At 69.0% G+C, this 57272-nt stretch carries 55 protein-coding genes and 1 riboswitch (2 of these 56 only partly in view); of the genes, 26 read left to right on the top strand and 29 right to left on the bottom strand.

From position 1 onward, the window contains the following. The 3 genes from mraZ to WKC72_RS17550 all read right to left on the bottom strand — a co-directional run. Positions 1-168, bottom strand: partial view of a division/cell wall cluster transcriptional repressor MraZ gene (gene mraZ / locus WKC72_RS17560; RefSeq protein WP_005247637.1) — the beginning only. It extends 264 nt beyond the left edge of the window; the window shows 168 of its 432 coding nt (coding positions 1-168); it begins with the start codon at positions 166-168; its stop codon lies off the left edge, out of view. Positions 169-661: 493 nt separating this feature from the next. Next, positions 662-1090, bottom strand: a complete 429-nt coding sequence (locus WKC72_RS17555) for a DUF3040 domain-containing protein (RefSeq protein WP_037226637.1) — start codon at positions 1088-1090, stop codon at positions 662-664. Positions 1091-1322: 232 nt separating this feature from the next. Then, entirely contained in the window at positions 1323-1787 is a 465-nt protein-coding gene (locus WKC72_RS17550) for an SAV_6107 family HEPN domain-containing protein (protein WP_255221325.1), read from the bottom strand. A 173-nt stretch (positions 1788-1960) separates the two neighbouring features. Between WKC72_RS17550 and WKC72_RS17545 the strand changes: the two genes are divergently transcribed. The 5 genes from WKC72_RS17545 to WKC72_RS17525 are packed head-to-tail and all read left to right on the top strand — an operon-like array spanning position 1961 to position 6854. Next, complete coding sequence (locus WKC72_RS17545; RefSeq protein ID WP_037226634.1) at positions 1961-2572, top strand: GNAT family N-acetyltransferase; 612 nt, start codon at positions 1961-1963, stop codon at positions 2570-2572. Beyond that, the gene (locus tag WKC72_RS17540; RefSeq protein WP_370183652.1) at positions 2569-4143 is read left to right on the top strand and encodes a phytoene desaturase family protein; all 1575 of its coding nucleotides are present in this window, start codon (positions 2569-2571) and stop codon (positions 4141-4143) included. The genes WKC72_RS17545 and WKC72_RS17540 overlap by 4 nt, the downstream gene beginning before the upstream one ends. Further along, positions 4140-4952 carry a carotenoid biosynthesis protein gene (locus WKC72_RS17535; protein ID WP_037226632.1) on the top strand — a complete coding sequence of 271 codons (813 nt, stop codon included), beginning with the start codon at positions 4140-4142 and terminating at the stop codon, positions 4950-4952. Before WKC72_RS17540 ends, WKC72_RS17535 begins: the two co-directional genes overlap by 4 nt. A gap of 31 nt (positions 4953-4983) precedes the next feature. Continuing rightward, positions 4984-5697, top strand: coding sequence for a DUF3153 domain-containing protein (locus WKC72_RS17530; RefSeq protein ID WP_370183649.1), 714 nt, complete (start codon positions 4984-4986; stop codon positions 5695-5697). Continuing rightward, positions 5694-6854 carry a glycosyltransferase family 2 protein gene (locus WKC72_RS17525; protein WP_370183646.1) on the top strand — a complete coding sequence of 387 codons (1161 nt, stop codon included), beginning with the start codon at positions 5694-5696 and terminating at the stop codon, positions 6852-6854. The genes WKC72_RS17530 and WKC72_RS17525 overlap by 4 nt, the downstream gene beginning before the upstream one ends. Here the strand turns inward: WKC72_RS17525 and metF are convergent. Next, entirely contained in the window at positions 6847-7812 is a 966-nt protein-coding gene (gene metF, locus WKC72_RS17520; RefSeq protein WP_370184385.1) for a methylenetetrahydrofolate reductase [NAD(P)H], read from the bottom strand. The genes WKC72_RS17525 and metF overlap by 8 nt on opposite strands. A gap of 189 nt (positions 7813-8001) precedes the next feature. Between metF and WKC72_RS17515 the strand changes: the two genes are divergently transcribed. From WKC72_RS17515 to WKC72_RS17500, 4 genes are all read left to right on the top strand, one after another. After that, on the top strand, positions 8002-9099 hold the full coding sequence (locus WKC72_RS17515; RefSeq protein ID WP_217999385.1) for a polyprenyl synthetase family protein: 1098 nt from the start codon (positions 8002-8004) through the stop codon (positions 9097-9099). A gap of 9 nt (positions 9100-9108) precedes the next feature. Next, the gene (gene crtI, locus WKC72_RS17510; protein WP_370183645.1) at positions 9109-10761 is read left to right on the top strand and encodes a phytoene desaturase family protein; all 1653 of its coding nucleotides are present in this window, start codon (positions 9109-9111) and stop codon (positions 10759-10761) included. 121 nt (positions 10762-10882) lie between these two features. After that, complete coding sequence (locus WKC72_RS17505; RefSeq protein WP_037226695.1) at positions 10883-12487, top strand: alpha-(1->6)-mannopyranosyltransferase A; 1605 nt, start codon at positions 10883-10885, stop codon at positions 12485-12487. 7 nt (positions 12488-12494) lie between these two features. Further along, positions 12495-13436: a phytoene/squalene synthase family protein gene (locus WKC72_RS17500; RefSeq protein WP_370183642.1), complete on the top strand. Its 942-nt coding sequence runs from the start codon at positions 12495-12497 to the stop codon at positions 13434-13436. Positions 13437-13443: 7 nt separating this feature from the next. On the opposite strand, the gene WKC72_RS17495 is transcribed toward WKC72_RS17500, so the two are convergent. Next, entirely contained in the window at positions 13444-13812 is a 369-nt protein-coding gene (locus WKC72_RS17495; protein ID WP_037226623.1) for an Rv2175c family DNA-binding protein, read from the bottom strand. Between the two features lie 110 nt (positions 13813-13922). On the opposite strand from WKC72_RS17495, the gene pknB reads away from it, so the two are divergent. Further along, positions 13923-15941, top strand: a complete 2019-nt coding sequence (gene pknB / locus WKC72_RS17490; RefSeq protein ID WP_370183637.1) for a Stk1 family PASTA domain-containing Ser/Thr kinase — start codon at positions 13923-13925, stop codon at positions 15939-15941. Between the two features lie 43 nt (positions 15942-15984). On the opposite strand, the gene WKC72_RS17485 is transcribed toward pknB, so the two are convergent. Together WKC72_RS17485 and WKC72_RS17480 are read right to left on the bottom strand one after the other, a co-directional pair. After that, a complete protein-coding gene (locus WKC72_RS17485) occupies positions 15985-17370 on the bottom strand; it encodes a class II 3-deoxy-7-phosphoheptulonate synthase (RefSeq protein ID WP_005247669.1) in 1386 nt (461 codons plus the stop codon). A gap of 42 nt (positions 17371-17412) precedes the next feature. After that, complete coding sequence (locus WKC72_RS17480; RefSeq protein ID WP_037226619.1) at positions 17413-17904, bottom strand: polyadenylate-specific 3'-exoribonuclease AS; 492 nt, start codon at positions 17902-17904, stop codon at positions 17413-17415. 67 nt (positions 17905-17971) lie between these two features. On the opposite strand from WKC72_RS17480, the gene WKC72_RS17475 reads away from it, so the two are divergent. Continuing rightward, positions 17972-19294 carry a glycosyltransferase 87 family protein gene (locus WKC72_RS17475; protein WP_370183633.1) on the top strand — a complete coding sequence of 441 codons (1323 nt, stop codon included), beginning with the start codon at positions 17972-17974 and terminating at the stop codon, positions 19292-19294. Positions 19295-19307: 13 nt separating this feature from the next. On the opposite strand, the gene WKC72_RS17470 is transcribed toward WKC72_RS17475, so the two are convergent. The 6 genes from WKC72_RS17470 to WKC72_RS17445 all read right to left on the bottom strand — a co-directional run bounded on the left by WKC72_RS17470 (position 19308) and on the right by WKC72_RS17445 (position 23854). Further along, entirely contained in the window at positions 19308-20066 is a 759-nt protein-coding gene (locus WKC72_RS17470; protein ID WP_037226616.1) for a 1-acyl-sn-glycerol-3-phosphate acyltransferase, read from the bottom strand. 130 nt (positions 20067-20196) lie between these two features. Beyond that, positions 20197-21210, bottom strand: a complete 1014-nt coding sequence (locus tag WKC72_RS17465) for an ROK family protein (protein WP_370183630.1) — start codon at positions 21208-21210, stop codon at positions 20197-20199. A gap of 52 nt (positions 21211-21262) precedes the next feature. Continuing rightward, the gene (locus WKC72_RS17460) at positions 21263-21655 is read right to left on the bottom strand and encodes a hypothetical protein (protein ID WP_370183628.1); all 393 of its coding nucleotides are present in this window, start codon (positions 21653-21655) and stop codon (positions 21263-21265) included. Beyond that, positions 21652-22893 (bottom strand): ArsA family ATPase, encoded by a 1242-nt coding sequence (locus WKC72_RS17455; protein ID WP_112299740.1) that lies wholly within the window; start codon positions 22891-22893, stop codon positions 21652-21654. The genes WKC72_RS17460 and WKC72_RS17455 overlap by 4 nt, the downstream gene beginning before the upstream one ends. After that, positions 22890-23327, bottom strand: coding sequence for an SRPBCC family protein (locus tag WKC72_RS17450; RefSeq protein ID WP_005247694.1), 438 nt, complete (start codon positions 23325-23327; stop codon positions 22890-22892). The genes WKC72_RS17455 and WKC72_RS17450 overlap by 4 nt, the downstream gene beginning before the upstream one ends. A 152-nt stretch (positions 23328-23479) precedes the next feature. Beyond that, positions 23480-23854 carry a polyketide cyclase / dehydrase and lipid transport gene (locus WKC72_RS17445; RefSeq protein WP_037226693.1) on the bottom strand — a complete coding sequence of 125 codons (375 nt, stop codon included), beginning with the start codon at positions 23852-23854 and terminating at the stop codon, positions 23480-23482. A gap of 168 nt (positions 23855-24022) precedes the next feature. Between WKC72_RS17445 and WKC72_RS17440 the strand changes: the two genes are divergently transcribed. After that, positions 24023-25834, top strand: a complete 1812-nt coding sequence (locus WKC72_RS17440) for a long-chain fatty acid--CoA ligase (protein WP_112299741.1) — start codon at positions 24023-24025, stop codon at positions 25832-25834. A gap of 58 nt (positions 25835-25892) precedes the next feature. On the opposite strand, the gene WKC72_RS17435 is transcribed toward WKC72_RS17440, so the two are convergent. The 4 genes from WKC72_RS17435 to WKC72_RS17420 all read right to left on the bottom strand — a co-directional run bounded on the left by WKC72_RS17435 (position 25893) and on the right by WKC72_RS17420 (position 30453). Continuing rightward, positions 25893-27020, bottom strand: a complete 1128-nt coding sequence (locus tag WKC72_RS17435; protein ID WP_370183624.1) for a glycosyltransferase family 4 protein — start codon at positions 27018-27020, stop codon at positions 25893-25895. 43 nt (positions 27021-27063) lie between these two features. Next, entirely contained in the window at positions 27064-28425 is a 1362-nt protein-coding gene (locus WKC72_RS17430) for a hypothetical protein (protein WP_112299742.1), read from the bottom strand. 49 nt (positions 28426-28474) lie between these two features. Next, positions 28475-29527, bottom strand: a complete 1053-nt coding sequence (locus WKC72_RS17425; RefSeq protein ID WP_112299743.1) for an NlpC/P60 family protein — start codon at positions 29525-29527, stop codon at positions 28475-28477. Positions 29528-29907: 380 nt separating this feature from the next. Next, positions 29908-30453 carry an NlpC/P60 family protein gene (locus tag WKC72_RS17420; RefSeq protein ID WP_037226609.1) on the bottom strand — a complete coding sequence of 182 codons (546 nt, stop codon included), beginning with the start codon at positions 30451-30453 and terminating at the stop codon, positions 29908-29910. Positions 30454-30467: 14 nt separating this feature from the next. After that, positions 30468-30632: riboswitch (cyclic di-AMP (ydaO/yuaA leader) on the bottom strand. 457 nt (positions 30633-31089) lie between these two features. Between WKC72_RS17420 and WKC72_RS17415 the strand changes: the two genes are divergently transcribed. Next, positions 31090-32856: a DEDD exonuclease domain-containing protein gene (locus WKC72_RS17415; RefSeq protein WP_052032829.1), complete on the top strand. Its 1767-nt coding sequence runs from the start codon at positions 31090-31092 to the stop codon at positions 32854-32856. Then, complete coding sequence (locus tag WKC72_RS17410) at positions 32853-33128, top strand: Lrp/AsnC family transcriptional regulator (RefSeq protein WP_005247708.1); 276 nt, start codon at positions 32853-32855, stop codon at positions 33126-33128. Before WKC72_RS17415 ends, WKC72_RS17410 begins: the two co-directional genes overlap by 4 nt. A 9-nt stretch (positions 33129-33137) precedes the next feature. Here WKC72_RS17410 and trpD read toward each other — a convergent pair whose 3' ends face one another. Together trpD and WKC72_RS17400 are read right to left on the bottom strand one after the other, a co-directional pair. Continuing rightward, positions 33138-34226 carry an anthranilate phosphoribosyltransferase gene (gene trpD, locus WKC72_RS17405; RefSeq protein ID WP_370183620.1) on the bottom strand — a complete coding sequence of 363 codons (1089 nt, stop codon included), beginning with the start codon at positions 34224-34226 and terminating at the stop codon, positions 33138-33140. Positions 34227-34269: 43 nt separating this feature from the next. Beyond that, positions 34270-34740, bottom strand: a complete 471-nt coding sequence (locus WKC72_RS17400; protein ID WP_037226605.1) for a hypothetical protein — start codon at positions 34738-34740, stop codon at positions 34270-34272. A gap of 126 nt (positions 34741-34866) precedes the next feature. Between WKC72_RS17400 and WKC72_RS17395 the strand changes: the two genes are divergently transcribed. The 4 genes from WKC72_RS17395 to WKC72_RS17380 all read left to right on the top strand — a co-directional run bounded on the left by WKC72_RS17395 (position 34867) and on the right by WKC72_RS17380 (position 39212). After that, positions 34867-35478 (top strand): heme-copper oxidase subunit III, encoded by a 612-nt coding sequence (locus WKC72_RS17395; protein ID WP_037226604.1) that lies wholly within the window; start codon positions 34867-34869, stop codon positions 35476-35478. A 64-nt stretch (positions 35479-35542) separates the two neighbouring features. Then, complete coding sequence (locus WKC72_RS17390; protein WP_112299747.1) at positions 35543-36394, top strand: cytochrome c; 852 nt, start codon at positions 35543-35545, stop codon at positions 36392-36394. Beyond that, positions 36391-37533, top strand: a complete 1143-nt coding sequence (locus WKC72_RS17385; RefSeq protein ID WP_370183615.1) for a ubiquinol-cytochrome c reductase iron-sulfur subunit — start codon at positions 36391-36393, stop codon at positions 37531-37533. The genes WKC72_RS17390 and WKC72_RS17385 overlap by 4 nt, the downstream gene beginning before the upstream one ends. 29 nt (positions 37534-37562) lie before the next feature. Continuing rightward, the gene (locus WKC72_RS17380) at positions 37563-39212 is read left to right on the top strand and encodes a cytochrome bc complex cytochrome b subunit (protein ID WP_052032835.1); all 1650 of its coding nucleotides are present in this window, start codon (positions 37563-37565) and stop codon (positions 39210-39212) included. A gap of 2 nt (positions 39213-39214) precedes the next feature. Here WKC72_RS17380 and WKC72_RS17375 read toward each other — a convergent pair whose 3' ends face one another. Further along, a complete protein-coding gene (locus tag WKC72_RS17375; protein WP_370183613.1) occupies positions 39215-40165 on the bottom strand; it encodes a DMT family transporter in 951 nt (316 codons plus the stop codon). Between the two features lie 69 nt (positions 40166-40234). On the opposite strand from WKC72_RS17375, the gene WKC72_RS17370 reads away from it, so the two are divergent. Next, on the top strand, positions 40235-40837 hold the full coding sequence (locus WKC72_RS17370; protein WP_370183611.1) for a TetR/AcrR family transcriptional regulator: 603 nt from the start codon (positions 40235-40237) through the stop codon (positions 40835-40837). Between the two features lie 75 nt (positions 40838-40912). Here the strand turns inward: WKC72_RS17370 and WKC72_RS17365 are convergent, their stop codons facing one another. Together WKC72_RS17365 and WKC72_RS17360 are read right to left on the bottom strand one after the other, a co-directional pair. Next, positions 40913-41329: a cytochrome c oxidase subunit 4 gene (locus tag WKC72_RS17365; protein ID WP_005573189.1), complete on the bottom strand. Its 417-nt coding sequence runs from the start codon at positions 41327-41329 to the stop codon at positions 40913-40915. A 41-nt stretch (positions 41330-41370) separates the two neighbouring features. After that, positions 41371-42438, bottom strand: coding sequence for a cytochrome c oxidase subunit II (locus WKC72_RS17360; RefSeq protein WP_037226596.1), 1068 nt, complete (start codon positions 42436-42438; stop codon positions 41371-41373). 275 nt (positions 42439-42713) lie between these two features. Here WKC72_RS17360 and asnB point away from each other — a divergent pair, with 275 nt between their 5' ends. Further along, the gene (asnB, locus tag WKC72_RS17355; protein WP_370183607.1) at positions 42714-44639 is read left to right on the top strand and encodes an asparagine synthase (glutamine-hydrolyzing); all 1926 of its coding nucleotides are present in this window, start codon (positions 42714-42716) and stop codon (positions 44637-44639) included. Between the two features lie 71 nt (positions 44640-44710). On the opposite strand, the gene WKC72_RS17350 is transcribed toward asnB, so the two are convergent. From WKC72_RS17350 to WKC72_RS17340, 3 genes are all read right to left on the bottom strand, one after another. Then, the gene (locus WKC72_RS17350) at positions 44711-45685 is read right to left on the bottom strand and encodes a carbohydrate kinase family protein (protein WP_037226592.1); all 975 of its coding nucleotides are present in this window, start codon (positions 45683-45685) and stop codon (positions 44711-44713) included. A gap of 177 nt (positions 45686-45862) precedes the next feature. Continuing rightward, positions 45863-46213 carry an iron-sulfur cluster assembly accessory protein gene (locus WKC72_RS17345; RefSeq protein WP_005247725.1) on the bottom strand — a complete coding sequence of 117 codons (351 nt, stop codon included), beginning with the start codon at positions 46211-46213 and terminating at the stop codon, positions 45863-45865. Positions 46214-46354: 141 nt separating this feature from the next. Beyond that, positions 46355-47428 carry a glycerate kinase gene (locus WKC72_RS17340; protein ID WP_128641948.1) on the bottom strand — a complete coding sequence of 358 codons (1074 nt, stop codon included), beginning with the start codon at positions 47426-47428 and terminating at the stop codon, positions 46355-46357. A gap of 88 nt (positions 47429-47516) precedes the next feature. On the opposite strand from WKC72_RS17340, the gene WKC72_RS17335 reads away from it, so the two are divergent. Beyond that, the gene (locus WKC72_RS17335) at positions 47517-48173 is read left to right on the top strand and encodes a DUF3043 domain-containing protein (protein WP_007297475.1); all 657 of its coding nucleotides are present in this window, start codon (positions 47517-47519) and stop codon (positions 48171-48173) included. A gap of 3 nt (positions 48174-48176) precedes the next feature. On the opposite strand, the gene WKC72_RS17330 is transcribed toward WKC72_RS17335, so the two are convergent. After that, positions 48177-48392 (bottom strand): hypothetical protein, encoded by a 216-nt coding sequence (locus WKC72_RS17330; protein ID WP_370183603.1) that lies wholly within the window; start codon positions 48390-48392, stop codon positions 48177-48179. 100 nt (positions 48393-48492) lie between these two features. Between WKC72_RS17330 and cobU the strand changes: the two genes are divergently transcribed. The 3 genes from cobU to WKC72_RS17315 are packed head-to-tail and all read left to right on the top strand — an operon-like array spanning position 48493 to position 50998. Next, positions 48493-49140, top strand: a complete 648-nt coding sequence (gene cobU, locus WKC72_RS17325; RefSeq protein WP_370183602.1) for a bifunctional adenosylcobinamide kinase/adenosylcobinamide-phosphate guanylyltransferase — start codon at positions 48493-48495, stop codon at positions 49138-49140. Further along, on the top strand, positions 49137-50255 hold the full coding sequence (gene cobT, locus WKC72_RS17320) for a nicotinate-nucleotide--dimethylbenzimidazole phosphoribosyltransferase (protein ID WP_370183599.1): 1119 nt from the start codon (positions 49137-49139) through the stop codon (positions 50253-50255). Before cobU ends, cobT begins: the two co-directional genes overlap by 4 nt. Before the next feature lie 2 nt (positions 50256-50257). Next, the gene (locus WKC72_RS17315; RefSeq protein ID WP_370183596.1) at positions 50258-50998 is read left to right on the top strand and encodes an adenosylcobinamide-GDP ribazoletransferase; all 741 of its coding nucleotides are present in this window, start codon (positions 50258-50260) and stop codon (positions 50996-50998) included. A gap of 19 nt (positions 50999-51017) precedes the next feature. On the opposite strand, the gene WKC72_RS17310 is transcribed toward WKC72_RS17315, so the two are convergent. Both WKC72_RS17310 and gcvT read right to left on the bottom strand, forming a co-directional pair. Next, positions 51018-52121 carry a branched-chain amino acid aminotransferase gene (locus tag WKC72_RS17310; protein ID WP_037226687.1) on the bottom strand — a complete coding sequence of 368 codons (1104 nt, stop codon included), beginning with the start codon at positions 52119-52121 and terminating at the stop codon, positions 51018-51020. A 63-nt stretch (positions 52122-52184) separates the two neighbouring features. Next, positions 52185-53285: a glycine cleavage system aminomethyltransferase GcvT gene (gene gcvT, locus WKC72_RS17305; protein ID WP_037226584.1), complete on the bottom strand. Its 1101-nt coding sequence runs from the start codon at positions 53283-53285 to the stop codon at positions 52185-52187. A gap of 121 nt (positions 53286-53406) precedes the next feature. Between gcvT and WKC72_RS17300 the strand changes: the two genes are divergently transcribed. After that, positions 53407-54924, top strand: a complete 1518-nt coding sequence (locus WKC72_RS17300; protein WP_037226583.1) for a leucyl aminopeptidase — start codon at positions 53407-53409, stop codon at positions 54922-54924. Between the two features lie 68 nt (positions 54925-54992). Here the strand turns inward: WKC72_RS17300 and WKC72_RS17295 are convergent, their stop codons facing one another. Continuing rightward, positions 54993-55331: a hypothetical protein gene (locus tag WKC72_RS17295; protein ID WP_005247738.1), complete on the bottom strand. Its 339-nt coding sequence runs from the start codon at positions 55329-55331 to the stop codon at positions 54993-54995. Between the two features lie 328 nt (positions 55332-55659). On the opposite strand from WKC72_RS17295, the gene sucB reads away from it, so the two are divergent. Continuing rightward, positions 55660-57272, top strand: partial view of a 2-oxoglutarate dehydrogenase, E2 component, dihydrolipoamide succinyltransferase gene (gene sucB / locus WKC72_RS17290; RefSeq protein ID WP_112299522.1) — the 5' portion only. It continues 127 nt past the right edge of the window; only the first 1613 of its 1740 coding nucleotides appear in the window; its start codon is at positions 55660-55662; the stop codon falls past the right edge of the window.

Below are 57272 nucleotides of genomic sequence, written 5' to 3'. Positions count from 1 at the left end.
CGCGGCCTTGCGTGCGAGAGCGGTGAACTCTTCCCGGGGATAGACCGCGAGGCTGTGATCCTGACCCTTGGTGACCATCAACCCTCCCGCCAGCGCATCCCGGAACTTTGCGGGCAACGTGAGCCGCCCTTTGTCGTCGAGCTTCGGCGTGTAGGTACCGAGAAACACTCGACACCTCCCACCGCGTTCATATCGAACGCCGTATGCCCGGGCGGTTCACCTTCGCTCCCCGCTGCGCACCACAGTACCCCACTTTCCCCCACCCACAAGGTGGATAACGGCGTGTTGTCCTGCAATTTGCCCAATACTTGCTGGTCAACGCTTATTGAAGGAGGTGGGGGAAAATTCCCGACGTGATCACCGACACGGGACCGTCCGATCAGGTTCTGCCGCACACCGTCGCAAGATGCACCAAAAGCCCAGGTGAGAGCGCAACGCGAGGGGGCGACGCCCCCTCCTCGCGGTTCATCGCGGAGCGGAGGGGGGAAAGTGGGGAAACGGGGTGGGTGCGGGTGGGGATTCGTGGGCGGAAGCGTTCACTGGCCCCACCGGATCGACCCTGGCCTACCGCACCCGGGCGTCCCCGCACCGGGCCCGGACACAGCAGTGGCGGCGTGACATCACATGCCACGCCGCCACTGGTGCTGCCGAGCGGGTCGTACTACTCCTGCTCGAATCTCTTCTTGAAGCGGTCTTCCATTCGCGACGAGAATCCGCCACTCTTGCGCCCGCTTCGGGGCTTACCGCGTTCGGCACGGCCGGTGTCACCTTGCGTGGTCGAGCCACCACGAGAGGACTGTCCGGACTTGCTCTTTCCTCCACCCCACAGGAGGAGGACTCCGGCACCGAACATGACGATGAAGCCGATCAGGCTGATGACGGGGAAACCGCCCGGCTTGATCGGAAGGGCGACGCCGGCGATGAGCAGGACCAGCCCCAGAACGAACAGGGCCACCGCCTGCAATCGACGACGACTCGATGCCGCACGCATGCGACCGCCTCGCACAGTGGAGGCGAACTTGGGATCCTCGGCGTAGAGAGCGCTCTCGATCTGGTCGAGCATGCGCTGCTCGTGCTCGGAGAGTGGCACGGTACCTCCCCCGGCACTGGAGTGTTGGCCACCGCCTCACGGTGCGAGACGGTGGGTAACCGACTTTGGCGGCTACCTAGATTTAATAATACGAGCAGTTCGATCCCCGTACCACCTACTCCACGTACGAGTTCCCTGCCAACCTTACGGACTCCCGCACCGAACCCCGTTCGGGGCACCGCAATGTCGCGGTCGCCTCACCGTTTTCCCGCCGTTTCCGGTCCGTCGCCGGCTACGACGCGCGCAGATCGAGACCTGCGCCACGTCCGATGTGATCTTCGACGGCCTGGAGAAAGCGCCCGACCTCGACGAAGAACTCGTCGGCCTCGAGATCGGTGAGGGTTCGCGACATTCCCGCCTCGATCGCGGCGCGGGTGGCCGAGTGACCGGCGAAGTAGTCGGCCCAGCTCCCGAATTCCGGCGCCGCGTCGGCCATGAGAACCCAGGCGTTACGCGTTCGTGTCCGTCTGCTCCCCGCCGCAGTCCCCTCGACGGCGGCCAGCACTGCGCCTGCGCCGCGGAGTGCGGCCAGATACGCACTGTGGAATCGATCCGCCGGCCCACCGGCCCCCACCGATTGCGCGAGGAGCGCGTCGGCGCGATCGAGCAGCACCGAACCCCGCCTGGACGCCGGGTTGCGTACGTCACCCGGTCGGCGCGAGTTCCCAGAGGTCGGTCCCGTGACCGGATTCGTCATCACTTCGAACACCTCCAAAACCCCGGTGCAACCACCCCGCCGGGCGTAGTCAGGTCGTGAGTTCGGGGGCCGGCGATGCTCGCTTCCCTCGAGCATCGCCGGATCCCCGCTATCGAACATGCGTTCGACCTATTCAATATAGCTGGACCCACCGACACGTCGTCAAGAGAAAGGTGAGACCGGTCGACACGAACGCTGACCAGACTCCGCTCGTGGTCGAACTCTCGGCCGCCGAGTTCCGCGACCGCCTGCACGAGGCGCTGTCGATCTACGTCGCCGCCATGGGCTATCCCCACGGCACCGAATACCACCGGGCGCCGATGTGGAACGAGCACCTGCAGCGATCGGGGTGGCGTGGCGTCGGCGCGCTCGTCCCGGCCGGTGACGGATCCGCCGACAACGCGGCCGCCCGCCTCGTCGCCGTCGCCTACGGCTACCGCGGGGCTCCCGAACAGTGGTGGCATCAGCAGGTCCGTTCCGGCCTGCGCCACACGGGATGGACCCGGGACCAGATCGACGTGATCCTCGGCAACTATTTCGAACTCACCGAACTCCACGTCCACCCGGACGCCCAGGGACACCGGCTCGGCGAGACCCTGCTGCTCCGCCTCCTAGAACGCAGGCCGGAACGCGGGGTGCTGCTCTCCACCCCGGAAGTGGCGGACGAGGACAACCGCGCGTGGCGGCTGTACCGGCGCCTCGGCTTCAGAGATGTCCTGCGCCACTTCCGGTTCGCCGGGGACAACCGGCCATTCGCCGTGCTGGGACGCGGGCTTCCCCTGTGATCGACGCCGTGGTGGTGGGGTCGGGGCACAACGCCCTCGTGTCGGCGTGTTACCTCGCGCGGTCCGGGTGGTCGGTCGAGGTGATCGAACGCGACACCGTGCTCGGCGGCGCGGTGTCCACGGTGGAACGCTTCCCCGGGTACAAGGTCGATCGCGGGTCGTCCGCGCACATCATGGTCCGCCACACGGGGATCGTCGAGGAACTCGACCTCGGCGCGCACGGCCTGCGGTACGTCGACTGCGATCCGTGGGCGTTCGCCCCCGCCCCCACGGGTACGGATCGGCCGGGGATCGTGTTCCGCCGCAGCCTCGAACAGACGTGCCGGTCCATCGAGGAGTCCTGCGGCGCCGCCGATGCCGACGCGTACCGCCGGTTCGTGTCGGTGTGGGGTCCGCGCAGCGCACGCGTCATGCGCGCGTTCTCGAAACCGCCGACCGGTCCCGCGCTGCTCTCGTCGTTCTGGGGGCTCGACACGGGCGGCGGCGGCAGCGACCTGTCCCGGCAGTTCCTCGGTTCGGGCGACGCACTGCTCGACGAGTACTTCGACGACGAGCGCCTGAAGGCCGCCCTCGCGTGGTTCGGCGCGCAGTCCGGCCCGCCGATGTCGGAGCCGGGGACGGCGCCGATGGTCGGATTCGCGGCCCTGATGCACACCGTTCCGCCCGGCCGCGCCGTCGGCGGCAGCGGAGCCCTGACCGCGGCTCTCGCCTCGCGGCTGCGGGCCGACTCGGGGACCGTCTCGCTCGGCGACTCGGTGGTATCCCTGAGCCGCGACGGCGACTCCTGGACGACGCGGACGTCGTCCGGCCGGGAGATCCGCTCACGGGCGGTGATCGCGGGGTGTCACGTGCTGACCACCCTCGGCCTGCTCGAGCGCGGTGGGTACGATGCGCAGACCCTCGACCGGTGGCGTCGCCGCATCCGCGTCGGCCCGGGTATCGGGATGGTGGTGCGGCTGGCCACCGACGCCCTCCCCGACTATCCGAGTGCGCCCGACGCCTCGGTCACCCATGGCCTCCAGCTGCTGGTCTCGGATCGCGCGCACCTGCGGCTCGCGCACGGCGCGGCGCTCGCCGGGGAACTCCCGCCGCGGCCCGCGGTGCTGGGAATGAGCTTCAGCGGCCTCGACCCCACCATCGCACCGGAGGGGAGGCACCAGGTGACCCTGTGGTCGCAGTGGCAGCCGTACCGGCTGACCGGCGGCCGGCACTGGAGCGACCTCGCCGGGCCGGAGGCCGATCGGATCGTCGCGGAGATCGACGCGCTGGCACCCGGTTTCGGTGAGTCCGTCCTCGACCGGCACGTGCAGTCACCGCAGGACCTCGAAGACGAGATGGGGTTGCTCGGCGGCAACGTCATGCACGTCGAGATGTCGCTCGACCAGATGATGATGTGGCGTCCCCTTCCCGAGCTCTCGGGGCACCGGGTTCCGGGCGCCGACCGCCTGTACCTCACCGGCGCCTCGACCCACCCGGGCGGTGGGGTGTCCGGCGCGAGCGGCCGGAGCGCCGCGCGCATCGCGCTCCACGACGACCGCCGGGGCCTGGGACGCCTGCGGCGACGGCGATGACCTCCCGCCTGCCCCTGTTTCTCGCGGGCGCGGCGATCGCGGCGCAGATCGTCTACCCGCTGGTGCACGGCGGGACCCGCGACGTCGTCACCGTGCTCGTGGTCGCGCTGCTCGCCGCGGCGTCCGTCACCCACGCGGCCGTGACCCGGGGTGCCCGCTGGACGGTGGGACTGGTGCTCGTCACCGCGGGGCTCGGTCTGTGCTCCGAGGTCGCCGGCACGGCCACCGGCTTCCCCTACGGCTGCTACGACTACAGCGTCGACCGGCTCGGGCCCGCTCTCGCGGGGGTTCCTCTGGTGGTGCCGTTCGCCTGGACGGCCGGGTTCTATCCGGTGTGGTGCGTGGCGTCCGTGCTCGCGCGCGGCCCGCGTCGACGGCTGACGCGGATCGCGCTGACGACGATCGGTGTCGTCGGCTGGGACCTGTACCTCGACCCGCAGATGGTCGCGGACGGGCAGTGGCGCTGGTGTGTCGCCGACGCCGGCCTGCCCGGTATCGAGCACATTCCGCTGACGAACTACGCCGGGTGGTTCGTCGTCGCGGCCGTGATGGCCGTCGCCGTGGACCGGATCGACCGTCGATTCGACGCCGGGGCGCGGCACCGTGACGGTGTCCCGATCGGGTTGTTCCTGTGGACGTGGCTCGGTTCGGCGCTGGCCCACTCGGTGTTCCTCGGCGCACCCGAGTTGCGGTATTCCGCGATCTACGGGTGGTTGGCGATGGGAATCCTGGGAGTTCCGCTGCTCGTGTCGTTGCTTCGGCCGCGCGCCCGGCGACCCGGGACCCACGACACGCACCCTCACGCCTGACACCGATCCACTCCCCTGGCACGATACGACTGTGCAGCCGCCCTCAGTTCCGACCTCGACCCGCTCGCGGAGGGCTTTGTCCCTCGCGGCCCTCGGCCTCCTCCTCGTGCCCCTCCTCGCGGGATGCCTGCGGGTTCAGGTGTCGATGGGTGTGTCCGCCGACGACCGGGTGTCCGGCCAGATCGTGGCCGCCGCCGTGCCGGCGAACGATCAGGACAAGGGCCCGCAACTCACTCCGCCCGACTCGCTGTCGGGCAAGGTGCGCGTCCAGGAGTACAAGAAGGACGGGTACGTCGGCAGCCAGGCGTTCTTCAGCGACCTCACGTTCGGCGACGTGCAACAGCTCGGCACCATGTCGGAGCAGGCGAACGGAAGTTTCCAGATCTCGCTCCAGCGGACCGGCGATCTCGTGACCCTCGACGGGAAGGCCGATCTCAGCTCGGTGCCCGCCCAGGGCACGGACGTGCAGTTCACGATCGCCTTCCCGGCGCGGGTCGCCACCACCAACGGCACCCGCGAGGGCGACTCCATCGTGTCGTGGAAACTTCCCGCCGGCGACACCTCGACGATCCGCGCCGAGGTGCGCTACTCGGACCCGAGCACCCGCAGCTTCGCAGGCTGGGCGGGCATCATGGCCGGCGTGACGCTGGGTGTCGCCGTGATCGTCGGTGCGCTGGCCTGGATGGCCCGCAACAAGGATCCGGTGATCGGCAGCGGTCGCAGACGGGACCGCTCGGAGGTGTGACCTCTCCGCCGATCGAGCGGGTCGTCCGGATCGGCTCCCTGATCTCGGTTCTCGGTCTCGCCACCACCGTCGCCAACCTGTGCCGCGCCCCGCGGCTCCCCACGGCGGCCCGCCCGATCACCGAACCGGTCACGGTGTGCATTCCGGCCAGGGACGAGCGTGACCGGTTGCCGAACCTGATCGACGACCTGCGAGAACAGCGGGGCGTCGACGATCTGCGGGTGTTCGTTTACGACGACGCCTCCGCGGACGGGACGGCCGACGTCGCCGAAGCCGCGTGTGGCGCGGACCCTCGCTTCTCCGTGGTGCGGGGAACCGCGGAACCGCCGCCGGGCTGGGTGGGCAAACCCGCGGCCTGCCATCGGGTGAGTGAGCACGCCTTCGCACAGGGCCGCGGTGACGGCGGGATACTCGTGTTCCTCGACGCCGATGTGCGGTTGCGTCCGGGCGCACTGAACGCCGCCTGCGCCGCGCTGCGCGAGTCCGAAGCGGCGCTGGTCTGCCCGTGGCCGTTCCAGCAGACGGGGTCGCTGACGGAGGTCCTGGTGCAGCCGCTGCTCGCGTGGTCGTGGGCGGCGACACTGCCCGTCGGCGTGGCCAACCGGTCGCGGCGCCCGTCGACGGCCGTGGCGTGCGGGCAGTTCATGGTCTTCGACTCCGCCGCGTACCTCGGCGTCGGGGGTCACCGGGCCGTCGCGGACAGCCTGACCGAGGACCTCGACATCGCGCGCCTGCTCCGTACGCGCGGTCACGCGACCACACTGGTCGTGGCCGGCCGGTCGGCGTCGTGCCGGATGTACGAGGACGCCGATGCGCTGCGCCGCGGTTACGACCGCTGGCTGTGGACGGCATTCGGCTCCCGCCTCGGTACCGTGGCGGTTCTCGGTGCGGCAAGCGTGGCGTTCGCCGTGCCGCCGGCCGCGTTCGCCGCCGGACGGGGACGCGTGCGCCGGTGGGGTGCGGTGGGGTATCTCGCGGCCACGACGTCCCGTCTGTGCGCTCGGGCACTCGAACGTGGTGACCGACTCACCGTCGCCGACGTGGCCGGTGCGCTCGCGCATCCGCTGTCCGTCGCCGCGGTGACGGCACTGACGGTGTCGTCACACCGCAATCGCCGCCGCGGGCGCACCCGGTGGAAGGGGCGGACGCTCAGCTGACCCGCGCCGAGGTGACCGGGGCGGGATCCGCCACACCCGAACCGACCTTGTCGCCGAGCCGGGCCAGGACCTCGCTGGTGGCGCGCGCGAAGTTGAGCGTGATGAAGTGCAGGCCGGGTGCACCCTCCGCGATGAGACGTTCACTCATCTCGGTGGCGACGTCGATGCCGATCTCGCGCACGGCGGCGCGGTTCTCCTCGGGACCGTCCCCGGCGGCCGTGGCCAGACGCTTCTCGAGGTGCGCCGGGAGACACGACCCCGACAGTTCGAGCACGCGGCGGACCGACCGCAGCGACGTGATCGGCATGATCTCCGGAATGATCGGCTTGGCGCCCTGTTCGGGGTCGTACGCCGACACGCGGTCGCGCAGCCGCAGGTAGTCGTCGACGTCGAAGAACATCTGGGTGATCGAGTACTCGGCGCCGGCACGCAGCTTCGACACCAGGTACCGGGTGTCGTGCGCGAGATCGGGCGCGCGGTAGTGGCCCTCCGGGAACGACGCGACGCCGACATGGAAGTCGCCGAGGTCGCGGACGAGCCGGACGAGTTCCTCGGCGTACTCGACGCCGTCCGGATGCTTCTCCCATTCGCCCAGCGGGTCGCCGGGCGGGTCGCCGCGCAGGACCAGGATGTTGCTGATTCCGCGGTCGGCGTAGGCGCCGACCATCGACCGCAGTTCGTCGACGCTGTGCGACACGGCCGTGAGGTGCGCGACCGGCAGGAGGGTGGTCTCCTCGGCGAGCTGACCGGTGACGCGGACCGTGCGGTCGCGCGTCGACCCGCCCGCACCGTAGGTCATGGACACGAAGGCCGGACCCAGCCGCTCGAACTCCCGGACGGCACGCCACAGCCGAGCCTCGGCGGCCTCGTCACGCGGCGGCGAGAACTCGACGGAAAAGGGGACCCGGCCGTCGCTGGACGACCGGATCCGGTCGACGATGGACGGAGTGCGGGTCACCCAACCTTCGCTGGCCCGCCCCCTGACGGAATCGAATGTCACCCGTCCAGCATAGGTAGTGCCCGGGGCAATGCACCCACTGCGTCTGCACGGGTGGCGGGATCCGGGTATCCGGCCACCCGGGAGAGCGCCCACTATGGTGGTGTCGATGCCTGTCGCCGGTCTCGGCGCGCACGCGAGAATTCGATCCTGGAGGCAACACTGTCCGTTGGAACGCGCCCCGCCGCCCTCGCGGCCGAGGTCGAAAATGCGCTTCGCGACTTCTTCACCAGCAGGCAGGACCTCGTCGACTCCGTGGGCGGTGGTTACCGCGAGGCCGTGACCACCCTCGAAGACTTCGTCCTGCGCGGAGGCAAGCGGGTCCGGCCGGCCTTCGCCTGGACCGGCTGGATCGGGGCGGGCGGCGACGCTCGCGGCCCGGACGCCGGACCCGTGCTCCGCGCCTGCTCCGCGCTGGAACTGGTTCAGGCCTGTGCGCTCGTTCACGACGACATCATCGACGCCTCCACGACGCGCCGCGGGTTCCCCACCGTCCACGTGGAGTTCGCGGAACAGCACCGCGCCGGGGCGTGGAGCGGTGATTCCGCTCACTTCGGCGAGGGCGTCGCGATCCTCCTCGGCGATCTCGCGCTGGCCTGGGCCGACGACATGATCCGTGAGTCGGGCATCACCCCGGAGGCGTCGGCCCGCATCTCGCCCGTCTGGTCCGCGATGCGCACCGAGGTGCTCGGCGGACAGTTCCTCGACATCAGCAACGAGGCCCGGGCGGACGAATCGATCGACGCCGCCATGAAGGTGAATCGCTACAAGACGGCGGCGTACACCATCGAGCGGCCCCTGCACCTCGGTGCGGCGCTCGCAGGCGCCGACGAGACCCTGGTGTCGGCGTACCGCCGATTCGGCACCGACATCGGTATCGCCTTCCAGCTCCGCGACGACCTGCTGGGCGTGTTCGGGGATCCGGCCGTGACGGGCAAGCCCTCCGGCGACGACCTGCGGGCGGGCAAGCGCACCGTCCTGTTCGCGATGTCGCTGCAGCGCGCCGACGCCGACGACCCCGCGGCGGCCCGACTCCTCCGCGAGGGCATCGGTACCGATCTGTCCGATTCGGACGTCGACACCCTCCGGACCACGATCACCTCACTCGGCGCGGTCGCGGACGTGGAGAAGCAGATCGAGGACCTCGTCCAGAACGCGCTGTCGACGCTGGCGGCGAGCACCGCCACCAGCGAGGCGAAGCAGCAGCTCACCGAGATGGCCGTCGCCGCGACGCGCCGCGACTACTGAGGGTCCGGGATGGCCCGCGCGCTCCGGACGGTTCCCGGCCGCACCGATCACGTCGTCATCGTCGGTGCCGGCCTCGCCGGCCTCTCGGCCGCACTGCACCTCGCCGGATCAGGCAGGCGCGTCACCGTCCTCGAACGCGAGTCGTCACCGGGCGGCCGGGTGGGCACCTACCGCGGTCCCGGCTACGACATCGACAACGGTGCCACCGTCCTCACGATGCCCGAACTGGTGGGCGAGGCCCTCGCCGCCGTCGGCGCGGATTTCGCGTCCACCCGGCCGCCGCTCGTCCTGGAACGGCTGGCACCGGCGTATCACGCGCGGTTCGCCGACGGTTCGTCGCTGGACGTCCATTCCGACCCCGACGCGATGGTCGCCGAGGTCAGCCGGGTGTGCGGGCCGGAGGAGTCGGCCAGGTATCTGCGACTGCGGCGCTGGCTGGGCCGGATCTTCGACGCCGAATACCACCGCTTCATGGACGCGAACTTCGACTCCCCGCTGGATCTCGTCTCGTCCCCCGCGGCCGCGCGGGATCTGCTGACGCTCACCGCCCTGGGCGGGTTCGGCCGGCTCGGCGCCCGGGTCGACCGCACGATCACCGATCCGAGACTCCGCCGGATCTTCACGTTCCAGGCCCTGTACGCCGGGGTCGCTCCCGCCGAGGCCCTCGCGGTGTACGGCGCGATCGCCCACATGGACACCTCGCTCGGCGTCTACTTCCCCCAGGGCGGGATGCGCTCGATCGCGTTCGCCCTCGCCGACGCCCTCACCACCGCGGGCGGCGAGATCCTGTTCGACACCGAGGTCGCGGCACTCGAGCGAAACGGCGACCGCGTCGGCACCGTCGTCACGGCGGCGGATGAACGCATCGACTGCGACGCGCTGGTGCTCACCCCGGACACGGCCGTCGTCGACGCACTGCTCCGCCCGGTGACACGCCGGACCCCCCGCCGGGTGCGAGTGTCGCCGTCCGCCGTGGTCCTGCACGGGACCGTCCCCTCCGCGGTCGCGTCGCAGTGGGCCGCCCAACGGCACCACACCATCGACTTCGGTCACGCGTGGAAGCGGACGTTCGCGGAGATCACCGCTCGCGCGGGGCGCGGACGGCTGATGACGGACCCGTCGCTGCTGATCACCCGGCCCGCCCTGTCGGATCCGGGCCTGGTCGTGGACCGCGCGGGCACTCCCTCGGAACCGCTGTCGGTGCTGGCGCCCTGCCCGAACCTGCACAGCGCACCGCTGGAGTGGTCCTCGCTGACAGGCCCGTACGTGAACGAACTGCTGCGCGAACTCGAGACGCGCGGGTACAGCGGCATCGCGGAACATTTCACGATCGACCACGTCGACACCCCCCTCACGTGGCTCGGCAAGGGCATGGCCGCGGGCAGTCCGTTCGCGGCGGCGCACGTGTTCCGGCAGACCGGACCGTTCCGGCGCCCCAACCTGGTCAGGGGCCTGGACAACGTGGTGCTCGCCGGTTCCGGCACCGTCCCCGGCGTCGGAGTTCCGACCGTACTGCTGTCGGGGAAGCTCGCGGCCGCCCGCATCACCGGGCCCACCACGGCACGAAGTGCGGAAAGACCCACCACGGCACGAAGTGCGGAAAGACCCACCGCGGCACGAAGTGCGGAAAGACACACGAAAGCATCAAGTGCGGGAGGATAGGGCGAGGCGTGGCGGGAACTGGTGCCGGCAGCAATTAAACTGGGTCCTCGACCATGCGATGCGCACGACGACGAGCGCACCGACCGCAACCGAACTCACCTCGGGGGAGGAATCTGCACTCATGACGTCCTCTGCCCCGCAGGCGACCGTCGCCGCTGCGACGACCACGCCGCAGCGGTCGTGGCCCCAGACCACGGCCGACTTCCTCCGCAGCCCGGAGGGGCACGCCGCCATCCTCGGTTTCGCGGGTGCCGTGATGATCACGTTCGGTGGTTTCGGTGCGGGCAGCGTCCGCCGCGAGGACCCGCTCCTCGAGGCGATGCACCTGTCGTGGCTGCGGTTCGGTCACGGTCAGATCCTGTCGACGGTCATCGTCTGGGTGGGTGTCGTCGCCATGATCACGGCCTGGGTGCGGCTGGGCCGCGCCACGCTCGGCGGCGACGTCACCCTCAGGCAGTTGCGGATGGTCGTGCCGGTGTGGACGGCGCCGCTGCTGCTGGCCGTGCCGATGTTCAGCCGCGACGCCTACTCCTACCTGGCGCAGGGTGCGCTCCTGCGTGACGGGTTCGACCCCTACGCCGTCGGGCCGGTGGTCAACCCGGGAGTCCTCCTCGACAACGTCAGCAACGTGTGGACCACCACCACCGCGCCGTACGGTCCGCTGTTCCTGCTCCTCAGTCAGGGGATCACGGGGCTGACCGGCGACAACGTGATCGCCGGGACGATGCTTCTGCGGGTGACGATGCTGCCCGGACTCGCGCTGATGGTGTGGGGCGTGCCGCACCTCGCGCGGCACCTCGGCGGCAATCCGGCGATCGCCCTGTGGCTCGCCGTGCTCAACCCGCTGGTCCTCGTCCACCTCATCGGCGGTGTCCACAACGAACTGCTGATGGTCGGCCTGATGATCGCCGGCATCGCGCTCGTCCTCGAACGCCGCCATCTCGCCGGGATCGCCCTCGTCGCGGTCGCGGTCGCGATCAAGGCGACCGCCGGCGCCGCGCTGCCCTTCATGGTGTGGATCTGGATGCTCCACGAGAAGGAGAAGGCCGAGGCGGAAGGTCGCACACCCGCGTCTCCGCTCGCGTCGTTCGCGAAGACCGCGGGCGCGGGATTCGCCGTGTTCGTGGCCATCTTCGCGGCCGCGTCCGCCGTCGCCGGTGTCGGGCTCGGCTGGATGACCGCGCTGTCCGGGTCGAACAAGATCATCAACTGGTTGTCGCTGCCGACGATCCTCGCCCACATCGTGACGGTCGGAACGTCGTGGTTCGCGGAGCTGCGGCTGGGTGAGGTGCTGGCCGTCACCCGCCCGATCTGCGCGGTTGCCCTGGTCGCGATCGTGCTGGCGGCCTGGTGGCGCTACCGGAAGACCGAGCGTGACGCGATTCTCGGAATCCTCATCGTCCTGGTCGCGATCGTAATTCTGTCGCCCGCGGCGCTGCCCTGGTACTACTCGTGGCCGATCGCGATCGCCGCCGGTTTCGCGTTGTCGACGCGGACCCTGATGATCCTCGTCGGGCTGTCCACCTGGTTGATGCTGGTCTTCCAGCCCGACGGGTCGATCGGCCTCTACACGTTCCCGCACGTCGTGCTCGCGACGTTCGCCGCGGTCGTCGCGGCCGTATCGCTCCGCACGGTCGACCCGCTGCGGCTGCGGACACCCCGGCCCGTCGAGGAAGAGCGCACCTCCGACCTCGCAGGTGCCGCGACGTCGCCCCGCGTCGAATGACCGGTCGATGACCGAGCTGGCCGACAGTTACCGGTATTGCGGCGCGGTGACGGCGGAGCACGGTCGCACCTATCATCTCGCGACCCGGCTGCTTCCCGAGCGCCGCCGGGCCGCCGTGCATTCCCTCTACGGGTTCGCCCGGACGGTCGACGACATCGTGGACGTCGATCCCGGTCGGACGGCCGGCGACTGCGCCGCCGAACTCGATCGGATCGACGCGGCACTGCGTCTCGGCTTCACCTACCGGACCGCGGTCGGGCCGGATGCGTGCGCACCGGAGATGCGCCGGGTTCTCCCCGCGTTTCTCGACACCGTGGCGACCTTCGACATCCCGCACGACTATTTCTTCGCGTTCCTGCAATCCATGCGGATGGATGTTCCGGGGACTGCGGAGCATCGGGCCGAGTACGACACCATGACCGAGCTCCGGAAGTACATGTACGGATCGGCCGTCGTGATCGGGTTGCAGATGCTGCCGGTCCTCGGAACCACGGGGCCCCTCGCCGATGCCGAACCGCACGCTGCGGCTCTCGGTGAGGCGTTCCAGCTGACCAATTTTCTTCGCGACGTCGGCGAGGACCTGGATCGGGGCCGGGTCTATCTCCCGGCCGACGAACTGGGCGCGTTCGGCGTCGACACCGAACTTCTCGCGCACAGCCGCCGCAGCGGCACGACGGACCGGCGGATCGTGCGGGCTCTCGCCCATCTGATCTCGGTCACCCGGTCGGTGTACCGGGAGGCGGAACCGGGCATCGCGATGCTGGACCGACGGGTGCAACCGGGTATCCGGACCGCGTTCGTGCTGTATTCCCGCATTCTCGACGAGATCGAGCGAGGCGGTTACCGGGTTCTGGACCGGCGCGCCACCGTGTCCCGGAGAAACCGGTGGGCGACGGCGCTGCCTCAGTTCGCCCGGCTCGCGGTGCCTGCCCGTGGCCGGGTGCGGTGAGCGACGATCAGAATCCCATCGCCTGAGCGCGGCGGATCACTTCACGGGCGAGGTCGCCGTGCAGGGCCTGGACGGGTGTACCGGGCAGGCTGTCGTCCTCACGGAACAGCCACTGCAGGATTTCCTCGTCCTTGAATCCGCCGTCGTGCAGCACCGCGATGAGACCGGGCAGCCATTTGACGGTCTCGCCGGTCTCGTCGAAGAAGAGTTCGGGAACACCGAGGACGCCGTCGCGTCGGACGGCGATCAACTGCTGATCGCGCAGAAGCTGCTGCACACGGGTGACGGCCACACCGAGGTTCTTCGCGACGTCCACCAACTGGAGGAGCGAGACGGAAGGGTCCAGGACATCGTCACAGTAAGGGATGGCACTCACTCCCCTAACGTTATCTGGTCGCTTCCGGCGTGGCGCTACCGGTCGGTGTCGCTGGCTACGATTGAGGGGCGCGTCGCCGGGCTGCGCGCACTGACGGGGGAACGGACACTGTGCACGATGGAGGTCAACGTTTGATCGGCGAGCTGCTCGACCGGCGCTATCGGGTGGATGCCACGATCGCGCGTGGCGGCATGTCCACCGTCTACAGGGGGCTCGACACACGCCTCGACCGTCCGGTGGCCATCAAGGTGATGGATCCGCAGTTCGCGGCCGACCCGGCGTTCGTCACCCGGTTCGAATTCGAGGCCCGATCGGTCGCGCGCCTCAAGCACCCGTCGCTGGTCGCGGTCTACGACCAGGGGCACGACCGCGAGCACGCGTTCCTGGTGATGGAACTCGTCGACGGCGGAACGCTCCGCGAACTGCTGCGGGAACGCGGGCCCATGCCTCCGCACGCGGTGGCCGCGGTCGCGGGCCCGGTTCTCGACGCGCTCGCCGTCGCTCACCGGGCCGGTCTCGTGCACCGCGACGTCAAACCCGAGAACATCCTGATCTCCGACGGCGGTGAGGTGAAGATCGCCGACTTCGGTCTGGTGCGGGCCGCCGCCGCGTCGACCACCACGTCGAACAGTGTGATTCTGGGCACGGCGGCGTACCTGTCGCCGGAGCAGGTGACGTCCGGGATCGCGGACACCCGCAGCGACGTCTACTCCACCGGTGTCCTGCTGTTCGAACTCCTCACCGGACGGACACCGTTCACCGGGGACACGTCGTTGTCCGTCGCGTATCAGCGGATCAACCAGGACGTGCCGAGGCCGGGTTCGTTCATCGCGGGCGTGCCGCCCGAGTTCGACGAACTCGTCGCGGAGGCCACCCACCGGGAACCGTCGCACCGCTTCGCCAACGCCGAGCAGATGGGCTCGGCCCTGCGTGGCATCGCGGCGGCGCTCGACCTGCCCGCGTATCGGGTGCCCGCCCCGCGACGCTCGGCGCAGCACCTCAGCGCCGCGGCCGCCGCGAGCGCGCCGCCCCTGGGCGCGCCGCCGGGGCCCGTCGCACCGCCCACGGTGCACCTTCCCCCCGCCGCGCCGCTGTCGCCGCCCAGCCCGCTGCCTGCGCAGCCCGGTGTCCAGCACACGCGGGTCGTCACCACCCAGACTCCACGCCCGCCGATCGACGAACCGTCGTTCGCGGCGGAGGACGAGCCCGACGACGGCTATCACTACCCTGACTTCGCCGCCGAACGGCAGCGGTCGCGCCGGACCACGATCGTGTGGCTGCTCGTGATCCTGATGCTCGCCCTGGCGGTCGGTTTCGGTGGCTGGTGGATGGGTTCGGGCCGGTTCACCGCGGTCCCGACCACCGACGGTCTCGATCGCGGTGCGGCGGTGACGGCGATCGAAGCGGCCGGTCTGTCCACGGAGATCCGGGGGAAGTACTCCGACACGGCGGCGCTCGACACGGTGCTGGGCACCGATCCCACCGGCGGCTCGCGGATCTCCCGCGACGGCACGGTGGCCCTCCTCGTCTCCCTCGGGAGACCGACCGTCCCGCCCCTACCTGCGGGCGGTGAGCGCGCCGGAATCGAACAGGAACTGCGGAACCGCACGTTCACCCCGGTCGACGGCGGTCAGGCGTTCAGCGCGAAGGTCCCGATCGGTGCGGTGGCCGCACTCGACCCGGCTCCGGGCACCGAGCTCGCGACCGGTTCCACGGTCAAACTGATCGTCAGCAAAGGTGCACCGCCGGTAGACGTTCCCGACGTGAAGGGCATGTCGGAAGCCGAGGCGCGCACCTCACTCGAGGCGGTGGGCATCGTCGTGCAGGACGTCACGACGGACTTCGACCGCACTGTCGCAGCCGGAGACGCGATCGCCACCAGCCCGAAGGCTGGCACCAGCGTCAATGCGGGCACCAGCGTCACGTTGAGTGTGTCGAATGCGGTCCGAGTTCCGTCGATGCTGGGCCGGACGGTCGGATCCGCGCGCGACGAACTGAGCCGCCTCGGACTCGACGTGAAGGTGCGTTCGGTGACCGACACGGACAGGTCGTTCGTCATCAGCCAGAACCCGGGCAGCGGCGACCTCGTGAAGCCCGGAAGCACGGTCACCCTGGTCTCACTGCCCTGACCCCGCGGGAGCAGGGCAGTGAGGGTCCGAATGATGCGGGCGATCAGCCGCGCAGCATCTCCGCGACGAGGAACGCCAGTTCCAGCGACTGCTGGGTGTTGAGACGGGGGTCGCACGCCGTCTCGTAGCGACCGGACAGGTCGAGGTCGGAGATGTCCTGCGCGCCGCCGAGGCATTCGGTGACGTTCTCACCGGTGAGCTCGACGTGGATGCCGCCCGGGTAGGTGCCGAGACCGTTGTGGACCTCGAAGAATCCCTGGACCTCGTCGACGATGCGGTCGAAGTGGCGGGTCTTGTACCCGGTGGACGCCTCGTGCGTGTTGCCGTGCATCGGGTCGCACTGCCAGATCACCTGGTGACCGGTGGCCTGGACCTTCTCGATGATGGGCGGCAGCAGGTCGCGGACCTTGTTGTTGCCCATGCGCGAGATCAGGGTGAGGCGACCCGGCTTGTTGGTGGGGTCGAGGCGCTCGACGTATTCGACCGCCATCTCCGGTGTCGTGCTGGGTCCGATCTTCAGGCCGATCGGGTTCGACACGAGTTCGGCGAACGCGATGTGCGCTCCGTCGAGCTGGCGGGTGCGGTCGCCGATCCACAGGAAGTGCGCGGACAGGTCGTACAGCTTGGCGTGGTCGTCGTCGTTGTCGAGGCGCAGCATCGCGCGTTCGTAGTCGAGGACGAGCGCCTCGTGGCTGGCGAAGATCTGCGCGTGGTGGAGGCTGGGATCGGTGACGCCGCAGGCGTTCATGAACTGCAGCCCGCGGTCGATCTCCGCGGCGAGTGCCTCGTACCGGGCCCCGGCCGGCGACGACGCCACGAATTCGCGGTTCCAGTCGTGCACCTTGTGCAGGTCGGCCATGCCCGCGCCGGTGAGCGCGCGGACCAGGTTCATCGCGGCGCTGGCGTTGGCGTATGCCCGCACGAGCCGCGACGGGTCGTGGGCGCGCACGGCCTCGTCCGCGACGAGGGAGTTGATCATGTCGCCGCGGTACGACTGCAGGCCCAGGGCGTCGACGTTCGACGACCGCGGCTTGGCGTACTGACCGGCGATGCGGGCGACCTTGACGACGGGCAGGCTCGCTCCGTACGTCAGGACGACGGCCATCTGCAGCAGCGTGCGGATGTTGCCCTTGATGTGCGGCTCGGTGTTGTCGGCGAACGTCTCCGCGCAGTCACCGCCCTGGAGGAGGAACGCCTCGCCGCGCGCGACCTGGGCCAGCTTCTCCTGCAGGGCCACGACCTCGCTGGCCACCGTGATCGGCGGCACGCTCTCGAGGACGGTCCGCATCGCGGCGGCCTGACCCTCGGGCCATTGCGGCTGCTGGGCAGCGGGCTTGGCCAGCGCTGCGTCGAGACGCTCACGCATCTCGGTGGGGAGCGGCGGGAGTTCGGGCAAGCGGTCGATCGGCACGTCGACAGTCCAGTTCACCCATACAGGATATTCGCTCGACCGGAGCGATGGCGAGTCAGGTCACCGCAGTGACCGCGCCGCCTGAACTGCCTCGAACTTCGCCAGGTTGTGCCGGGCGTCGGCGAGGGCGTCGTGAGCGTCATCCGGTGCAGGTGGGAGGGTCGGGCTCCCGTGCTCCTCCCAGTACTGGCGGAGTTCCCGCGTGTACCGGGGCAGCGACTGCGGCAGCTCCGTCATGTCCCCCCACAACTGGCAGAGGGCGACGTGGTCGTAGGCGGCCACCCACGCCCACAGCTCGGGGACGATGCCGGGCCGGGGAATCAGGAACGCGTAGAGGTCGTCGCGAATGCGGGCGCGGCTCTTCCAGAGAGGCGACGACGGCTGCGGCAGCTTCGGCAGCACGTTCCTGCGCACCCACTTGCCCGCACGGTGGGGATCGAACTCGGTGGACACCGCGTAGAATTCACGTCCGTCCTCTGCGACCACCCCGATCGACACCAGGTCGATCGTGCGACCATCCTCGATGAACTCGCAGTCGTAGAAGTAACGCACGCCCGCAAACTATGCCTCACCCGTTGGCGTCATCCGGATCCACCCCTACCTCGTGAAGGAGGCCTCGGTGCGCGCAACCTCCGACGGTCGACAGTCCGCCGCCCCTGTCGCGGACCCGCTCGACCCCCCGCGGGTGCCTCTGCATCTCCGCGTCGGAGGTCTACTCGTCCGAGTCCTCGTCCTCGCCGGGCTCGCGGTCGGATTCGCGTACAACCTGCTCGGACTGCCCGGCCTGCGGGACTTCGGCAGCTACTACCGGCTGGATCTCGACGTCTACCGCCTGGGCGGATCGGTGTTCCTGCACGGACCGACCCTGTACGGGTCGATGCCGGCCACCCAGATGGGCAACTTCCTGCCGTTCACGTACCCGCCGCTCGCCGCCGTCGTCTTCAGTCCGCTGTCGACGGTGTCGCTGGCGACGGCCGGGACCGTCGTGACGGTGTTGTCGTTGATCGCGCTGTTCGGCGTTCTCGTCGTCACGCTCGACTCGCTGGGCATCGCACCCCGCACCACGCTGGTGTGGACGGCCCTCGGTGCGCTCGCGGTGTCGATGGCCCTCGAACCCGTCTCGTCGACCCTGGATTACGGGCAGATCAACATCCTGCTGATGCTGCTGGTCGCGGCGGACTGCCTGCCGAAGAGAACGCCGTGGCCCCGCGGCGTGCTGATCGGCCTCGCCGCGGCGGTGAAGCTGACGCCTGCCGTGTTCGTCGTGTACTTCCTGGTGCGCAAGGACTTTCGCTCCGCCGTCGTGACCGCGGTCAGCTTCCTCGCGTTCAGTGCCGTGGGCGCGATCGCGACGTGGAACGACTCCGTCACCTACTGGACGCACACCCTCTTCGATTCCGATCGGATCGGCACACCGGCATATCCGGCGAACCAGAGCATCACGGGTGTGCTGGCCCGGCTCGGCCTGAGCGACTCGGTGCGAACCCCGATCTGGCTGCTGCTGAGCGTCTTGGTTCTCGCACTCGTCGTTCTCGCGATGGTGCGGGCGCTCCGATCCGGTGAGACCGCGCTCGGGCTCGGACTCAACGCCGTCCTCGGGCTGCTCGTCTCCCCCGTGTCCTGGTCGCACCACTGGGTGTGGTCGGTGCCGGTGATCCTCGTGCTCGGGGTCCTCGCGTACCGTCGCCAGAGCGTCGCCCTGGCGGTCACGGCCGTGGCCGGCGTCGTCGTCGTGAGGCTCGCCGCGCACTGGAAACTCGGGGTGGGCCGCTGGAGCGGAACCCACTGGAACCTGTGGGATCAGTTCCTGGCGTCGTCGTACGTGTGGTGGGGACTCGCGGTTGTGCTGGTCGCGATCGTCGCGTTTCGCACCCGCCCCTCACAGTCCGACGAGGACGATCGGTCGGAGACCTCCGACGATCTCACCGTCCCCGTCGGCTGAGAGGCTACGGCGGTCAGCTCGCCCGCGTGTCCGGCAGACGGGTGACGGTGGTGGCGTCGCTCGCCGGCGCCACGTCGGCCACCGAGGCGTCGGCGGTGGGCGCCTTCTTCTTCAGCGTGGCCGCGTAGATGTCGACGTATTCCTGCCCCGACAGCTTCATCAGCTTGTACATGACCTCGTCGGTGACGGCCCGCTCGACGAACCGGTTGCCGCCCATGCCCTCGAAACGCGAGAAGTCGATGGGCTCACCGACGCGGATGGTCACCTTCGAGGGACGCCACACCCGGGAGCCGATCGGGTTGACCTTCTCCGTTCCGATCATCGCGACCGGGATGACCTTCACACCGGACTCGAGCGCCATGCGGGCCAGGCCCGTCTTGCCCTTGTAGAGGCGGCCGTCGGGCGACCGGGTGCCCTCCGGGTAGATGCCCAGCAGCTTGCCCTGCGAGAGGACCCGCAACCCGGCGTTCAATGCGTCCTGCGCGGCGTCGGCGCCCGTCCGGTCGATCGGCACCTGGCCGACCACCGAGAAGAACCAGCGCTGGAAAGCGCCCTTGAGTCCCGTCCCGGTGAAGTACTCGCTCTTGGCGAGAAAAGTGATCCTCCGCGGCACACGCAACGGCAGGAAGAACGAATCCAGCACGGCCTGATGGTTACTCGCCAAGATGGCCCCACCCTCCGCCGGAATGTTCTCCGTACCCTCCACGGTCGGCCTACCCAGCCCCCAGAGAACCGGCCCCAAAAACACGTACTTGAAGAGCCAGTACCACATGGCGTCCCTCCCGTTCACAACCCAAGCTTCGTTCGGGTCGACTCTACTTCGGGTGGGTGAGGGTCGCTACACACGGCCGGGAGGCCCGCACAGCATCACACTCTGCGGGTTTACAGCGACGGGCCGGACGTCAACCCACCCGATCGGGCAGGACGGCCCGAGCGAGTTCCGCCGCTCCGATCATGCCCGCCGCCTCCCCCAGCTGGGTCGGCCGGATGCGGGCCAGCGGCCGGTGCCCGGCCCCCGTCGTCAGCGCCGCGTAGTGCTCGCGGGCCTCGTCGATGAACAGCGGTGAGGAACTCGCGACCCCGCCGGCGATCACGACGAGATCCGGGTCGTACACGTCCCCGATGAGCGCCAGGCCGACACCGAGCCACCGGGCGAACTTCCGCATGGTCTCCAGTGCCAGCGGATCGCCGTCCTGTGCCGCGCCCGCGATCCGCCGGCCCGTGAGCACACCGGGATCGACCGCCACCTCCCGCGCCAGGACGGTCGACGTCGCCGGATCCGCGGCCAGAAGTTCGATCGCGGTGTCGACGAGGGCCGTCCCGCTGCAGTACCGCTCCCAGCAGCCGTGCTTGCCGCACGCGCACGGGCGTCCGTCGGGGACCACCTGGATGTGGCCGAGTTCGGGTGCGACGCCGTGGCTGCCCCGGTACAGCCGACCGTCCGCGAGGAGCGCCGCCCCGATACCCGTGCCGATCGCGAGCATCACCACGTTCCGGCCGCCCGCTGCCGCACCGAACCGGTGCTCGGCCCACGCCGCCGCGTTCACGTCGTGTTCGAGGATCACCGGCAGCCCGAGACGCTGCCCGAGGTCCCGGCCGACGGGCGCACCCACCCACGGAAGATGCGGCGCGAACCGCACCGTCGTGCGGTCGGGGGTGATGAACCCGGCCACCGCCAGCCCCACCGCGGCGACCTCGTGCCGTGCGGACAGCTCCCGGACCGCGCGGTCCAGGCCGTTTTCGAGTGCCTTCGCCGACGCCGGGGTCGGTGACTGGAGCGAATCGAGCACCTCGCCGGCCGAGTCGACCACCGACGCACGGATGCTCGTTCCACCCACGTCGATGCCGATGGTCAGCGCCGCGCTGCCGCCACGTTCGCTGCCCGTGCCTGTGCTCATGGAGATGATTGTGCCCATGCCGGATCGCCGACGTGCAGGAGTCCGGCGATCCCGCGCGCGCGAGGCACGCTCAATGCTTGATGGTGACCGAGATCGGCTCGAACGCAGAGCCGCCTTCGGGTTCGGACGGTCCACCGCCGGGGCCGGGTTCCGGAGCGTCGGGGGCCGGGGTGTCGTGAACGGCGTGCTCGTCGAGGACCTGCCGCAGCACCGCGATCAACACGGACGCCTGGCCGGCGAGCAGGGTCACGAGATCGTGCTGCTCGCCACGGATCAGAGCCGCGAGTGCGCACACCGGGCACCACGTGCATCCCGACCACTGTCCGGTTCCGGGCGGCGTTCCCTCGGCGTCCGTCTGGGCGTGCGGCGCCGCCGCGCGCTGGAGAATCGGCTCGAGACGGTCCAGGGCGGTCTCGGCGAGCGCCCGCAGCTCCGCCACCAGCTGCGCGTGGTCGTCGGTCATACCGGCCACACCTGCGGGTCGGGCGTGAAGCGCACGACCAGATCACTTCCGTCGAGTTCTGCGCCCGCGACGACGCACCGGCGCAGGACCGAGGCGAGGCGTACCCGGCGGCGCACCCCTTCAGCTCCCACGACCAAGTCGTCCTCCACTCGACCCAACGTGAGGGTCGACGGGTTCACGAGCGGCAGATACATCCGCATCGTGTACACAGAATCCACACCGGCCCCCGATTCCAGCCCCACCCGCACCGCAGGTGGGTTCTTCCCCAACACCGCAACCGCGTCCGTGTCGTCGGCATACAACTCCCGGGCGATACCGCCGAGATCGGCCCACCCTACCGGCTCCGTCACCGACCGGGTCACCGAGAGGATCACCGTGGTACCCGCGGAGGCGGTCAGCTCGGCGAGCACCCGCTGCTGCAGGGCTCGCCGTCTGATCAACCATGCCACACCGGGATCGTCGTGTCCTGCCGGCGAATCGAAGTGCGGCAGAAGGTTGTTCACGAGGATTGCATCGACGCGCAGGCCGGACAGCGCGGCCACCGCCACGGTGCGCCGGGTCTCCGTCAGCACCACCCGCTCCGGTGTCGTCACCAGTCGCACAGTGGTTTTCGCCCGGTTCGCGAGCATCTCCCGGACCTCGCCGACCGCGGCGACGACCTGTTCGATCAGCGACACCAGCATGACGAGGCGGGGATCGGACCCCAGGAGCGCGACGATGCGGCGGTGCTGCGGCCACACCCGCTCGATGTACTCGAGAGCCATCGCAGGCGCGGCGAGCGTCCGCAGACAGTCCGCGGTGGGCGGGCAGTCGACCACGACGGCGTCGTAGTCGCCCTCGGTGGCGAACCGGACGATCTCCCGCAGCCCGAGCACGTCCTGCACGCCGGGAAGCCCGGTCAGCTCCTCCGGTTCGAGCGCGGACAACTGGGCGCCGTGATCGTGTGTTCCGGCGGCCGCGAGAACCGCTGTCAGACCCCGGAATCTGTCCTCGAGCAACGTGAGGGTGTCGAGTTCGAGGACGTCGAGCCTGTCGGTCACGGACACGAGGTCCCGGGCGGCGGCGATCCCGATCACGTCGGCGAGGGAGTGCGCCTGGTCGAGCGAGACGAGGAGAGTCCGGCTGCCCGCCTCTGCGGCCGCCTGCGCCGTCGCAGCCGCGAGCGTCGTCTTGCCGACGCCCCCCTTCCCTACGAAGAACTGGACCCGCGCAGGTCCGGCACTGCCCTCGCTGCTCAGCCTTCCACCCGTTTCTTGAGTTCCTTGAGCGCGGTGTCGGTGATCGCCTTCTCGGCCTTGCGCTTGAACAGGCCGATCATCGGAATGGTCAGGTCGACGGTGAGCTCGTAGGTGACGGTGGTGCCGCCGCCCGGCTCGTCCTCGAGCACGTACGAACCGAACTGCGACTTCTGTATCTCACCGGACTCGAGCTCCCAGCTGACGGACTTGCCGTCGGGCGCCCAGTCATAGCGGAGTACGTACGTGTCCTTGACCATGCCCGCGTCGAGCACGAACCGCACCCGGTCGGCCCGGCCGCCCTGTCCGGGTTCCATGACCTCGACGGACTTCGCGGCGGCCACCCACGCTGGGTACGCGTCGAAGTCGGCGATCACATCCATCACCCGGGCGGGCGGCGCCTCGATACTGATCGACCTCTTGGTCCTCTCGGGCATGGAGTGAACGCTTCCTTTCGCCTGGCCAACCCGCTCGTCGATCGCGGGGCCACGCCGTTACCGGTTTCGTATGTCTGTGTTGTGCCCGACTATCACACACGATCTCGGCGCCCTGACACAATGCCGACCCCGCCGCGGCGGGCGAATCTCCCTCAGGACGGCGGTTCTCCCGCAGCGCGACCCGCCTCGAGTTCCTTCTTCACCTCGAAGGACATCACCTTTCCCTCGACGCGCCTGCGACGGTTCAGCGCGGCCAGATCCGGGGCGGTCTCGCTGCGGGCCGGTTCGGCGTGGAGGAAGTAGTGGACGATCGCTCCGTCCAGCACCGGCTCGAGCCACACTTCCATCGTTCCGGTGAGGGGCCCGGCCACCGTCCACCGGATGCCCTTCTCGGCCCTGTCCTCGCGGACCGCGAGGGTGAGATCCGGCCACCACCGACGCCAGCGGGCGGGCGGGGCGATCGCCGCCGCGACCTGCTGCGGCGGGGCCGCGATGAACGTCTGGTCTGCGACCTGAATGCTGCTCACGGCGACTAGCTTCACACACCGCGGTCGGCGGTGGCCGCGGGGTTCCGCCGCACCTCGCGAACAGGGCTCTGACCACCCTTCTTCGGCCTGGAGGCAGACCGGGCCGGGGAAGGTCTAAAGTTGGGAAGACAATCCTACTCGTCAGTATCTTCAGTGTCGGAGGTTTTCGTGCCCGAGTTCAGCGCGCCACAGTCGTTCACGATCGCGGAGGACGCGTCCGCGGTCGACTCGGTGTTCGCCCACGCCGCGGCCGACCCGACGCTGGTCGTGTACAAGCGCAAGATCGGCGGACGCTGGACCGACGTCACGGCCGCCGAGTTCGCCGCTCAGGTCACCGCGGTCGCCAAGGGTCTCATCGCTCTCGGCGTCCAGCAGGGCGACCGGGTGGCACTGATGTCGGCCACCCGTTACGAGTGGCCCCTCGTCGACTTCGCGATCTGGGCGGCGGGCGGCGTCACCGTCCCGATCTACGAAACGTCCTCCGCCGAGCAGGTCCGCTGGATCCTCGAGGACTCCGCCGCAATCGATCTCGTCGTCGAGAACGCGACGCACGCGGCCACCGTGAAGGCCGTGGCCGCCGAGGCGACCGCGCTCCGCGGCGTCTACCAGATCGAGGCGTCCGACGGCGGCCGTGGCGTCGTCGAGGAACTGACCGAACTGGGTGCCGACGTGCCCGACTCCGAAGTCCGGGCGCGCGTCGCCGCGCTGAAGTCGAGCGATCCGGCCACCCTCATCTACACCTCCGGCACCACCGGCAGGCCCAAGGGCTGCCAGCTCACCCATTCCAACCTCATCGCCGAGTCCAAGGGCATCCTCGATTCCAGCCTCGGCACCCTGTTGAAGACCCCCGGCGTCAGCACCCTCATGTTCCTGCCGATGGCGCACGTCCTGGCGCGCGCCGTCAGCGTCGCGTCGTTCGACGCCGGCGCCGCACTCGGACACACCAGCGACATCCCGAACCTCGTCCCCACGTTCGGCGAGTTCCGCCCCGACTTCATCCTGTCCGTGCCGCGGGTGTTCGAGAAGGTGTACAACAGCGCCCGCGCCAAGGCGCACGGCGAGGGCAAGGGCAAGATCTTCGACGCCGCCGCCGAGACCGCCATCGTCTGGAGCGAGGCTCAGGACAAGGGCGGGCCGGGGCTCGTCCTCAAGGCCAAGCACGCGCTGTTCGACAAGCTGGTGTTCTCGAAGCTGCGGGCCGCGCTCGGCGGCAAGTGCCAGCTGGCGATCTCGGGCGGCGCCCCCCTCGGCGCCCGCCTCGGCCACTTCTTCCGCGGCATCGGCATCACCATCTACGAGGGCTACGGCCTCACCGAGACGTCCGCCGCGTTCGCGGTCAACACGATCGGCGAGCAGAAGGTCGGCTCGGTCGGCAAGCCGTTGGCGGGCAATTCCGTTCGCATCGCCGACGACGGCGAGATCCTGCTGTCGGGGCCGGTCGTCTTCGGCGGCTACTGGCGCAACGAGAACGCGACCGCCGACGCGATCGAGAACGGCTGGTTCCACACCGGCGACCTCGGATCGGTCGATCAGGACGGGTACATCACCATCACCGGCCGCAAGAAGGAGATCATCGTCACAGCGGGCGGCAAGAACGTCTCCCCCGCCCAGCTCGAGGATCACCTGCGTGCGCACCCGCTGATCAGCCAGGCCATCGTCGTCGGAGACCAGCAACCGTTCATCGGCGCGCTCATCACCATCGACGCCGACGCACTGCCCGCATGGAACGAGCGCAACGGCAAGCCCGCAGGCACCACGGTCAAGGACCTGCTCACCGACGCCGACCTGACGGCCGAGATCGACGAGGCCGTCGCCGAGGCCAACAAGCTCGTGTCGCACGCGGAGGCCATCAAGAAGTTCCGGGTCCTGCCCGTCGACTTCACCGAGGAGACCGGCGAGCTCACGCCGACGATGAAGCTCAAGCGCAACGTGGTGCACGACAGCTTCGCCGACGACATCGCCGCCATCTACGCGAAGTAATGCCTTCGGCCCGTGAGTACTTCTCAACCGCCCGCGGTTGAGAAGTACTCACGGGTGGTCACGCAAGCAGTGCCTGGAGCTTGGCGGCGAGCACGTCCCACCGCCACTCCGCCTTGACCCATTCGCGGCCGGCCGCACCCATCGCGGCCGCGCGGTCACGATCCGACAGCACCGAAATCACCGAACGCGCCACTTCGGCCACCGACGTGCCGTCCACGACCATCCCGGTCTCGTTCTGCCGCACCGTTTCCGGAGCGCCACCGGACTGTCCGGCGACGACCGGCACACCGGTCGCCGACGCCTCGAGGAAGACGATGCCGAGACCCTCGACGTCCAGTCCCGCACCCCTCGTCCGGCAGGGCATCGCGAACACGTCGGCGATCGTGTGGTGCGCCGCCAGCTCCGCGGACGGCACCGTGCCCGTGAACACGACGTGGTCCTCCACCCCCACCGAGCGCGCGAGCGAGCGCAGACGGTCCTCGTACGGACCGCCGCCGACGATCACGAGCACGGCCCCGTCGATGTGCTCTCGGATGCCCGGGAGCGCCTTGATGAGGATGTCCTGGCCCTTGCGCGGCACGAGACGTGACAGGCACAGGACCGTCGGCCGCTCCCCCAGCCCGTAGCGGGACCGCAGCTCGGCCCTCGCGCCGCTGTCCGGGGTGAAGCGGTCGGTGTCGACTCCGGGCGGCAGGTGTTCGAGCGCGGCACTCGCGCCGAACGCGGACGCGAAGCGGCCCCTCGTGTACCGGCTGACATACGTGACGACGTCGGTCCGGTCGCCGATCCGTCCGAGGGCCTGGCGGGCGGCAGGGAGCATCGACCAGCCGACCTCGTGCCCGTGGGTACTCGCGACCACCCGTTCCGCCCCGGCGCGGCGCACCGTCGCACTCAGCAGCGCGAGCGGGGCGGCTGCGCCGAACCAGACGCCCGTGCAGTCGTGTTCGGCGAGCAGCGTGGCGGCACGTCGGGCGACGAACGGTGTGGGCACCATCAAGGTGGTGGGGTGCCGGACGACCTGAAACGGTTGCCGCGCATCGAACTTGATGTGCGAGTCGCCGCGCCAACGCGGGGCGTAGACGACCAGGTCGTCGGCGGGCAGGTGCTTGGCGAAGGTGTGCAGGTACGACTGAATTCCGCCGGGTCGCGGCGGAAAATCGTTCGTCACCAACAGGGTTCGGCGCATGTGATCACCGTAGGCGGTGGACCGCACGGCAACCGACCCAGGGTCACCCCAGGTGGGCGCCCACCCAGTCGGTCCAGCGGTCGCGGAACTGGTCGGCGTCGACGCCGAGGACGTCGGACAGCCGTCCGTCGACCGTCTCCGGGTCTGCCTCGCCCACGGCCAGCGTCCGGTACAGCGCTGTCAGCCTCGATTCGCCGTACTGCTCGGCGACGAAGGCGTTGATCGACCACGCCGTCTCGTAGGCGACCGAGCCGCGTTCGCCGTAGCCGGAGAAGTCGGTGTCCTCGGGGAACTCGGTCGGCGGACCCTCGGCCCCCACCTGCGCGGTCAGCGCAGGCGCGATCTGCCGTTCGGCCTCGCCGGTACCCCGGTAGGCGGCGTACTCCGCGTAACCCTCCAGCACCCACATCGGCGAACGGTCCACCGTCTCCGCGCGCGCCGCCACGTGGATCAGCTCGTGCCGCAGGATCGCCCGCCGGGTGACCTCGGTCAGCCGGTCCGCCGACGCCGGGCTGAACACGATCCGCTGGCCCGTGACCGTGGCGGCGTCCGGGTCGACGGCGTCCGAGATGGCGACGGCGGCGATGTCGCGTCCGTCGTGATTGGGGCCGACGAGCGCCGTGAACTCGTCCTGCGATCCCGCGACCCACACGAGCGCGCGGCCCGCCCAGTTCGAACCCCACAACTGGGTGGCGTTGACGACGGCGGCGGGGAGTTCGTCCGCCAGCCGGTCGACCATGGCGGCGTTCTCGGGATGTCCGAGCACTACCGACGTCCGCCCGTCGCCGGTATCGACGCGTCGCGACACGACGGGTCCGAAATCCCACGGTCCGCGCCAGGTCCGCCGCTCGCCGTCCACGGTGGCGCTGTCGCTGACCAGTGCCCAGCGGTCACCGCGCCGGGCGACGACGAGAGCCACCGGTTTGCGGGTGGGACTCTCGTCCGCGATCGCGTAGCGGAGTTGCACGGCGGGCGCCCACACCTCGTCGGCCCCGAGCGCGTCGACGAGACTCGACGGCACCGCCGTCTCGGCGCCCTCGGCGATCTCGTAGCCCCAGTCCGAGAACTCCACCCCGGCAACGTTGCCCGCCCGCCGCGTCTCGGCGGCCAGGAATCCCGGGGCCGCAGCCTGATCCATCAGACCGGACAGCCGGGCCGCGTCGTTCGTCCGCACGGCCGACGCCCAGGTGTCGAGGAGCGTCTGGACGGCTGCCGCACGCGCCTCGGTGTCGGCGTGCGCGGTGCCGACGGCTCCGTCGGCGCCCCGCCCGGTCCGTGAGAACCCGGTCAGTGCGAGTACGACGACCACGGCGAGGACGAGTCCGGCCAGTGCGGCCAGCTCCCACGGGCGCGCCTGACGGCGCGAGGTCGGATCCGTTGCGGGAGACGGGTCTGAAGCGGGCACGCCGGTGAGTGTATGAGCACGCCCCGGCGCCGCTGCCGGACGGTCGCCGTCAGTAGCGGCGGGCCCCGTAGAAGGGGAACTTCGCCATCGACTCGATCTTCACCGGAACACCGAACGTCGAGGCGTGGAGAATGTTGCCGTTTCCGGCGTAGAGGCCCACGTGGGACGCGTCGTTGTAGAAGAGGACGACGTCGCCGGGCTGCAGGGCGTCGCGGGACACCGGGGTGCCGCCGCTGGCCTGCGCCTGACTGGACCTCGGCAGCGTCTTGCCGATCTGCTTGTACGCCCACACGACGAGTCCCGAGCAGTCGAACTCGTCCGGACCGGTGGCGCCCCACACGTACGGGTCACCGATGCGGGTCATGCCTGCCTGCAGCGCGCTGGTGCCCGAACCGGGGGTGAGATGCGCGAGGATCGTGTTCGGGTCGAAGCCGGGCGGGAAGGGCGTCCCCGCGAGTTGGTCGCGTTCGGCGCCGGTGAGATCTCCGAAGGCCTTGATCACGTCGGCGATCTGCGCCTGCAGGTCACTCTGCTTGCGTTGCAGATCGTCGCTCACCGCTTTGGCCTGCTCGGTCGCGGACCGCGCGGCATCCGCCGACTCCTTCGACGCCTCGGCCGCCTTCGTGGCTTCCGACGTGGCCGACTGGAATTGCGCGACCTGGTTGCGGGTGTCGTTGGAGATGGCGTCCAGAGCGGACATCTGGTCCAGCAGTTGCTGCGGTGAATCGCTCACCATGACGGCGAAGAGGCGATTGGTCCGTGCGCCCTGGTAGTTGGCGGTGGCGAGTTTGTTCACCACGGGCTGGAAGACGGCGACGCGCGCGTTGGCGGCGTCCAGCACACCCTGGTCGGCCGCGAGTGTGGCGTCGGCGTCGCGTTGCGCCGACTGTTTGGCCTCGAGGTCGATCTGCGCGTTGTGGAGTGCCTCGGACGTCTGCTCGGACTGCCGGGACAGGTCACCGAGCTTCGTCAGGGCATCGGTCGGGTTGGTGGTGACCGGGTCTGCACCCGCCTGGATCGCGGGCAGCGACACGAGCGCCACCGACAGCACGCCGGCTGTCAGCACGCTGCCCAGGGAGCGCTTCATCTTGTGTGAGGCCACGGAAATGCAGTTCTCCGATCGTCGATCTCCACCAGCCGGGTCGGTTGTCCGATGCGCGGCTCAGGGATTTCCTCGGCCGAGGCGACCGTGGAGTGCCGAAGAGGTGGTGACCCGCGTTGCCGCCCGGTTGGCGCGACAAGACTTCGCAAGGTCTCGGATAGGTTACGGAATGGCATACGTTTGTGTCCACCCATGTCACGAACGGGGTGGCGGGGACCACCCGACGGGTGAACGACACGCTGTCTGCCTGGGGCGCAACGACATCGAGGATGGGTTCGAATCGTGATTCGAACCCACCCTCGGTGGTCGTGCGAGATCCTACGAAGCTACCCCGTGCATCCCCGCCCTCGACTCGGTGGATGCGTCGCCTCGCGTGTGGATCAGTAGCGGCGTGCGCCGTCGAAAGGCATGGACGCGATGGGCGCCAACTTGACGGGCTGCCCCTCGGTGGAGGCGTGGATCACGTTGCCGTTGCCGGCGTAGATGCCCGAGTGCGATCCGCCGTAGAAGGAGACCACGTCGCCGGGGCGGAGATCGGACTGCGAGACGGGAGTGCCTGCCGCCGCCTGCGCGTAGCTGGTGCGCGGCAGGTTCAGTCCGGCCTGCTTGAACGCCCACTGCACCAGACCGGAGCAGTCGAACGAGTTGGGGCCTGCGGCGCCGTAGACGTACGGCGAGCCGAGCTTGGTCTGGGCGGCCTGAACGGCCTTGTCACCCGCGGTATTGGCCGGCGCCGGGGGCGCGGGCAGGTTCGGGACACCGGGGATCTGCGGGATGACGACACCCGGGATCTCGAAGGTTCCGACTCCGGGGATGGTGACGGGATCTGCGGCCGCGGGGGCCGCGGTAGCGGTGAGCGCTCCGACTGCGAGCGCGCCGGCGACGACTGCCCGTCGCACATTCCGCTTGGAAACTTGTGACGCCACGAAAGGGGTACTCCGTTTCTTCCATTCATCCGCCGACCGAGTTAGCTGACGGGTTCGGGCTGGGAAGATCAGCCCTACCCACCGGTGCGTGAGGACGTCCCGGCGGGATTCACCCCAGTAGAAACTTGGGTTCCCGGTACGACCGCTCTCGCGAGTGGCCGATTAGGCGGTGACTAGCGATGCTGCCCCGGTATTGGGGCTGCGAGACTCCGCTAGGTCTCAGGAAGGTTACGAAATGGAATACCCAGATGTCGACCGGAACACGCGGAAAGTGTCCGTTTGGGCCGATTCCGGCTTTGCGGGCGCGCGATACCCACATTCGGTAACGACTGGATAACAGGCGGTTTGTTTTCGATCGCTTTTCGACAGCGGGAGTGGGCATTTCGCGAAGCCTGCCCACTCCCCGGTTTCGTCCCGCGCCGCGTTCCCGCTGTTCAACGGGGGTGCCGCGGATCGAACCCGCGACACGCGCCGGACCGGCCGACACCGGCCCCCGCCCCACGCAGACCCCTCGATCGTGGTCGCGCGCCCGCCCCTCGCACCGCCCGCGACCGCCGCCCGAGACGGGCAGTGTGATCCTCGTCTCTCCGGGCTCTCCGGGCGGGTCTGTCGGTGCCCGTCCATACGCTCTGAGCCGTGAGTGTCCCCGGTGTACCCGAACAGCTGAGATTCGACGAGCTCGACACCCCACTGCGGGACACCACGTTCGTGGTGGTCGATCTCGAGACCACCGGCGCGCGACCGGGCGAGGACGCCATCACCGAGATCGGCGCCGTGAAGATCCGCGGCGGCGAGGTGATCGCCGAAATGGCCACCCTCGTCGACCCGGGACGATCCATCCCCCCGCACATCGTGGAGATCACCGGCATCACCACCGCCATGGTGATCGACGCCCCGCGGATCGAGCGAGTGCTGCCGGCGTTCCTGGAGTTCGCTCGCGGGGCGGTGCTCGTCGCCCACAACGCCCCGTTCGACACGGGCTTCCTCAAGGCCGCGGCGTCCGCCACCGACACCCCCTGGCCCAAGTTCACCGTGCTCTGCACCGTCAAGCTGGCCCGGCGCGTCCTCAGCCGCGACGAGGCGCCGTCCGTCAAACTGTCGTCGCTGGCCCGGCTGTTCGACGTCGGGACCACTCCGACGCACCGGGCACTCGACGACGCCCGTGCCACCGTCGACGTCCTGCACGCCCTCATCGCGAGGGTCGGCAATCAGGGAGTGCACAGTCTCACCGAGCTGGTCGACTACCTGCCCGACGTCTCCTCGCACCAGCGGGCGAAACGCTCGCTCGCCGGCCACCTCCCGCATGCTCCCGGCGTCTACCTGTTCCGCGGACCGTCCGACGAGGTCCTCTACGTCGGCACGGCGACCGATCTGCGCCGGCGGGTGCGCAACTACTTCACCGGCTCCGAGACGCGTGGCCGGATGAAGGAGATGGTGGCCCTGACCACCCGGATCGATCACGTCGAGTGCGCGCACGCGCTCGAGGCCGGTGTGCGCGAGCTCCGGCTGCTCGCGGCGCACACGCCGCCGTACAACCGGAGATCCAAGTACCCGAAACGCGGTTGGTGGATCACGCTCACCGCGGAGGCCTTCCCCCGGCTGTCGGTGGTGCGGACCCCGACCGCCGACTCGCTCGGTCCGTTCCGGTCCCGCTCGACCGCAGTCGACGTCGCCGACGTCCTCGCCGAGTACTGCATTCTCCGCACCTGCACGAGCCGCATCCCGAAGGGAAGGGAGCACGGTCCGCACTGCCCGCCCCGCGAGCTCGGACGCTGCCCGGCGTCCGTCCACGGCCGCGTCACGGAGGACGCCTACCGTCCCGGGCCGGAACTCTTCCGGCAGTTCCTCCGCGGCCTGGACGACTCTCCGCTGCACCGCATGCGCGCACGGGTGGAGGAGCTGGCCGCCGGCGAGCTGTTCGAGAATGCCGCACGCCTGCGTGATCGCACCGCGGAGGTCGTGCTCGCGTTGCGGAGGATGCAGCGCCTGGCTGCCCTCACCGCCCTCGATCAGCTCGTCGCTGCTCGCCCGGCCGCGACCGGCGGCTGGGAGTTCGCGGTGATCCGTTCCGGCCGCCTCGCGTCGGCCGGCTGCGCGCGGCGCGGGATCCACCCGATGCCGGTGGTCGATGCGCTCGTCCTCACCGCCGAAACCGTCGTTCCCGACGCAACTCCGCTTCGCGGTGCCTCCCCCGAGGAGGCCGGGTTGCTGGCGCGCTGGCTCGACCAGGAGGACACCCGCATCGTCAGCGCTTCCTCGGGCTGGTGCGAGCCCGCCCGGGGCGCCGGATCCTGGTCCGAGTGGTGCGCACTCGCGCGAGCGGGGAGCACGTCGACACGGGACGCCGAGACCCGACCACCCGCGCCGACTTCCGCCGACCACCGCTTAGGCTGGCGATCATGATCAACGCCATCGTCCTGATCCACGCCGAAGCCCACCGCATCCCGGAGACCGCTCAGGCCGTCGCCGACATCGAGGGCGTCGACAAGGTCTACTCCTGCGCAGGCGACGTCGACCTGATCGCGATCGTGCGGGTCCGGGACCACGCGAAGATCGCGGAGGTCGTCACCGAGGGAATCAACAAGGTGGACGGCGTCTCCCGGACGGCGACGCACATCGCGTTCCAGTCCTACTCCAGCGCCGACGTCGAAGCCGGCTTCTCGATCGGCGAATAGCCCCGCCTGCTATTTGCTGGTGGCCAGACCCGACGTGAGTTCGGCCCACCGCGCGAGCAGCGTCGCGGCCGCTCCACTGTCGATGGACTGTGCCGCCGTCGAGAGTCCGTCCGACAGTGCGTCTTCGAGCGTGCGGCCGCCGAGCCCCCGGAACGCCGCGATCGCCGCCGCGGCGTTGAGGAGGACCGCGTCGCGGACGGGTCCGGTCTCACCGGCGAGGAGTCGCCGCGCCACCGCCGCGTTCACGTCGGCGTCGCCGCCGCGCAGTTCGTCGAGCGACACCCGCGCGATCCCGATGTCCCGGGGGTCGAGTTGACGGGTGGTCACCCCACCGTCCGCCACTATGTGCACGGTCGACGTGGTCGACGTCGTCAACTCGTCGAGGCCGTCGTCACCCCGCACCACCAGCGCCGAGTTGCCGCGCTGCGCGAGCACGCCGGCCACCACCGAGATCAGGCCCGGGAACGCGCAGCCGATGAGGCCGGCCCGCGGACGCGCCGGGTTGGTGAGTGGTCCGAGCACGTTGAAGACGGTCGGGATGCCGATCTCCTTGCGCGGCGCGCCCGCGAACCGCAGGGCGGGATGGAACACCGGCGCGAAGCAGAAGCCGATGCCGACCTCCCGGACACAGCGCGCCACCTCGTCGGGACCGAGGTTGATCTTCACCCCGAGGGCCTCGAGAACGTCCGCCCCACCGCTCTTGGACGACGCCGCCCGGTTGCCGTGCTTGACGACGCGAATGCCGGACGCCGCGACCACGAGTGACGCCATCGTGGAGATGTTCACGGTGTTGGATCGGTCACCACCGGTTCCGACGATGTCGACGACGTCGTCGTCGACGGGGACCTTGCGCGCGTGCCCGAGCATCGAGTCCGCCAGTCCGCGCAACTCCTCCGGTGTCTCGCCCTTCATCTTCAGGGCGACACCGAACGCCGCGATCTGCGCGGACGTGGCGTTGTCGGACATGATCTCGTCCATCGCCCATTTCGCCTCGTCCACCGACAGGTCACGTCCGTCGGTGAGCGTGCCGAGGACCGACGGCCACGTGCGTGCCGGCCGCACACCGTCGTTCGTCCCCTGAGCAGTCGGGCTCTGCATCGTCGTGTCCCCTTGTACTAGTGGCGGATCCGGTCCTGGCAGCCTAGTCACCGGGCGGATCGGACTCGCGCGCCGGTTGCGTCGCGTCCCAGCCGTCGACCGAGCCGCCGAGCCGCTGCGCCAGCCCGGCCATTCTCGACCGTTCCTGCGAACAGTGCAGCGCATCCAGGATCTGGACCCGCTGCAGCACGAGTCCCACCGTCGCACCGTCCTCGGCCGGGGACGCCTGCCCGTCCGGATCCTGTGGTCGGTAGCCGTCCTGGGCGGCGATCGACACGGCGTCGGCCACCGACGACGCGGGCAGCCGCAGATGGTGCCGCAGCACCGCTTCCGCGCCGGCATCCCACCGCGGATCCTCTGCGGCTGCGCGGTCGAGCGCGGTCGAGCACGCCTCCACGTCGTCGAAGCTCGAGGCGACGACCACGAGGTCGGGCCGATCCTGATCGAGAGGGGCCGGTTGCCGACTGCCGAACAGCCTCCGCAGCCACCCCGTACTGTTGTCACGAGAGCGCATGACTCCACCCTTTCACGGTCCGCCACCAGGCCGTCAGCAGGGAGAATCGGACAAGCGGGGCGCGTCGACGCGCCGAGGGTGGACCCGGGTAGTCGCCTCTTACGACGAAGCGTCATACTTCTGTCTGTGACGAGCGCAGTAGGGACTTCAGGATCAGCAATCACCCAACGCGTGCACTCGCTGAACCGACCTAACATGGTCAGCGTTGGCACCATCGTGTGGTTGTCAAGTGAGCTCATGTTCTTCGCAGGGCTCTTCGCCATGTACTTCGTGGCGCGAGCACAGGCGAATGGGAACTGGCCGCCGGAGCCGACCGAGCTGAATCTGTTCCTCGCCGTACCGGTGACCCTGGTGCTGATCGCCTCGTCGTTCACCTGCCAGATGGGTGTGTTCGCGGCCGAGCGCGGCGACGTCTTCGGCCTCCGCCGGTGGTACCTCCTGACACTGGCGATGGGCACGTTCTTCGTCCTCGGACAGGGATACGAGTACATCCACCTGGTCGAAGAAGGCACGACCATCTCGAGCAGCGTGTACGGCTCGGTCTTCTACATGACCACCGGCTTCCACGGCATGCACGTGATCGGCGGCCTCATCGCGTTCGTCTTCCTGATCGCGCGCACCAAGGTCAGCAAGTTCACGCCCGCCCAGGCCACCGCCGCCATCGTCGTCTCGTACTACTGGCACTTCGTCGACATCGTGTGGATCGGCCTGTTTGCCACGATCTATTTCATCCGTTGATCAGCTGAACGCCCCAGGCAGCCCCCTGACGTCCAGTCCGTCCCGACATACCAAAGGGATACAGATGAGTTCATCCCCCCCTCCCGCATCCGATACCACTGCGTCTGCCGCCAAGGCACGCCGCCAGCGGAAGCTCCGCAGGCGCGTCACGGGCGCCATGGTCCTGATGATGGGACTGGTCAGCGCCGGTTTCCTCGCGTCCGCGTTGACGCCGACCCCGCAGGTGGCCACCGCCACCGATGATCAGGCAGCACTGATCCGCGAGGGCAAGCAGTTGTACGACACCTCGTGCATCACGTGCCACGGCGCGAACCTGCAGGGTGTGCAGGACCGCGGCCCCAGCCTGATCGGTGTCGGCGAGGCAGCCGTGTACTTCCAGGTGTCGTCGGGACGCATGCCGGCCTCGCGCAACGAGGCCCAGGTCGAGCGCAAGCCCGTCAAGTTCGACGCCGAGCAGACGGACGCCATCGGCGCGTACGTCCAGGCCAACGGCGGCGGCCCCACGGTCATTCGTGACGAGAACGGCGAGATCGCCCAGTCGTCGCTGCGCGGCGGCGACATCGGACGCGGCAGCGAGCTGTTCCGCCTCAACTGCGCGTCCTGCCACAACTTCACCGGGCGCGGCGGTGCGCTCTCGTCCGGTAAGTACGCGCCGGTCCTCGACCCGGCCAGTGAGCAGCAGATCTACGCCGCGATGGTCACCGGCCCGCAGAACATGCCCAAGTTCTCGGACCGTCAGCTGACCCTCGAGGAGAAGAAGGACATCATCGCCTACATCAAGTCGTCGGGCGAGACGAAGCAGCCCGGCGGCTACGGACTCGGCGGCATCGGTCCCGCCTCCGAGGGCTTGGCCATGTGGGTCATCGGAATCATCGCTGTCGTCGGTGCAGCACTGTGGATCGGAGCAAGGTCATGAGCGACGCTGGCCAGCCGGGCGGCGCCACGCCAAAGAAGTACACGGATGCAGAACTCGAGAACCTGAGCCGCGACGAACTCGTCGAGCTCGGCACCAACCTCGACCACGTCGATGTCGCGTTCCGCCGCAACCGCTGGGCGGTTCCGGGAACGAAGGCCGAGAAGCGCGCCGAGCGGTCGGTCGCCTTCTGGTTCGCGCTCTCCGGCATCTCGGCGATCGCGTTCATCGCGATCTACCTCTTCTGGCCCTGGGAGTACGCAGGCGCCGGCGAGGAGCACTACTCGGCCTACAGCCTGTACACGCCGATGATCGGCCTCACCATGGGTCTGGCCATCCTCGGCCTCGGTGTCGGAGCGGTGCAGTTCACCAAGAAGTTCATCCCCGAAGAGGTGTCCATCCAGGACCGCCACGACGGTGGATCGTCCGAGGTCGATCGCAAGACGATCGTCGCGGAACTCGGCGACTCGTTCGACACGTCGACGCTGGGACGCCGCAAGCTCCTCAAGCGCACCCTCATCTTCGGCGGCGGTGCCCTCGGCATCATGTCCGTCATGCCCCTCGGCGGTCTGATCAAGAACCCGTGGGCCAAGCGCGACGACTCCCCGCTGTGGGTCTCGGGATGGACCCCCCGCTACGAGGGCGAAACCATCTACCTGCGCCGCGACACCGGTCGCCCCGAGGACGTCGTCCTCGTTCGCCCGGAAGACCTGGACGCCGGCGCCATGGAAACGGTGTTCCCGTTCCGTGAGTCCGACCGCGGCGATCACGACGCGCTGCTCGAGGCGCTGCGCGGCATCCGCAACGCGACCATGCTCATCCGCCTCCGCACGGAGGACACGGCACGGGTCACCAAGCGCAAGGGCCAGGAGAGCTTCAACTACGGCGACTACTTCGCCTTCTCGAAGATCTGCACCCACCTCGGCTGCCCCACCTCCCTGTACGAACAGCAGACCAACCGAATCCTCTGCCCGTGCCACCAGTCGCAGTTCGATGCGCTGACCTACGGAAAGCCGATTTTCGGTCCGGCCGCTCGTGCACTTCCGCAGTTGCCTATTACAGTGAACGAAGAGGGTTTCCTAGTCACAACGGGTGACTACATCGAAGCTCTCGGCCCGGCATTTTGGGAGCGTCGACCGTGACCGACAACAAACCGTCCAAACTGAGCGCGATGGCCACCGGCCAGGCCGAAGCGATGGACTCGCGCTACCACCTCGCAGCGGGGATGCGGCGGCAGATCAACAAGGTCTTCCCCACCCACTGGTCGTTCCTGCTCGGCGAGATCGCGCTGTACAGCTTCATCATTCTGCTGATCTCCGGTGTCTACCTGACCCTGTTCTTCGACCCGTCGATGGCGCACGTCGTCTACAACGGTGCGTACGAGCCCCTGCGCGGCGTCACGATGTCCCGCGCGTACGAGACCACGCTGAACATCTCGTTCGAGGTCCGCGGCGGCCTGTTCGTCCGTCAGATCCACCACTGGGCTGCGCTGATGTTCGCGGCGTCGATCGTCGTGCACCTGATGCGCATCTTCTTCACCGGCGCGTTCCGGCGTCCGCGTGAGGCCAACTGGGTCATCGGCTGCCTGCTGCTGATCCTGGCGATGTTCGAGGGATTCTTCGGCTACACCATCCCGGACGACCTGCTGTCCGGCACGGGCCTGCGCGCCGCGTTCTCCGGCATCACGCTGAGCATCCCGATCGCAGGCACCTGGATGCACTGGCTGATCTTCGGTGGCGACTTCCCCGGCGACCTGATCATCCCCCGCCTATACGTCGCGCACGTCCTGCTGTTCCCGGGCATCATCCTCGCCCTGATCGCCGGTCACCTCGCGCTCGTCTGGTACCAGAAGCACACGCAGTTCCCCGGCCCCGGCCGCACCGAGAACAACGTCGTGGGTGTGCGCATCCTCCCGGTGTTCGCCGTCAAGTCGGGTGCGTTCTTCGCGATCACGTTCGGTGTTCTCGCCGTGATGGGTGGCGTGCTGCAGATCAACCCGGTCTGGACCATCGGCCCCTACAACCCGTCGCAGGTGTCGGCAGGTTCGCAGCCCGACATCTACATGATGTGGACGGACGGCCTGGCCCGTCTGTGGCCGGCATGGGACATCTACCTGTTCGACCGCTACACCATTCCGTCGGTGTTCGCTGTCGCGTTGATCATGGGTCTGGTGTTCACGGTGCTGATCGCCTACCCGTGGATCGAGAAGCGTCTGACCAAGGACGACGCTCACCACAACCTGCTGCAGCGTCCGCGTGACGTTCCGGTGCGTACCGCGATCGGTGCGATGGCGATCGCGTTCTACGCCGTCCTGACGATCTCCTGCATCAACGACATCATCGCGTACCACCTGAGCATCTCGCTGAACGCGATGACGTGGATCGGCCGCATCGGCATGGTGTTGCTGCCTCCGATCGCCTTCTTCGTGGCCTACCGGTTCTGCCTGGGTCTCCAGCGCAGCGACCGTGAGGTCCTCGAGCACGGCATCGAGACCGGCATCATCAAGCGGATGCCGAACGGTCAGTACATCGAGATCCACCAGCCGCTCGGCCCGGTCGACGACCACGGTCACCCGATCCCGCTCGAGTACCAGGGTGCGACCGTCCCGAAGAAGATGAACAAGCTCGGTTCCGCCGGCAAGCCCGGTTCCGGCAGCCTCGTCACGGCCGACCCGGTCGAGGAGAGCCTGGCTCTCGAGCACGCCCTGCACCACGGCGAGCACGAGCAGCTCACGATGCTGCGGGAGTACCAGGACCGCGCCCACGGCAACGGTTCGTCGGCTTCCGGCAACGGATCGTCCGGCAACGGCGAGGCCCACTAGCCTCACCTCCGCAACCGAGCAGAGCCCCGAATCACTTCCGGTTCGGGGCTCTGCTCGTCTGTGGGCACCGTGCCCGCTCCCCTCCCCCGCGGCTGTGCGCGGAACACGAGGACGACCGCCCCGAGTCCCAGGAGAAGACCGAGCGCGGTGAGGATTCCGAACGGCTCGCCGAACATCACGGCCCCCCAGATCGCCGTCACCGGTGCCATCAGGAACATCAGGGCATTGACCCGGGTGACCCCGCTCCGACGCAGCACGAGCCAGTACAGGCCGTAGCCGCCGAACGTGGACAGGGCGATCAGCCATGCCACAGACCACCAGAACGACGCCGTCGGCGGCGGCGACATCTGCCCCGCGCACGCGGCGAGGGCGGTGAAGAGCCCGGCGCTGGTCGCGCAGTGCACGGTCATGGACACGACGGGGTCTGTGTCGGTCGGGGAGCGACTCTCCACGAAGGTCGCGGCCACCAGCGACAGCATCCCGGCGAACGGCACGAGGTACGCCCACCACGGCACGCCGGACGCAGAGGTGGCGTCGCCTGCGGTGACGATCATGACCCCCACCAGTCCCAGCAGCAATCCCCACCACTGCCGGCGTGCGACGTACTGACCCAGCAGCGGGCCGGCCAGTACGGCGACGACCAGGGGCTGGGTGCCGTCGATCAGCGCGGTGGTACCGGTCGAGACGCCGAGTCCGATCGCCTGGTAGACGGTCAGCAGATATCCGGTCTGCGACAGCGCACCGATCGTCACCTGACGACCGAACGCACGGGACCCGAGCCCCCGCCACCGTGCGCGTCCGAACAGCGCGGTTCCCAGGGCGAGTGCGACGGCGAGTGGCAGGAACCGCCAGGTCAGTACCGTCAGAGGGTCCGCGTCCCCGGCGCCGAGTTTGGCCCCGATGAAGCCGGAGCTCCAGCACAGGACGAACATCACGGCGAGAAGCACATTCACGACTGACCACCACCCAAGTAAACAGATCGGTATACCTCCCCAACCTATACCGATCTGTATACTTTTGTCATGGATTCTGTGCCGACACCGCGACGCGTCGCGCTGACCCCGGGAGCGAGGCGAGCACTGGACGCGGCCGGTCGCCTCTTCTACGAGCGGGGAATTCACGCGGTCGGCGTGGATCTCATCGCCGCCGAGGCCGGCGTCACGAAGAAGACGCTCTACGACCGTTTCGGCTCGAAGGAACAGATCGTGGTCGAGTACCTCGCCGACCGGGACGAGCGGTGGCGGGCGTTTCTCACAGGCCACCTCGAGTCCGCGGGCGACTCCGCCGGCCGGCGCCTCACGGCGATCTTCGACGCGTCCCGCGAGTGGACCGCGGAGAACAGTGCGAAGGGGTGCAGCATGGTCAACGCGCACGCGGAGATCAGCGACCCGTCACATCCGGCGTACGCCGTCATCATCGGCCAGAAGCGGTGGATGCTCGGTCTGTTCACCGGCGTGTGCCGGGACGCGTCGGTGCGCGACCCGGAGACACTCGCGCGCACGATCATGCTGCTCCACGAAGGGGCCCTGGTCTCGCACGGATTGCACGTGTTCCCCGAGGCGGTGCGACTCGCGTCCGCTCAGGCAGTGGCACTCCTCGCCGCGGCAGCGGGCCCGGTCGGCTAGGGCGGACGACGACAAAGCGGAGGCGCCGAATCCCGGTGGGATTCGGCGCCTCCGCTGCACGAACTGTGGGTGGAACTAGTGCTTCTCGGGCCCGACGTAGTACTCGAAGACGAGGCCTGCAGCGGCCGCGAGCACAGCAATCACGGCGACCACGATCATCCACGGCTGGAAGAACGCCATCGCGACTGCGACGAAGGCAGCAGAAGCGGCGAGCAGGATCGGCCAGTAGCTACCGGGGCTGAAGAAGCCCAGGTCGCCTGCGCCATCGGCGATCTCCGCGTCCTCGTAGTCCTCGGGACGGGTGTCGAGGCGACGGGCGACGAACCGGAAGTACGTTCCGATGATCAGCGTCAGTCCCGCCGACAGGCAGATGCCCGTCAGACCCGCCCACTCGATACCGGTTCGTGAAACGGCGGTGAAGACGCCGTAGACGATCGCGACGAGAATGAAGAATACCGTCAGGATCTCGAAGAGCTTGGCTTCGATCTTCATATCAGCACTTGTCCTTGGTCAGTGAGGTATCAGCAGCAGGTTCAGTTACCTTCGACACCGCTCGCCTGCTTGTAGCCGCGATCGGTGGTGAAGGGAGACGTCGACGTCGCAACCGGGGACTCGCCGATGGCCTGCAGAGCCTCCGCCGTGGTCAGATCCCGGCCGCCCTCGCTCGCCGGCTTACGCAGCTCGATGTACTGCGCGAACTTGTCGGGGCTCACGGCGCGAACCTCGAAGTTCATCATCGCGTGGAACGTGCCGCACATCTCGGCGCAGCGCCCGACGAAGGCACCTTCCTTCTCGATCTCACTGATCTGGAAGACGTTGTCGGAGTGGTTCTCCTTCGGGTTCGGGTTCACGTCGCGCTTGAACAGGAACTCCGGCACCCAGAAGGCGTGGATGACATCGGCGGAGGCCAGCTCGAACTGGATCCGCTTGCCGGTCGGCAGGACGAGGATCGGGATCTCGTTGCTCGAGCCGATCGTCTCGATCTTGTCGTAGTGCAGGTAGGACAGGTCCTGCGGGGTCTTGCCGTGGATCGGTCCGGGCTGGGCGTGCTCACCCTCGGCCTCCGCCTCGGATGCGGGTGCGGACTCGACCGCAGCCTGCGCTTCCTGATCGACGCCGTCGTACTTGCCGCCACCCTCGCCGAGGTCGATGGAGCGGTAGCCGAACTTCCAGTTCCACTGGTACGCAGTGACATCCACCACCACGTTGGGGTTGTCCTCCTTCTCGAGGACATGGTTCTGCACGATCACCGTGAAGTAGAACAGCACGGCGATGATGACGAACGGAACCGCGGTGTACGCCAGCTCGAGCGGCACGTTGTATGCCGTCTGCCGCGGGAACTCGGGTGAGTCCTTCTTCTTACGGTGGAAGATCACCGCCCAGAAGGTGAGTCCCCACACCAGCACACCCATGACGAGGGCGGCGATGACCGACCAGGTCCACAGTTCACGCATGCGGTGCGCCTGCGGGGTTACGCCCGAAGGCCACCCGAAACGAAGCACCTCGTTGTCGATTGAACAACCCGACAGCAGCAAGGCAGCAACGCCCAAAGATACTGCCAACCCTGCCCGCCGAAGGATCCGACCTTGCGCCACGTTCACGCCTTCCTGATCGCCGCAAATTCCACTAGGGCACACCCGATGGGAAGGCCCAATTACTACGCAGCGTAGACCAAAGGTGGCGGCTCTCCATCCTCGGGTCGGGCGACGACGTGTCGCTGCAGACGCCGCGGCGGTGCCGCTGTTCGCGCCGGGGCACCGTCACCGGCGGCCCGAACCGGACGCTCCGGGAATCTGCGGCATACTTTCCGGCAGAGATCCCTGACCACTCCACCTCGTGGAGCCTTCCAAGATTCTGAATTGAGGTACCGGACGCTGTGTGCGGACTGCTCGGGCTACTGACCTCTGGAGAAACCAGCGACAACGCCGTCTCACAGGTCGACCAGGCAATGCACTGCCTGCGGCACCGTGGGCCGGACGAGCACGGGACCTGGCACGACGACCACCTGGTCTTCGGGTTCAATCGGCTGTCGATCATCGACATCGAACATTCCCACCAGCCGCTGCGGTGGGGTCCGGCGGAGAATCCGGAACGCTACGCGCTCACCTTCAACGGCGAGATCTACAACTACCTCGAGGTTCGGGCCGAACTCGCCGAGCAGTTCGGTGCGCAGTTCGTCACAGAGGGCGACAGCGAGTCCATCGTCGCCGCGTTCCACTACTGGGGCGAGGACGCCGTCCGTCGTCTGCGCGGCATGTTCGCGTTCGCGATCTGGGACACGGAGACGCGGGAACTGTTCATCGCGCGCGATCCGTTCGGGATCAAGCCGCTCTTCCTCGCGACGGGCACCGGCGGCACCGCGTTCGGTAGCGAGAAGAAGAGCCTGCTGGAGCTGGCGAACCTGATCGGCATCGGCACCGAGCTCGATCCGCGGGCCGTCGAGCACTACACCGTCCTTCAGTACGTGCCGGAGCCGGAAACCCTCCACAAGCAGATCCGCCGGCTCGAGTCCGGCTGCTTCGCGCGGGTGCGCCCGGGCGAAGAACCCGTGATCACCCGCTATTTCGCGCCCACGTTCCCGGTGCGTCCGTTCGCCGCGGGCACCGAGCAGGCCCGGTACCGCGAGATCGCCGAGGCACTCGAGGACTCGGTCGCCAAACACATGCGCGCCGACGTCACGGTCGGCTCCTTCTTGTCGGGTGGCATCGACTCGACGGCCATCGCGGCGCTCGCGATGCGCCACAACCCGAACCTGATCACGTTCACCACCGGTTTCGAGCGCGAGGGCTATTCCGAGGTCGACGTCGCGGCCGAATCCGCCGAAGCGATCGGCGCACGCCACGTGGTGAAGGTGGTGAGCCCGTCCGAGTTCGCCGCCGCCATCCCCGAGATCGTGTGGTACCTCGACGACCCGGTCGCCGATCCCGCGCTGGTCCCGCTGTGGTTCGTGGCGAAGGAGGCACGCAAGCACGTCAAGGTCGTGCTGTCCGGTGAGGGTGCCGACGAGCTGTTCGGCGGCTACACCATCTACCGCGAGCCGATTTCGCTCAAACCATTCGAGTACCTGCCCAAGGGACTGCGGCGGGCCGCCGGGAAGTTGTCCGAGCGCATCCCCGAGGGCACCCGCGGAAAGAGCCTGCTCAACCGCGGTTCCCTGACCCTCGAAGAGCGGTACTACGGCAACGCGCGCAGCTTCAACGACGCACAGTTGCGCGCCGTCCTGCGCGACTTCCGGCCGGAGTGGACGCACCGCGACGTCACCGACCCCATCTACGCGCAGTCGCAGGGCTGGGATCCGGTGGCCCGGATGCAGCACCTGGACCTGTTCACGTGGTTGCGCGGCGACATCCTCGTCAAGGCCGACAAGATGACGATGGCCAATTCGCTGGAACTGCGGGTGCCGTTCCTCGACCCCGAGGTCTTCAAGGTGGCGTCGCAGGTGCCGCTGGATCAGAAGATCACCAAGAGCACCACCAAGTACGCGCTGCGTCAGGCGCTGGAGGGCATCGTGCCCGGGCACGTGCTCCATCGGGCGAAGCTGGGCTTCCCGGTGCCGCTGCGGCACTGGCTGCGCGGCACCGAACTGTTCGACTGGGCACACGAGCAGATCGCAGCGTCAGGCACCGATCACCTGCTCGACAAGGCCGCGATCGCGAAGATGCTGAACGACCACCGGGACGGCGTGTCCGACCACAGCCGTCGCCTCTGGACCGTGCTGATCTTCATGGTCTGGCACGGCATCTTCGTGGAGAACCGCATCGTTCCGGAGATCGCCGAGCCGGCGTACCCGGTCTCGCTGTAGGCGCTTCGCGCCCGTGAGTGGTTGACGAGTCCAGGGACTCGTCAACCACTCACGGGCGGCGGAGCCGCCTCCTACGGCAGAACGGCAGCGATCTCGTCCGCGGCGGTGGAGCCGTAGGCGTCCGCGAGGCGCTTGACGGCCTCGTCGCGGTCGAACGTCCACTCCTGGGTTCCGACGGTCTCCAGCACGAGCACGGCGACCAGCGACCCCAGCTGCGCGGAGCGCTCGAAACTCAGGCCCGCACTGTGGGCGAGGAGGAATCCGGCCCGGAATCCGTCACCGACACCGGTCGGGTCGACCTTCGCCTTCTCGGGGACGACGGCGACGCGCGTCCAGTTGCCCTCGGAGTCGACGATCTCGACGCCCTTGGAACCGAGCGTCGTGACACGGACGCCGACCTGAGCGCGGATCTCCTCTTCGGACAATCCCGTCTTCTGCTGCAGCAGTCCCCACTCGTACTCGTTCGTGAACAGGTACTTTGCGCCGCGGATCAGCGCCGCCGCCTCCTCGCCGTTCAGGCGGGCGAGCTGCTGCGACGGGTCGGCGGCGAACGGGATGCCCTGCCGGCGGCATTCCTCGGTGTGGCGGATCATCGCCTCGGGATCGTTGGCGCCGATGAGGACCAGTTCGAGTGGTTCGGCGTCCTGCGCGATACTCGACAGCTGGATTTCGCGGGCCTCACTCATCGCACCGGGGTAGAACGACGCGATCTGCGCCATGTCCTCGTCGGTGGTGCACACGAAACGCGCGGTGTGCGCGGTGGTCGAGATCCGGACGGCGGTGCAATCGACACCGTTGCTCTCGAGCCACTGACGGTAGTCCGCGAAGTCGGCCCCGACAGCCCCGACCAGCAGCGGAGATCCGCCGAGGACGCCCATGGCGTAGGCGATGTTGCCGCCCACTCCCCCGCGCCGGACTACGAGGTCGTCGACCAGGAAGCTCAACGAGATGTGGCTGAGCTGATCGGCGAGCAGTTGCTCGGCGAACCGGCCCGGAAACCGCATCAGGTGGTCGGTGGCGATGGAACCGGTTACCGCAATTGTCACGGGCGGATGCCTTTCGATGAGTTCGGTCGGGATTTCTCACCGTACCCCGGAGTACCACCATGATCGGTCGGCAGCACGGGACCCGGTACGTCGAGATCGGGCACGAAAAAAGTCTGACGCGGCAGCCGGTCGGCGCCGCGTCAGACTTGTCGATTCAGTTGTACTTCGGCCCGGGACTCAGTTGAAGGAGTCGCCGCAGGCGCACGAACCGGTCGCGTTGGGGTTGTCGATGGTGAACCCCTGCTTCTCGATGGTGTCGACGAAGTCGATCGAGGCACCCTCGACGTACGGCGCGCTCATCCGGTCCACCGCGAGGGCGACGCCACCGAAGTCCACGATCAGGTCGCCGTCCAGGTTCCGGTCGTCGAAGAACAGCTGGTAACGCAGTCCTGCGCAGCCGCCGGGTTGCACGGCGATACGCAGTGCGAGGTCGTCACGACCTTCCTGATCGAGCAGCGCCTTCGCCTTGGCGGACGCGGCTTCGGTCATCTTGACGCCGTGGACGGCGGTCTCGTTCTGCACAGTCATGGGCTCTCCCTGTAGTTCGTAACAAACCCGTGAACGCTTCAACGGTACTCCGCGCCCGACTTATTCCCGGGTTCCATTCCCTGCGGCAGCCTCCGCAGATCGATCCACGTCCATGGTATCCGACGTCGTGGATTCGGGTTACTACCCCGCGGCCGCACCTTCCCACCCGCGGGCTGCGGCCGCGGCAAGGTCTCTCAGCTGCGCGTATGCGTCCGACATCGCGAGTTCGACCGATCCCGCGTGGTCCACCAGGGACAGTGCGTCGTCGATGCCCGCGCCGTCGAGGTCCGCGGTGTCGAGGAGGACCTGCCCGGCCAGGACGAGCGTCGCGATCGACCGCCTGCGTGCGGCAGCGGCGAGCGCGATCACGAGTTTCCCGCGCAGCGACTGCTGGTCGAGGCGGCCTTCCCCGGTGATCACGAGCTGGGCGGAGGCGAGTTGCCGGTCCTGCCGGGTGCGCTGCGCGACGACGTGAGCACCGGATTCGCGGGTCGCGCCGAGGGCGAGCAGCGCGGCCCCGATGCCACCGGCGGCGCCGGCTCCGGCCTCGGCGGCTACCTCCCGGGCCGTCACCCGCTGCAGTTGCCCCGCCCACGCGGCGTTCCGGTTCTCGAGGAATGCGACGGTGTCGGGGTCGGCACCTTTCTGCGGTCCGAACACGCGGGCGGCGCCGTGCTCGCCGAGCAACGGGTGCTCGACGTCGGATGCGGCCACCAGTTCCACCGAGCGCAGGCGGGCGACGGCGGCATCCGCGCTCCCGAAACCCTGCGCGAGGGCTTCGACGAGGCCGCGGCCGCCGTCGGTGCAGCTGCTGCCCCCGAGACCGACGACGATTCGGCGCGCTCCGGCGTCGAGCGCCGCCACCACGAGTTGGCCGACACCCCGGCTGTGCGCGTCGCGGGCGGTGCGGGGCGTCGGCGGTCCGCCCAGCAGTCCGAGCCCGCAGGCCTGGGCGGATTCGAGGTAGGCGTCGGTGCCGTCGAGGAGCCAGCGGGCCGTGACGTCGGCACCGAGGGGCCCTTCCACGACCGCGGTCCGGACGGTGCCGCCCGCGGCGGCGACCACGTCCACGAATCCGGGGCCGCCGTCGGACTGCGGCGCCTCGATCAGCTGGTCGTCCGGGCGCACGGCCGACCATCCCGCCGCGATCGCGGCGGTCGCCTCGACGGCGGTCAGCGTTTCACCGAAGGAGTCCGGTGCGATCATCACTCGCATCGGCGAAGTGTATGGCGACGGGCGCGACCCGGCATTTCGATGCGAGGGCGGTTTTCCTCCCGGTGACGTCTTCCCATACTCTGGAAGGGTGAAATTGCTACGCCGCGGTGATTCGGACAATTCAGACAAGCGGGACGTCGAGGTCGCCGAGTCGTCCACGGCCCCGGAGGCGGAGTCCGCCGAACAGGCGGGCAAGGGCCGCCCGACGCCCAAGCGACGCGACGCCGAGGCGAAGCGACGCGGACCGGTCGCGCCCGCGCCGCTGACGGCGAAAGAGGCACGCGCCCGCAAGAAGGCCACGCGCGGTAGCAAGGAAGAGCGCAAGGTCGCCGCCGCGGAGCGACGCGCCACCGCCGCAGAGCGACGCGCCCGCATGCTCGCCGGCGAGGACAAGTACCTGCTCCCCCGCGACAAGGGTCCGGTCCGCGCGTACGTCCGGGACATCGTCGACGCGCGGCGCAACCTGGTCGGCCTGTTCATGCCGCTTGCCCTGGTTCTCATCATGGCGATGTTCGTCAGCCCGGCGCTGCAGGCCATCGTGACGCTCGCCATGCTCATCATGATGATGTTCATGGCCATCGAGGGCGTCTGGCTGGGCCGCAAGATCAACAATCAGGTGCGGGAGCGCTTCCCGGACACCCCCGACGGCGGTTTCAAGCTCGGGTGGTACGCCTTCGTGCGTGCGTCGCAGATCCGCAAGCTGCGGGCCCCCAAGCCGCGGGTACGCCCCGGCGACGCCATCTGACGGTCAGTTGTGGGGCGCGCGGTGCGTCTCGGCGAGCAGCCGCCCCAGTTCTGCGTCACGGTCGTACGACAGGTCGGACATGGGATCGGCCGGTCGGAAGAAGTTGTCTCGGTAGCTTTTCCGCAGTCGCGGATGGAGTGGACCCAGGTGCCGACCGGCGTACATCACGGCCGTATGCAGCATGAGGAGAAGTGCAACGAGGACGAGGAATTCGGTCATGGCTGAAATTTTCCGCCCATTCACTTCCCGCCAACAGTGGCGGAATTGACGTTCTTCGTCAAAATACTGCCACTTCGGCGGGTTGGTAGCGTTTCCCTCCGTGCCCACCGCCGATTCCCCGGACCGTCCGAGTCGTCCGAACCCGACGTCTCGAATACTGGTGCTCGGCGGTGCACGCTCCGGAAAATCCGCTCACGCCGAGGAACTGACCCAGGCCCTGGCCGGAGCAGGCCGGGTGCGCTACATCGCCACCAGCCACCGCGACCCCGCCGACCACGACTGGGAACACCGCATCGCTCAGCACCGCGATCGGCGACCCGACAGCTGGCTCACCGTCGAAACCGCGCACCGGCTCGACCTCGCCGACCAACTGCGTTCCCCCACCGCGGCCGCGGCCACCCTCGTCGACGATCTCGGCACCTGGCTCACCGTCGAACTCGACGGCTCCGCGGCCTGGGACTCACCGCGGGGGACCGTCACCCCACGCGCGGACGAACTCGTCGCGAGCGTCCGCGACTACCGCGGCTCACTCGTGCTGGTGACTCCCGAGGTGGGTCTCGGCGTCATCCCGGAGACCCGGTCCGGTCGCCTGTTCCGCGACGAGATCGGCGCCCTCAACGCGCGGCTCGCCCAGGTCTGCGATCGCGTGGTCCTCGTCGTCGCCGGGCTGACCATGACCCTGAAAGATGATCCCGCACGTGAGTCGTGCGGGGCAGAAGTGTCCACTCGAGCGAGAGGCCAAGCGTGACCAGCGAGTCCGTGAGCACCGACCCCGGTCGGTTCGAACCCGTCACCCCACCCGACGAAGGGGTGCACGCCCAGGCCGAGGCCCGTCAGTTGCAGCTCACCAAACCGGCCGGCTCGCTCGGACGTCTCGAGACGCTCGCGTGCTGGGCCGCGGCCTGCCAGGGCGTCTGCCCGCCCGTCCCCTTCACGCGGGCGCGGGTCGTGGTGTTCGCCGGCGACCACGGAGTGGCACGGACCGGCGTCTCGGCGTATCCGCCCGAGGTGACGGCCCAGATGGTCGCCAACTTCGTCGGCGGCGGGGCAGCCGTCAACGCTCTCGCGAACCGGGCCGGTGCCAGCGTGCGCGTCGTCGACCTGTCCGTGGACGGCGACACGGATCCGACGGTGTCCGCGTTCAAGATTCGCCGTTCGTCGGGGGCGATCGACCGCGAGGACGCGCTCACCCACGAGGAGACACTGCAGGCCATCGAGGCAGGCCGGTCCATCGCCGACGCCGAAATCGATTCCGGCGCAGACCTGTTGATCGCCGGCGACATGGGAATCGGCAACACCACGCCGGCCACCGTTCTCATCGCCGCGCTGACGGACACCGAACCGGTGGCGGCGGTCGGCCGGGGCACCGGTGTCGACGACGCCGGCTGGATCCGGAAGACTGCCGCGATCCGCGACGCGATGCGCCGCGCCCGCCCGGTGGTCCGGGACACGGTGGCGCTCCTGCGGACCGTGTCGGGCGCCGACCTCGCCGCGATGGCCGGCTTCCTCGCCCAGGCCTCCGCCCGCAAGACCCCGGTGATTCTCGACGGCGTCGTCGTGACGGCGGCCGCAATGGTCGCGGAGGAACTCGCACACGGCGCCCGCGCGTGGTGGCTGGCCGGCCACCGTTCCACGGAACCCGCCCACACGATCGCACTGAAGCACCTGCAACTCGACCCCCTCCTCGAACTCGACATGCGGCTCGGCGAGGGGTCCGGCGCCGTCACCGCGCTGCCGATCCTGCAGGGCGCCGTCGCCACGCTCGCGGAGATGGCGACGTTCGCGGAGGCCGGAGTCAGCACCCGCGAGGCCGAGGACGGCGAGGGCGCCGAGACCGGCTCCGCCGCCGATACCGCGGGCTGACCGTGTCGGGCGTGCTGCTCGCATTCTCCTGGCTGACCGTCCTCCCCCTGCGCGGACCGGATTCCGTGGACCGCGCGGCGGGTCGCCGCGCGATCCGGGCGGCGCCGGTGACCGGTATCGCGCTCGGAGTTCTGGCCGCGGGGTTGCTGTGGGCGCTCGTGTCCGCCGGGCTCGACCCCGCCCTCGCCGGCCTGGTGACGGTGGGTGCTCACGCTCTCGCCACGCGCGGCATGCACATCGACGGTCTGTCCGACACGGTCGACGGGCTCGGCTGTTACGGACCGCCCGAGCGGGCGCGGGCCGTGATGCACAGCGGCGGTGCAGGCCCGTTCGGGGTGTGCGCCCTGGTGATCTTCCTGGGCGCACAGGGACTGGCGTTCGGATCTCTCGCCGCCGCAGGACAATTCGCGTGTGTGGCCGTCGCCGTGGCGGCCGGGCGGGTGGCGGTCGTGTTCGCCTGCCGGCGCGGAATTCCCGCGTCGTCGACGGAAGGATTCGGCGCACTGGTCGCCGAAACCCAGTCACCGTGGACCGGCATCGCCTGGACCGTTCCGCTCCTCGCGGCGGCCGCGTGGTGCACCTCGCCGTGGTGGCAGGGACCGGTCGTCGCGGCGGTCGCGCTGACGCTCACCGCGCTGCTGGTGGCCCACTGCGTCCGGCGATTCGCCGGACTGAACGGCGACGTGCTCGGCGCCGCGCTCGAGATCACCGTCACCGTCTCGGCGATCGGTCTCGCGTTCTGAGCGACCGCCGGACCCGAGTTCAGCGCAGTTTGGTCATCCACCCGTGGGTGTCGGCGAACGTTCCCCGCTGAATACCGGTCAGCGTGTCGCGCAGGGCCATGGTGACCTCGCCGGGCTCGCCGTCGGCGATCGTGAATTCACCCTCGGCCGACTTGACCCGGCCGACGGGAGTGATGACCGCCGCGGTACCGCACGCGAACACCTCGGTGATCTCGCCCGACTTGGTCTTCGTGCGCCATTCGTCGGTGCTGATCCGACGCTCCTCCACCGCGAAACCGGCGTCGGTCGCGAGGGTCAGCAGCGAGTTGCGGGTGATACCCGGCAGCAGCGAACCGGACAGGGACGGCGTCACGAGACGGGCGTCGGGGCCGGAGCCGAACACGAAGAAGAGGTTCATGCCGCCCATCTCCTCCACGTACGACCGCTCGATCGCGTCGAGCCAGACCACCTGGTCGCACCCCTCGTCGGCGGCCTGCGCCTGCGCGAGAAGCGAAGCCGCGTAGTTGCCGGCGAACTTGGCGGCGCCGGTGCCACCGGGTGCGGCGCGCACGTATTCCGTCGACAGCCACACGCTGACCGGCTTCACTCCACGCGGGAAATAGGCGCCGGCGGGCGAGGCGATCAGCAGGTAGCGGTACTCGTCGGCCGGACGCACACCGAGACCGGCCTCGGTGGAGAACATGAACGGGCGGAGGTACAGCGCGTCCTCGCCGCCGGCGGCGGGTACCCATTCGTGATCCAGCTCGAGCAGTTCGGTGATCGACTTGACGAACAACTCCGCCGGCAGCTCCGGCATCGCGAGACGGCGAGCCGAAGTCGCAAGCCGTTCGGCGTTCGCCTCGAGGCGGAACGTCGAGATTCCGCCGTCGGGCTGCCGGTACGCCTTCAGCCCCTCGAAGATGGCCTGCCCGTAGTGCAGCACCATCGCGGCGGGGTCCAGCTGGAGCGGCCCGTACGGTTCCACCTTGGCGTCGTGCCAGCCGAGCTCGGTGGAGTAGGTGATCGACACCATGTGGTCCGTGAAGTACCGGCCGAATCCGGGCGCCGCCAGTATCTCTCGCCGTACCTCGTCGGAGGTGGGGGCGGGATGCGGGACGCGAACGAACTCGGTGACACCTGTCATGCCCGTGATCTTATCGAACGCCGTCCGCCGCCCCACGGCCGACAGGTCGTCCGCGACATGCGCTTACTTGGTGTTGATCTCCACGAACGGCGGAGACACCACCTCGGCCCGCAGCGAGCGCCCCCGGACGTCCACGGAGATCTCGTCTCCGGCCGACACGCCGGCTCCGGAGTCGAGCAGCGCCAATGCGATCCCGACCTTGAGCGTGGGCGAGAACGTGCCCGACGTGGTCTCACCGATCGACTCGCCGTCGCGCAGCACGGTCTGACCGGCGCGGAGAACCCCGCGGTCCAGCGCCTTGATGCCCCACAACTTGCGCGCCGGGCCGGACTCCTTCTCGTCGGTGAGCGTCTCCTTGCCCCAGAACTTCGGCTTCTTCCACCCGATCGCCCAGCCGCATCGCGCCTCGAGCGGGGAGATCTCCAGCGACAGTTCGTGCCCGTGCAACGGGTATCCCATCTCGGTGCGCAGCGTGTCCCGGGCCCCGAGACCGGCGACCTGGCCGCCGTGGGCGCGGACCTGCTCGACCGCGGCCCGGAACAGCTTCTCGCTGTCCTCCCAGCGCGGCAGCAGTTCGAACCCGACCTCGCCGGTGTACCCGCTGCGGCACACGCGGACGGGAACCCCGTCCCAGGTGGCGTCCGCGAAGGCCATGTACTCGATGTCGGTGGGCAGGCCGAGGGCGGTGAGCACGTCCGCCGACTTCGGGCCCTGCACGGCGATCACACCGAAGTCCCGGTGCTGGTTCTCCACCGTGACGCCCTCGGGCGCCGTGGCGGCCAGTGCCGCGACCACGTCCGCGGTGTTGGCCGCGTTGGGGACGAGGAACACCTCGTCGGGGCCGACGTAATAGGCGATCAGATCGTCGATGACTCCGCCCGACGGCGTGCAGCAGAGCGTGTACTGCGCCTTGCCGGGACCGATCTTGTCGAGATCGTTGGTCAGCGCCGAGTTGACGAACGCAGCGGCGCCGCTGCCCCGCACGAGGGCCTTGCCGAGGTGGCTGACGTCGAACACCCCCACCGACTCGCGGACCGCGGTGTGTTCGGCGACGACACCGGCATACGAGACGGGCATCTCCCAGCCGCCGAAGGGAGCGAACGTGGCCCCGAGTTCGACGTGAACGGCGTGGACGGGGCCTTGCGACAACTGCTCCTCGGTCATGGGCCTCAACTTATCCGACCCCCGGGCGCACCGGGTAGGCGACGGCGGACGAGCACTACCATCGGGACGGACGTCGACCATCCGACACCACCCGATCCCGAACCGCTGCAGGAGAGACACCGTGAGCACTCACACAGCCCGACCCCTCGGACCACAACTCGCCCTGGCCGGCACCGTCGGCAAGCGGGTGGACGTGCTGGTGATCGGGCTGACGTCGACCTCGGACGGCCCCGAAATCGCGCTCGGCGACGGCATCGTCGACGAATCGGTGCTGACCGATCTGCTCGACACGCTCGTCGCAGTGGGGGCCTCCGGCAAGGCCGAGGAGACGACCCGCATCCCCGCACCCGACACCCTTCCGGTGGACAGCGTGCTCGCCGTCGGACTCGGTTCGGCCGAGAAGCTCGACGCCGAGCAGATCCGCAAGTCCGCGGGCGCCGCGGCGCGTTCGCTCAGCGGCGTCGGCACCGTCGCGACCACCCTGTCCGTACTCGATCTCGGTGCGGCAGCCGAAGGTTTCGCCCTCGGCGCGTACCGCTTCACCGAGTTCAAGTCCGCGAAATCCGCTCCCGGCCCCGACGCGCAGCCCGTCTCCCGGGTGGAGCTGCTGGTGTCGTCCCCCCGCGCCAAGGAGTCGAAGGACACCCTCGCGCGCTCCACGGCGATCGCCGAAGCCGTCGCTACCGCGCGCGAATTCGTCAACACTCCCCCGAGCCACCTCTTTCCCGCCGAATTCGCCGACCGCGCAAAGACTCTCGGCACCGATGCCGGACTGAAGGTCGAAGTCCTCGACGAGAAGGCGCTCGAAAAGAACGGGTACGGCGGCATCCTCGGGGTGGGCAAGGGCTCGTCCCGGCTGCCGCGACTGGTCCGGTTGACCTATTCCGCCAAGAAGCGGAACGCCCCCAAGGTCGCGCTCGTCGGCAAGGGCATCACGTTCGACACCGGCGGCATCTCCATCAAGCCCGCCGCAGGCATGGAGAACATGACATCCGACATGGGCGGCGCCGCAGCCGTTGTCGCGACCGTGGTCCTCGCCGCCAAACTCGGTCTGCCCGTCGACGTCACCGCCACCGTCCCGATGGCCGAGAACATGCCGTCGTCCACCGCGCAGCGTCCCGGCGACGTCCTCACCCAGTACGGCGGAACCACGGTGGAGGTCATCAACACCGACGCGGAGGGACGTCTCGTCCTCGCCGACGCCATCGTCCGCGCGTGCGAGGACGACCCCGACTACCTCATCGACACCGCAACACTCACCGGCGCGCAGATGGTGGCACTGGGCAACCGGACGCCCGGCGTCATGGGCACCGACGAGTTCCGCGACCGCGTCGCCGCCATCTCCCAGGAGATCGGCGAGAACGCGTGGGCCATGCCGATGCCCGCCGAACTGCGCTCGGACCTCGATTCGAAGGTCGCCGACCTCGCCAACGTCACCAACCACCGCTGGGGCGGCATGCTCGCGGCGGCCCTGTACCTGAAGGAGTTCGTCGCCGACGGCGTCCAGTGGGCGCACATCGACGTCGCCGGTCCGGCCTACAACTCGTCGGGACCGTGGGGATACACCGGCCGCGGCGGCACCGGCGTGCCCGTGCGCACCATGATCTCGGTGATCGAGGACATCGCCGCCAACGGGTAGGCGCTCCGCACCCGTGCGCCTTTCCGGTAGCTGGAACAACCAGAAAGGCGCACGGGCGGCGACGCCGCCTACAGGTCGCGCTCGCGTTCGCGCTTCCGCTCGATGCGGCGCCGCGCGTCGTGGTCCCGCATCCGCTGCGGGTAGCCGGTCTTGCGGACGTCGTACACGGGGATGCGGAGATCCTCGCCGAGTTTGCGGGCGCCGCGTTCACCGCCCACCCGGCGCCGGGTCCACTCCCCGTCCGCCGCAACGAGCACGACAGTGACTTCCGTCACTGTCGTCTGAGGTTCCACGTAAGCCTCCACACCGAGGTGCGTGCGAGTCCAGTTCGCGAGATACGCGGCATCCTCCGGGGAGGCCTGCGATCGGCCGGACCGAGGCCGCGAGAATCGGTCGAACAACCCCACGTCGAGCCTCCTCGAGTGCGTGCGCCGGACGATGCCGGCGACTGTCCTCCAAGTTTGCCAGCGAACGTCCGGTTTCCGCCGCACACGAAAACTACTGGCCGGTAGCGATTACGTCGCGACACACCGGAGTCCCCGACGGGTGCCCCTCGGCGGACACGCCCGTCGGATCAATGGAAAGATGTGGAGCGCCGACACAGCGAGTGGGTGACGACGAATCGGAATTACCTGCAAGTAGACGCAAGACACGTGCATCTCGAGCACAATGGTTCACGACCACAAGTCGACAAAATTCAACAACCCGAACACAACTGTCGAGGAGTCAAAAGACATGGCCTTCTCCGTCCAGATGCCAGCGCTTGGTGAGAGTGTCACCGAGGGAACTGTCACGCGGTGGCTCAAGCAGGAAGGAGACACGGTCGAAGTTGACGAACCCTTGCTCGAAGTCTCCACGGACAAGGTGGACACGGAAATCCCGTCTCCCGTGGCCGGCGTTCTCAGCAAGATCGTTGCTCAGGAAGACGACACCGTGGAAATCGGTGGCGAGCTTGCCGTGATCGGCGACGCCGGTGAGGCTCCCGCCTCCGACTCCGCTCCCGCACCCGCCGCCGAAGAGCCCGCCGCAGAGCCGGCTCCCGCCGCGGAGGCACCGGCCGCCGAGCCTGCGCCCGCAGCGTCCGGCAACGGTTCCGCCGAGGGCACCGCCGTGAAGATGCCCGAACTGGGCGAATCCGTCACCGAGGGCACCGTCACCCGCTGGCTCAAGGCCGTCGGCGACGAGGTCGCCGTGGACGAGCCGCTCGTCGAGGTATCCACCGACAAGGTCGACACGGAGATCCCGTCCCCCGTCGCCGGTACGCTCCTCGAGATCAGCGCCGAGGAAGACGACACCGTCTCCGTCGGCGGTCAGCTCGCCGTCATCGGTTCGGGTGCGCCCGCCGCCAAGCCGGCCGCGGAACCGAAGCCCGAGCCGACCCCGGAGCCCGCGAAGCCCGCTCCGGCCCCGGAGCCGGCGAAGCCCGAGCCCGCCAAGAGCGCCCCGGCCCCGGCCGCCGCACCGGCAGCGTCCGCGCCTGCTCCCGCAGCCGCCGCACCCGCTCCCGCGGCCACGTCCGGAGACAGCACCCCGTACGTCACCCCGCTGGTGCGCAAGCTCGCCGCGGACAACAAGGTCGATCTGTCCTCGGTGACGGGCACCGGAGTCGGTGGCCGCATCCGTAAGCAGGACGTCCTCGCTGCCGCCGAGGCCAAGAAGGCCCCGGCCGCCGCGGCCGCGCCTGCTGCCGCACCGGCCGCCGCAGCTGCTCCCGCAGCCGCATCCGCCGGGGTCCGCCCGGAACTGTTGCACCTGCGCGGAACCACGCAGAAGGCCAACCGGATTCGTCAGATCACCGCCACGAAGACGCGGGAGTCGCTGCAGACCACGGCGCAGCTGACCCAGACCTTCGAGGTCGACGTCACCAAGATCGCGGCCCTGCGTGCGCAGGCCAAGAACACCTTCCTCGAGCGCGAGGGCGTCAAGCTCACGTTCCTCCCGTTCTTCGCGAAGGCCGTCGTCGAGGCGCTGAAGTCGCACCCGAACATCAACGCCAGCTACGACGAGGCGAACAAGCAGATCACCTACTACGACGCCGAGCACCTGGGCATCGCGGTCGACACCGACCAGGGCCTGCTGTCCCCCGTGATCCACAACGCCGGCGACCTGTCGCTGGCCGGACTGGCCCGCGCCATCGCGGACATCGCCAAGCGCGCCCGCTCCGGTGGGCTCAAGCCGGACGAGCTGTCCGGTGGCACGTTCACGATCACGAACATCGGTAGCCAGGGCGCCCTGTTCGACACCCCGATCCTCGTGCCCCCGCAGGCCGCGATGCTCGGAACCGGCGCGATCGTCAAGCGTCCCGTGGTCGTGACCGACGAGTCCGGCAGTGAAAGCATCGGCGTCCG

The organism is Rhodococcus wratislaviensis (assembly GCF_041228765.1).
Lineage (GTDB): Bacteria > Actinomycetota > Actinomycetes > Mycobacteriales > Mycobacteriaceae > Rhodococcus_F > Rhodococcus_F wratislaviensis.
This window is presented reverse-complemented; position numbering and strand designations above follow the sequence as displayed.

Excerpts from the sequence above, each read along its gene's own strand:
- WKC72_RS17550 (WP_255221325.1), bottom strand. The coding sequence starts at position 1,787 with ATGACGAATCCGGTCACGGGACCGACCTCTGGGAACTCGCGCCGACCG.
- WKC72_RS17535 (WP_037226632.1), top strand. The coding sequence starts at position 4,140 with ATGACCTCCCGCCTGCCCCTGTTTCTCGCGGGCGCGGCGATCGCGGCG.
- crtI (WP_370183645.1), top strand. The coding sequence starts at position 9,109 with ATGGCCCGCGCGCTCCGGACGGTTCCCGGCCGCACCGATCACGTCGTC.
- WKC72_RS17505 (WP_037226695.1), top strand. The coding sequence starts at position 10,883 with ATGACGTCCTCTGCCCCGCAGGCGACCGTCGCCGCTGCGACGACCACG.
- WKC72_RS17500 (WP_370183642.1), top strand. The coding sequence starts at position 12,495 with ATGACCGAGCTGGCCGACAGTTACCGGTATTGCGGCGCGGTGACGGCG.
- WKC72_RS17470 (WP_037226616.1), bottom strand. The coding sequence starts at position 20,066 with ATGTGGTACTGGCTCTTCAAGTACGTGTTTTTGGGGCCGGTTCTCTGG.
- WKC72_RS17465 (WP_370183630.1), bottom strand. The coding sequence starts at position 21,210 with ATGGGCACAATCATCTCCATGAGCACAGGCACGGGCAGCGAACGTGGC.
- WKC72_RS17460 (WP_370183628.1), bottom strand. The coding sequence starts at position 21,655 with ATGACCGACGACCACGCGCAGCTGGTGGCGGAGCTGCGGGCGCTCGCC.
- WKC72_RS17450 (WP_005247694.1), bottom strand. The coding sequence starts at position 23,327 with ATGCCCGAGAGGACCAAGAGGTCGATCAGTATCGAGGCGCCGCCCGCC.
- WKC72_RS17435 (WP_370183624.1), bottom strand. The coding sequence starts at position 27,020 with ATGCGCCGAACCCTGTTGGTGACGAACGATTTTCCGCCGCGACCCGGC.
- WKC72_RS17410 (WP_005247708.1), top strand. The coding sequence starts at position 32,853 with ATGATCAACGCCATCGTCCTGATCCACGCCGAAGCCCACCGCATCCCG.
- trpD (WP_370183620.1), bottom strand. The coding sequence starts at position 34,226 with ATGCAGAGCCCGACTGCTCAGGGGACGAACGACGGTGTGCGGCCGGCA.
- WKC72_RS17400 (WP_037226605.1), bottom strand. The coding sequence starts at position 34,740 with ATGCGCTCTCGTGACAACAGTACGGGGTGGCTGCGGAGGCTGTTCGGC.
- WKC72_RS17390 (WP_112299747.1), top strand. The coding sequence starts at position 35,543 with ATGAGTTCATCCCCCCCTCCCGCATCCGATACCACTGCGTCTGCCGCC.
- WKC72_RS17385 (WP_370183615.1), top strand. The coding sequence starts at position 36,391 with ATGAGCGACGCTGGCCAGCCGGGCGGCGCCACGCCAAAGAAGTACACG.
- WKC72_RS17380 (WP_052032835.1), top strand. The coding sequence starts at position 37,563 with ATGGCCACCGGCCAGGCCGAAGCGATGGACTCGCGCTACCACCTCGCA.
- WKC72_RS17370 (WP_370183611.1), top strand. The coding sequence starts at position 40,235 with ATGGATTCTGTGCCGACACCGCGACGCGTCGCGCTGACCCCGGGAGCG.
- WKC72_RS17365 (WP_005573189.1), bottom strand. The coding sequence starts at position 41,329 with ATGAAGATCGAAGCCAAGCTCTTCGAGATCCTGACGGTATTCTTCATT.
- WKC72_RS17345 (WP_005247725.1), bottom strand. The coding sequence starts at position 46,213 with ATGACTGTGCAGAACGAGACCGCCGTCCACGGCGTCAAGATGACCGAA.
- WKC72_RS17340 (WP_128641948.1), bottom strand. The coding sequence starts at position 47,428 with ATGCGAGTGATGATCGCACCGGACTCCTTCGGTGAAACGCTGACCGCC.
- WKC72_RS17330 (WP_370183603.1), bottom strand. The coding sequence starts at position 48,392 with ATGACCGAATTCCTCGTCCTCGTTGCACTTCTCCTCATGCTGCATACG.
- WKC72_RS17310 (WP_037226687.1), bottom strand. The coding sequence starts at position 52,121 with ATGACAGGTGTCACCGAGTTCGTTCGCGTCCCGCATCCCGCCCCCACC.
- gcvT (WP_037226584.1), bottom strand. The coding sequence starts at position 53,285 with ATGACCGAGGAGCAGTTGTCGCAAGGCCCCGTCCACGCCGTTCACGTC.